The 56,873-nt window shown below is 55.7% G+C and carries 55 protein-coding genes and 2 tRNA genes; 17 read left to right on the top strand and 40 right to left on the bottom strand.

Features of this window, described 5'->3' with window-relative positions; all coding sequences use genetic code 11:
- Positions 1–14: 14 nt before the first annotated feature.
- Positions 15–1,412, bottom strand: coding sequence for an aminotransferase-like domain-containing protein (locus tag AC2D8P_RS00285; RefSeq protein WP_484699430.1), 1,398 nt, complete (start codon positions 1,410–1,412; stop codon positions 15–17).
- 87 nt (positions 1,413–1,499) lie between these two features.
- On the opposite strand from AC2D8P_RS00285, the gene AC2D8P_RS00280 reads away from it, so the two are divergent.
- Complete coding sequence (locus tag AC2D8P_RS00280; protein ID WP_484699429.1) at positions 1,500–1,730, top strand: DUF1127 domain-containing protein; 231 nt, start codon at positions 1,500–1,502, stop codon at positions 1,728–1,730.
- Positions 1,731–1,787: 57 nt separating this feature from the next.
- Here AC2D8P_RS00280 and AC2D8P_RS00275 read toward each other — a convergent pair whose 3' ends face one another.
- From AC2D8P_RS00275 to AC2D8P_RS00260, 4 genes are read right to left on the bottom strand one after another with little or no spacing between them, the layout of a single operon-like run.
- Entirely contained in the window at positions 1,788–2,201 is a 414-nt protein-coding gene (locus AC2D8P_RS00275) for a PaaI family thioesterase (protein ID WP_484699427.1), read from the bottom strand.
- A gap of 50 nt (positions 2,202–2,251) precedes the next feature.
- Positions 2,252–3,730, bottom strand: a complete 1,479-nt coding sequence (locus AC2D8P_RS00270; RefSeq protein WP_484699426.1) for a carboxypeptidase M32 — start codon at positions 3,728–3,730, stop codon at positions 2,252–2,254.
- 1 nt (position 3,731) lies between these two features.
- A complete protein-coding gene (ctaA, locus tag AC2D8P_RS00265; RefSeq protein ID WP_484699425.1) occupies positions 3,732–4,871 on the bottom strand; it encodes a heme A synthase in 1,140 nt (379 codons plus the stop codon).
- Positions 4,872–4,925: 54 nt separating this feature from the next.
- On the bottom strand, positions 4,926–5,690 hold the full coding sequence (locus tag AC2D8P_RS00260; RefSeq protein WP_484699423.1) for an RNA methyltransferase: 765 nt from the start codon (positions 5,688–5,690) through the stop codon (positions 4,926–4,928).
- A gap of 150 nt (positions 5,691–5,840) precedes the next feature.
- Here AC2D8P_RS00260 and AC2D8P_RS00255 point away from each other — a divergent pair, with 150 nt between their 5' ends.
- The gene (locus tag AC2D8P_RS00255) at positions 5,841–6,464 is read left to right on the top strand and encodes a thiamine phosphate synthase (protein WP_484699421.1); all 624 of its coding nucleotides are present in this window, start codon (positions 5,841–5,843) and stop codon (positions 6,462–6,464) included.
- An 11-nt stretch (positions 6,465–6,475) separates the two neighbouring features.
- Here AC2D8P_RS00255 and AC2D8P_RS00250 read toward each other — a convergent pair whose 3' ends face one another.
- Positions 6,476–8,017: a helicase HerA-like domain-containing protein gene (locus tag AC2D8P_RS00250; RefSeq protein WP_484699420.1), complete on the bottom strand. Its 1,542-nt coding sequence runs from the start codon at positions 8,015–8,017 to the stop codon at positions 6,476–6,478.
- Between the two features lie 410 nt (positions 8,018–8,427).
- On the opposite strand from AC2D8P_RS00250, the gene AC2D8P_RS00245 reads away from it, so the two are divergent.
- On the top strand, positions 8,428–9,024 hold the full coding sequence (locus tag AC2D8P_RS00245) for an invasion associated locus B family protein (protein ID WP_484699419.1): 597 nt from the start codon (positions 8,428–8,430) through the stop codon (positions 9,022–9,024).
- 69 nt (positions 9,025–9,093) lie between these two features.
- Here AC2D8P_RS00245 and AC2D8P_RS00240 read toward each other — a convergent pair whose 3' ends face one another.
- From AC2D8P_RS00240 to AC2D8P_RS00225, 4 genes are read right to left on the bottom strand one after another with little or no spacing between them, the layout of a single operon-like run.
- Complete coding sequence (locus AC2D8P_RS00240) at positions 9,094–10,302, bottom strand: beta-ketoacyl-[acyl-carrier-protein] synthase family protein (protein WP_484699418.1); 1,209 nt, start codon at positions 10,300–10,302, stop codon at positions 9,094–9,096.
- Positions 10,299–10,565 (bottom strand): acyl carrier protein, encoded by a 267-nt coding sequence (locus tag AC2D8P_RS00235; protein ID WP_484699416.1) that lies wholly within the window; start codon positions 10,563–10,565, stop codon positions 10,299–10,301. Before AC2D8P_RS00235 ends, AC2D8P_RS00240 begins: the two co-directional genes overlap by 4 nt.
- Before the next feature lie 38 nt (positions 10,566–10,603).
- Entirely contained in the window at positions 10,604–11,686 is a 1,083-nt protein-coding gene (gene lpxD, locus AC2D8P_RS00230; protein WP_484699415.1) for a UDP-3-O-(3-hydroxymyristoyl)glucosamine N-acyltransferase, read from the bottom strand.
- A 46-nt stretch (positions 11,687–11,732) separates the two neighbouring features.
- On the bottom strand, positions 11,733–13,352 hold the full coding sequence (locus AC2D8P_RS00225) for a L,D-transpeptidase family protein (RefSeq protein ID WP_484699413.1): 1,620 nt from the start codon (positions 13,350–13,352) through the stop codon (positions 11,733–11,735).
- A 302-nt stretch (positions 13,353–13,654) separates the two neighbouring features.
- Between AC2D8P_RS00225 and mepK the strand changes: the two genes are divergently transcribed.
- On the top strand, positions 13,655–14,221 hold the full coding sequence (mepK, locus tag AC2D8P_RS00220) for a peptidoglycan L,D-endopeptidase MepK (RefSeq protein WP_484699411.1): 567 nt from the start codon (positions 13,655–13,657) through the stop codon (positions 14,219–14,221).
- Positions 14,222–14,284: 63 nt separating this feature from the next.
- On the opposite strand, the gene AC2D8P_RS00215 is transcribed toward mepK, so the two are convergent.
- The 12 genes from AC2D8P_RS00215 to iscR form a co-directional block, all read right to left on the bottom strand.
- A complete protein-coding gene (locus tag AC2D8P_RS00215; RefSeq protein WP_484699409.1) occupies positions 14,285–15,517 on the bottom strand; it encodes a multidrug effflux MFS transporter in 1,233 nt (410 codons plus the stop codon).
- Positions 15,518–15,675: 158 nt separating this feature from the next.
- A tRNA-Arg gene (locus AC2D8P_RS00210) sits at positions 15,676–15,752 on the bottom strand.
- A 48-nt stretch (positions 15,753–15,800) separates the two neighbouring features.
- Positions 15,801–17,021, bottom strand: a complete 1,221-nt coding sequence (locus AC2D8P_RS00205) for a cysteine desulfurase (RefSeq protein WP_484699407.1) — start codon at positions 17,019–17,021, stop codon at positions 15,801–15,803.
- 2 nt (positions 17,022–17,023) lie between these two features.
- A complete protein-coding gene (locus AC2D8P_RS00200) occupies positions 17,024–17,629 on the bottom strand; it encodes a hypothetical protein (protein WP_484699405.1) in 606 nt (201 codons plus the stop codon).
- An 8-nt stretch (positions 17,630–17,637) separates the two neighbouring features.
- The gene (locus AC2D8P_RS00195) at positions 17,638–18,147 is read right to left on the bottom strand and encodes a YIP1 family protein (RefSeq protein ID WP_484699403.1); all 510 of its coding nucleotides are present in this window, start codon (positions 18,145–18,147) and stop codon (positions 17,638–17,640) included.
- 5 nt (positions 18,148–18,152) lie between these two features.
- Positions 18,153–19,436, bottom strand: coding sequence for a Fe-S cluster assembly protein SufD (gene sufD, locus AC2D8P_RS00190; RefSeq protein WP_484699402.1), 1,284 nt, complete (start codon positions 19,434–19,436; stop codon positions 18,153–18,155).
- Positions 19,436–20,191, bottom strand: coding sequence for a Fe-S cluster assembly ATPase SufC (gene sufC, locus AC2D8P_RS00185; protein WP_484699400.1), 756 nt, complete (start codon positions 20,189–20,191; stop codon positions 19,436–19,438). The genes sufD and sufC overlap by 1 nt, the downstream gene beginning before the upstream one ends.
- 130 nt (positions 20,192–20,321) lie before the next feature.
- Positions 20,322–20,870 carry a hypothetical protein gene (locus AC2D8P_RS00180; RefSeq protein WP_484699398.1) on the bottom strand — a complete coding sequence of 183 codons (549 nt, stop codon included), beginning with the start codon at positions 20,868–20,870 and terminating at the stop codon, positions 20,322–20,324.
- 288 nt (positions 20,871–21,158) lie between these two features.
- Entirely contained in the window at positions 21,159–21,473 is a 315-nt protein-coding gene (locus tag AC2D8P_RS00175) for a heavy metal-binding domain-containing protein (protein ID WP_484699396.1), read from the bottom strand.
- A gap of 10 nt (positions 21,474–21,483) precedes the next feature.
- A complete protein-coding gene (gene sufB / locus AC2D8P_RS00170; RefSeq protein ID WP_484699394.1) occupies positions 21,484–23,007 on the bottom strand; it encodes a Fe-S cluster assembly protein SufB in 1,524 nt (507 codons plus the stop codon).
- A 9-nt stretch (positions 23,008–23,016) separates the two neighbouring features.
- Positions 23,017–24,093: a cysteine desulfurase family protein gene (locus AC2D8P_RS00165; RefSeq protein WP_484700560.1), complete on the bottom strand. Its 1,077-nt coding sequence runs from the start codon at positions 24,091–24,093 to the stop codon at positions 23,017–23,019.
- An 87-nt stretch (positions 24,094–24,180) separates the two neighbouring features.
- Positions 24,181–24,642: a Fe-S cluster assembly transcriptional regulator IscR gene (gene iscR, locus AC2D8P_RS00160; protein WP_484699392.1), complete on the bottom strand. Its 462-nt coding sequence runs from the start codon at positions 24,640–24,642 to the stop codon at positions 24,181–24,183.
- A gap of 163 nt (positions 24,643–24,805) precedes the next feature.
- Here iscR and AC2D8P_RS00155 point away from each other — a divergent pair, with 163 nt between their 5' ends.
- Both AC2D8P_RS00155 and AC2D8P_RS00150 read left to right on the top strand, forming a co-directional pair.
- Entirely contained in the window at positions 24,806–25,459 is a 654-nt protein-coding gene (locus AC2D8P_RS00155) for an alpha/beta hydrolase (RefSeq protein ID WP_484699390.1), read from the top strand.
- 10 nt (positions 25,460–25,469) lie between these two features.
- The gene (locus AC2D8P_RS00150) at positions 25,470–25,706 is read left to right on the top strand and encodes a hypothetical protein (RefSeq protein ID WP_484699388.1); all 237 of its coding nucleotides are present in this window, start codon (positions 25,470–25,472) and stop codon (positions 25,704–25,706) included.
- A 68-nt stretch (positions 25,707–25,774) separates the two neighbouring features.
- Here AC2D8P_RS00150 and AC2D8P_RS00145 read toward each other — a convergent pair whose 3' ends face one another.
- Positions 25,775–26,296, bottom strand: a complete 522-nt coding sequence (locus tag AC2D8P_RS00145; RefSeq protein ID WP_484699386.1) for an acyl-CoA thioesterase — start codon at positions 26,294–26,296, stop codon at positions 25,775–25,777.
- A 170-nt stretch (positions 26,297–26,466) separates the two neighbouring features.
- Here AC2D8P_RS00145 and AC2D8P_RS00140 point away from each other — a divergent pair, with 170 nt between their 5' ends.
- Complete coding sequence (locus tag AC2D8P_RS00140) at positions 26,467–28,674, top strand: NADP-dependent isocitrate dehydrogenase (RefSeq protein ID WP_484699384.1); 2,208 nt, start codon at positions 26,467–26,469, stop codon at positions 28,672–28,674.
- Between the two features lie 55 nt (positions 28,675–28,729).
- Here AC2D8P_RS00140 and AC2D8P_RS00135 read toward each other — a convergent pair whose 3' ends face one another.
- The gene (locus AC2D8P_RS00135) at positions 28,730–29,527 is read right to left on the bottom strand and encodes a class II glutamine amidotransferase (RefSeq protein WP_484699381.1); all 798 of its coding nucleotides are present in this window, start codon (positions 29,525–29,527) and stop codon (positions 28,730–28,732) included.
- Positions 29,527–29,733 carry a DUF6356 family protein gene (locus AC2D8P_RS00130; RefSeq protein ID WP_484699379.1) on the bottom strand — a complete coding sequence of 69 codons (207 nt, stop codon included), beginning with the start codon at positions 29,731–29,733 and terminating at the stop codon, positions 29,527–29,529. The genes AC2D8P_RS00135 and AC2D8P_RS00130 overlap by 1 nt, the downstream gene beginning before the upstream one ends.
- Before the next feature lie 113 nt (positions 29,734–29,846).
- Here AC2D8P_RS00130 and AC2D8P_RS00125 point away from each other — a divergent pair, with 113 nt between their 5' ends.
- The 3 genes from AC2D8P_RS00125 to typA are packed head-to-tail and all read left to right on the top strand — an operon-like array spanning position 29,847 to position 32,527.
- A complete protein-coding gene (locus AC2D8P_RS00125; RefSeq protein WP_484699377.1) occupies positions 29,847–30,305 on the top strand; it encodes an Lrp/AsnC family transcriptional regulator in 459 nt (152 codons plus the stop codon).
- A 9-nt stretch (positions 30,306–30,314) separates the two neighbouring features.
- Positions 30,315–30,650, top strand: coding sequence for a DMT family transporter (locus tag AC2D8P_RS00120; protein ID WP_484699375.1), 336 nt, complete (start codon positions 30,315–30,317; stop codon positions 30,648–30,650).
- A gap of 59 nt (positions 30,651–30,709) precedes the next feature.
- Positions 30,710–32,527, top strand: coding sequence for a translational GTPase TypA (gene typA, locus AC2D8P_RS00115; protein WP_484699373.1), 1,818 nt, complete (start codon positions 30,710–30,712; stop codon positions 32,525–32,527).
- Here typA and AC2D8P_RS00110 read toward each other — a convergent pair.
- From AC2D8P_RS00110 to recA, 4 genes are all read right to left on the bottom strand, one after another.
- Entirely contained in the window at positions 32,524–33,006 is a 483-nt protein-coding gene (locus AC2D8P_RS00110; RefSeq protein ID WP_484699371.1) for an MOSC domain-containing protein, read from the bottom strand. The two genes, typA and AC2D8P_RS00110, sit on opposite strands and share 4 nt — an antisense overlap.
- Positions 33,006–33,293 (bottom strand): DUF1330 domain-containing protein, encoded by a 288-nt coding sequence (locus AC2D8P_RS00105; protein ID WP_484699369.1) that lies wholly within the window; start codon positions 33,291–33,293, stop codon positions 33,006–33,008. Before AC2D8P_RS00105 ends, AC2D8P_RS00110 begins: the two co-directional genes overlap by 1 nt.
- Positions 33,294–33,295: 2 nt before the next feature.
- Complete coding sequence (alaS, locus tag AC2D8P_RS00100; RefSeq protein ID WP_484699367.1) at positions 33,296–35,953, bottom strand: alanine--tRNA ligase; 2,658 nt, start codon at positions 35,951–35,953, stop codon at positions 33,296–33,298.
- Positions 35,954–36,087: 134 nt separating this feature from the next.
- Positions 36,088–37,161, bottom strand: a complete 1,074-nt coding sequence (gene recA, locus AC2D8P_RS00095; RefSeq protein ID WP_484699365.1) for a recombinase RecA — start codon at positions 37,159–37,161, stop codon at positions 36,088–36,090.
- 197 nt (positions 37,162–37,358) lie between these two features.
- Here recA and AC2D8P_RS00090 point away from each other — a divergent pair, with 197 nt between their 5' ends.
- Positions 37,359–37,964 (top strand): gamma-glutamyl kinase, encoded by a 606-nt coding sequence (locus tag AC2D8P_RS00090; protein WP_484699363.1) that lies wholly within the window; start codon positions 37,359–37,361, stop codon positions 37,962–37,964.
- On the opposite strand, the gene AC2D8P_RS00085 is transcribed toward AC2D8P_RS00090, so the two are convergent.
- Genes AC2D8P_RS00085 through guaB form a run of 3 tightly spaced genes read right to left on the bottom strand, consistent with a single transcriptional unit; the run spans position 37,961 to position 42,182 of the window.
- Positions 37,961–39,454: an ATP-binding protein gene (locus AC2D8P_RS00085; protein ID WP_484699361.1), complete on the bottom strand. Its 1,494-nt coding sequence runs from the start codon at positions 39,452–39,454 to the stop codon at positions 37,961–37,963. The genes AC2D8P_RS00090 and AC2D8P_RS00085 overlap by 4 nt on opposite strands.
- Positions 39,455–39,506: 52 nt before the next feature.
- Complete coding sequence (locus AC2D8P_RS00080) at positions 39,507–40,688, bottom strand: RsmB/NOP family class I SAM-dependent RNA methyltransferase (RefSeq protein WP_484699359.1); 1,182 nt, start codon at positions 40,686–40,688, stop codon at positions 39,507–39,509.
- Between the two features lie 39 nt (positions 40,689–40,727).
- Positions 40,728–42,182, bottom strand: coding sequence for an IMP dehydrogenase (guaB, locus tag AC2D8P_RS00075; protein WP_484699357.1), 1,455 nt, complete (start codon positions 42,180–42,182; stop codon positions 40,728–40,730).
- A gap of 176 nt (positions 42,183–42,358) precedes the next feature.
- Between guaB and AC2D8P_RS00070 the strand changes: the two genes are divergently transcribed.
- Positions 42,359–43,318 carry a glucokinase gene (locus tag AC2D8P_RS00070; protein ID WP_484699355.1) on the top strand — a complete coding sequence of 320 codons (960 nt, stop codon included), beginning with the start codon at positions 42,359–42,361 and terminating at the stop codon, positions 43,316–43,318.
- A 4-nt stretch (positions 43,319–43,322) separates the two neighbouring features.
- Here the strand turns inward: AC2D8P_RS00070 and rnd are convergent, their stop codons facing one another.
- Entirely contained in the window at positions 43,323–44,480 is a 1,158-nt protein-coding gene (gene rnd, locus AC2D8P_RS00065) for a ribonuclease D (RefSeq protein WP_484699353.1), read from the bottom strand.
- 196 nt (positions 44,481–44,676) lie between these two features.
- Between rnd and AC2D8P_RS00060 the strand changes: the two genes are divergently transcribed.
- Positions 44,677–46,662 (top strand): CocE/NonD family hydrolase, encoded by a 1,986-nt coding sequence (locus AC2D8P_RS00060; protein ID WP_484699350.1) that lies wholly within the window; start codon positions 44,677–44,679, stop codon positions 46,660–46,662.
- Positions 46,663–46,666: 4 nt separating this feature from the next.
- Here AC2D8P_RS00060 and purN read toward each other — a convergent pair whose 3' ends face one another.
- The gene (gene purN / locus AC2D8P_RS00055) at positions 46,667–47,260 is read right to left on the bottom strand and encodes a phosphoribosylglycinamide formyltransferase (RefSeq protein WP_484699348.1); all 594 of its coding nucleotides are present in this window, start codon (positions 47,258–47,260) and stop codon (positions 46,667–46,669) included.
- A complete protein-coding gene (gene purM, locus AC2D8P_RS00050) occupies positions 47,257–48,303 on the bottom strand; it encodes a phosphoribosylformylglycinamidine cyclo-ligase (protein WP_484699346.1) in 1,047 nt (348 codons plus the stop codon). Before purM ends, purN begins: the two co-directional genes overlap by 4 nt.
- Before the next feature lie 143 nt (positions 48,304–48,446).
- On the opposite strand from purM, the gene AC2D8P_RS00045 reads away from it, so the two are divergent.
- Both AC2D8P_RS00045 and AC2D8P_RS00040 read left to right on the top strand, forming a co-directional pair.
- Positions 48,447–48,523: transfer RNA gene (locus AC2D8P_RS00045), tRNA-Ile, on the top strand.
- Between the two features lie 163 nt (positions 48,524–48,686).
- Positions 48,687–48,956: a helix-turn-helix domain-containing protein gene (locus tag AC2D8P_RS00040; protein WP_484699344.1), complete on the top strand. Its 270-nt coding sequence runs from the start codon at positions 48,687–48,689 to the stop codon at positions 48,954–48,956.
- 269 nt (positions 48,957–49,225) lie between these two features.
- On the opposite strand, the gene AC2D8P_RS00035 is transcribed toward AC2D8P_RS00040, so the two are convergent.
- From AC2D8P_RS00035 to AC2D8P_RS00020, 4 genes are all read right to left on the bottom strand, one after another.
- Positions 49,226–49,546: an antibiotic biosynthesis monooxygenase family protein gene (locus AC2D8P_RS00035; protein WP_484699342.1), complete on the bottom strand. Its 321-nt coding sequence runs from the start codon at positions 49,544–49,546 to the stop codon at positions 49,226–49,228.
- A 92-nt stretch (positions 49,547–49,638) separates the two neighbouring features.
- Positions 49,639–51,930 carry a right-handed parallel beta-helix repeat-containing protein gene (locus AC2D8P_RS00030; protein ID WP_484699340.1) on the bottom strand — a complete coding sequence of 764 codons (2,292 nt, stop codon included), beginning with the start codon at positions 51,928–51,930 and terminating at the stop codon, positions 49,639–49,641.
- A 114-nt stretch (positions 51,931–52,044) separates the two neighbouring features.
- Positions 52,045–52,455 carry a DUF4864 domain-containing protein gene (locus AC2D8P_RS00025; RefSeq protein WP_484699338.1) on the bottom strand — a complete coding sequence of 137 codons (411 nt, stop codon included), beginning with the start codon at positions 52,453–52,455 and terminating at the stop codon, positions 52,045–52,047.
- A 52-nt stretch (positions 52,456–52,507) separates the two neighbouring features.
- Positions 52,508–54,088: a lysine--tRNA ligase gene (locus tag AC2D8P_RS00020; RefSeq protein WP_484699336.1), complete on the bottom strand. Its 1,581-nt coding sequence runs from the start codon at positions 54,086–54,088 to the stop codon at positions 52,508–52,510.
- 113 nt (positions 54,089–54,201) lie between these two features.
- On the opposite strand from AC2D8P_RS00020, the gene AC2D8P_RS00015 reads away from it, so the two are divergent.
- Positions 54,202–54,633 (top strand): tellurite resistance TerB family protein, encoded by a 432-nt coding sequence (locus tag AC2D8P_RS00015; protein WP_484699334.1) that lies wholly within the window; start codon positions 54,202–54,204, stop codon positions 54,631–54,633.
- 103 nt (positions 54,634–54,736) lie between these two features.
- On the opposite strand, the gene AC2D8P_RS00010 is transcribed toward AC2D8P_RS00015, so the two are convergent.
- Positions 54,737–55,732 carry a GNAT family N-acetyltransferase gene (locus tag AC2D8P_RS00010; RefSeq protein WP_484699332.1) on the bottom strand — a complete coding sequence of 332 codons (996 nt, stop codon included), beginning with the start codon at positions 55,730–55,732 and terminating at the stop codon, positions 54,737–54,739.
- A 124-nt stretch (positions 55,733–55,856) separates the two neighbouring features.
- Between AC2D8P_RS00010 and AC2D8P_RS00005 the strand changes: the two genes are divergently transcribed.
- The gene (locus tag AC2D8P_RS00005; RefSeq protein WP_484699330.1) at positions 55,857–56,720 is read left to right on the top strand and encodes a LysR family transcriptional regulator; all 864 of its coding nucleotides are present in this window, start codon (positions 55,857–55,859) and stop codon (positions 56,718–56,720) included.
- The last annotated feature ends 153 nt before the right edge of the window (positions 56,721–56,873 follow it).

Raw genomic sequence — 56,873 nt, 5'->3', positions numbered from 1 at the left:
ATTATTTTACCCCATTAAACATCGACCATATTCGGCGGTTTACCCAGAATTTCAGACATCTTGCGCAATGCGCCCTCAAACTCCGCATCCGGTAAATCGGGGTTTAACCCGATCCGCACCGCATTTGGGGCCTGCCCGTCCGACAGCGAAAACTCATCAGCGGACTTAACCTGGATGCCCTGTGCACCACAGGCCAATACGAATGTCGACCCCCGCCAGCCATTTGGTAGTTTCAGCCAGATAAACTGCGCATCATGACGCCAGCTGATATCCCACTTTCCCAGTATATTGACCGCCTGCCTGACACGTCTGGCGATGGCTTGCTCGGCCAAACCGCGCAACCTTTCGGCCTCTCCACTGTCAATCAGACGCTGACACAGATCCAACATCGGGATCGGCAAGCCATAAAACGACGACTGGGCAGCGTTCCTCCCCGCCGCGCTTTGCCCCTTGGCACAAGCCACAAACCCAAATCGTAACGATGCTGAAACCGTTTTCGTCAGCGACGAAACATACCAGGCCCGTTCCGGGCACAAACTGCGATAGGTGGGTTTTTCCGATCGCGTCAGATGATAACAATCATCTTCGACAATCTGCAGATTGTATCTTTGGGCCAGACCAGCAATTTCAGCCCGGCGTCGGTCAGTGGTGCAGATCGTCGTCGGGCTGTGCACCTCGGCAGAGGTCAGCAACACCTGCCCCCCGGTTTTTTTCAGAACATCCTCCAACCGGTCGGGGCGTATCCCATCCTGATCCATTTCCACGCCAATCACCCGGGCGCGCAACAACCGCCCCGCATGGCGAATACCGGGATAGCCCAACTCCTCTGTCAGTATAATCGGGGCGGGACCATATAGGATGGCCTGTAGCGCCAGAATAACGGAATGCTGCGCCCCTAGCCCCAAAACAATGTCGTCACCCGTAATTCTTCCGGCACGGTTTTGCCCAATCCAGCGCACGACAGCCTCTCGGGCGGAATGATCCAGCTTAGGTGTCGTGCAATCGATCAGGTTGTTTGTGCTTTCTTTAGCCACCTCAATCATCAGATTCCGCAACACCGGCTCTTGACCAACATTAGGCACGCGCACACCGCGAAACTGCAGGTCCTCGCTTTGACCGGGAGAGATCAAGGGCGGGGTGGTGTCGATCCTTTCTGATCGCTTGCCGTCAGAAACAAACGTGCCCCGACCTACCGTGGTTACCAGCAATCCCTCTTCGACCGCCATTTTATAGGCCCGCGCGACGGTGCCCGGCGTGATCTGCAACTGCCACGCCAATTCCCGGACCGGTGGCAGACGTGTGCCTGCTACCAACTCCCCGGATCGGATTGCAACACGGAGAGATTGTATCAATACAATGTACTTTGCTTCGCTGGTATTTTCAAAGCTTGGCGGCCAAATTGTATCAGTCACAATGTTTTCCTGTTCATATACACTCCGCTTTTGTATCAAGGTGATATCAGATCATTCACATTGTATCAATACAAATTGGAGATTCCCATGGTACAATCAGCAAACCGAGGCCTGCACTACCTCTTCCAAATGCAAAATCAACCTCTTCCGGTTATTGCAGAGTGGGCAATTGAATTTGCTGTGATTGTTGCGAAATGGGACAGACGCGCGCGAACCCGCAAGGCGCTTGCCCGGCTGGATCGCACGCGTCTGGCAGATATCGACGTATCCCCGCAACAGGCGGATGCCGAAATCGCCAAGAGATTTTGGCAGGAATAGTGCGCAACTCATCCACGGGTTGGCCGGTATGATCCCGGCCCTTCCACGTTTCGGATATCAATTTGATTTTGGCGGGATCGAATAGGTCAGGCTTGCCCGTGCCACGGGTGCCTCCTGCCCGTCGGAATAGATCAGCACATCGCCAACGGCCAGCACCTTGCCCAGCTTCAAAATCCGCGCCTCTGCCCGCAGGGGCTGACCGGCGGCCGGTTTGCGCATGAAATCGATGGAACAATTCGTGGTGACCGTCAGCGCCTCTGGTCCGATCCGGGATAGTATCGCCAAATAGAATGCCACATCGGCAAGCCCGAACAAAGACGGCCCGGACAGTGTCCCACCTGGGCGCAGGTCAGAGTCATCCGGCGTTGCAATCAGGGCCACCCCCGCATCCGTCACATCGGCAACGTGATACTTCCCTACCACTTGCGGGAACTGCTCCTTAAGAAACGTGTTTAGGTCATCTGTGTTCACCTTAGCACCTCAAATCCCCACAGTCGTAATACCGACAAAATACCGACGCGTTACAGCCTGTAGATTTCGCTGAATTTCGCCTCCAGATAGCTCAGCAGCGGCGCCTCACTTGGCGCAAATCCACAGGCCCGTTCAATCACGTCTTGCGGCTCATACAACCCACCATGGACCTGCACATTGTCGAGCAGCCATTCTGTCGCGGGTGATGTATCACCCTGCGCCAACGCGTCATCCAGATTGGGAACCGCGGCCCGCATCGCCTGGTTCAAACAGCCCGCATAAACATTACCCAGGCTATACGTCGGGAAATATCCGAACAATCCGACAGACCAGTGCACATCCTGCAAACAGCCGTTTGACGGCTTGTCCACCGCCACGCCGAAATCCGATAAAAATCTTTTATTCCAAGCAGATGGAAGGTCATCCACATCCAGCGCACCGGACACCAGATCGCGTTCCAGATCATAGCGCAGCATCACATGCAGGTTATATTGCAGCTCGTCCGCCTCTGTCCGGATATAGCCCGGTGCGACCCGGTTGACTGTGCCGTAAAACGCATCGGCATCTGCCACACCGAAATCCCCGAACTCCGCCTGCATCCGTTTGAACAGCCGCCCGGTAAAGGCACGCCCGCGCCCGATCTGATTCTCATAAATCCGGCTCTGGCTTTCATGCACGCCCATCGACACGCCTTGGCCCAGCGGCGTTAACGCATAGGCCGCGTCAATTCCCTGCTCATAACAAGCATGACCAACCTCATGAATTGTCGAATAAAAACAATTGAATGGATCATTCTCAGCTGTCCGAGTCGTGATCCGAACATCCGTCCCGGACCCCGATGAAAACGGGTGCACCGCCTTATCCAGCCGCCCGCGGTCAAAGTCATAGCCAAAGGTCCGGGCCAGTTCGCGCCCCATGCGTATCTGCGCCGCTTCATCAAAATGGCCATCCAGCGGCGCAGGCGATACCGACGATCCCTTTACCCGATCCAACAGCGACACCAAACCGGGGCGCATCGCATTGAAAATACGAGTAATATCCGCCGCTGTGGTTCCGGGTTCGTAATCATGCAACAGCGCATCATACCGATCCCCGCCATCGGCAATTGCATCCCCCTCTTCCTGACGCAGCGACAGAACTGTTTTCAAAACCGGGGCAAAGGCAGCGAAATCCTCATTCGCCCGTGCCTGGGCCCAAACACCCTGTGCAAGGCTGGTTTCCCGCGCCAATGCCGCCGCCAAGTCGGCGGGCACCTTGGCATTACGCGCATGATCTCGCCGGATGTGGCGCAGCGTCGCCTGCCCGATTTGATCGAGCCCAGTATCGTCAATCGCCGTCAACCAATCGCCAAGCCTCGGATCCGTCCGGCGGGCATGCAAAACACCCTCCAACACGGCCATTTCCTCTGCCCGTTGCCCTGCGGCCCCTTTCGGCATCATGGTTTCCTGATCCCAGCCCAGTCGCCCGGCAATCTGTGACAGCGCCTCAGTTTCTTTCTGAAACGCGATCAGCTCTTCATAGGCACCCATATCAGCCTCTTATGCTTTGAACTGTTGGATATTGCGCTGCGAACCGCGCCCGTATGATCAGCACAAAGGTTATAACCGCGCCAATCTGATGCAGGATCGCAATATGCCAGGGTGAGGCATGCAGCACCGTCACGATCCCCAACAACATCTGCAAAACCAACATGGCAAAGGCCGCGGTAAACGCACCTTTGGTCGCCACATTCCCGCTGCCGCGACTACGACGCCACACGATGAAACCAAAGATGATCAGTAAATACCCCGCCAATCGGTGGATGAACTGCACAGTCGCGGGGTTTTCAAAGAAATTCACCCAAACCGGACTGTCCGAAAACATCCCATCCGGGATCACCTGCCCGGCCATCAATGGCCAATCGATATAGCCGCGCCCTGCATCAATCCCGGCCACCAGCGCGCCCAGAAGGATTTGCAGGAACGCGAAATGCATCAGGCCGGTGCCCATCGAGAAAAGCTTTGCCTCCCTGCCCCGTCGGGCCTGCATCAACGCGGCCTCGCTGCGCGATAGCTGCATCACAAGCCACGTGATCAGCCCCAGGATAACGAATGCCAGTCCCAGATGGATTGCCAACCGATAAGAGGCCACATCAACCATCCGGCCTGTCAGGCCAGAACTGACCATCCACCAGCCGATCGCGCCCTGCACCCCGCCCAGAACGCCCAAACCAAACAACCGCCCGGTCCAGCCCGTAGGAATACGTTTTGTGAGCCAGAAGAAAACAAAACCGGCCGCCCAAACGAGGCCGATCACCCGGCCCAGCTGTCGGTGCCCCCACTCCCACCAGAAAATTGACTTGAACTCTGCCAACGTCATCTGGCTGTTTTGCAACTGAAACTCGGGGATTTGCTGGTATTTTTCGAACTCCACCTGCCAATCATCCACAGACATTGGGGGCAGCGCACCGGTCACTGGCTTCCATTCCGTGATCGACAGGCCGGAATCCGTCAGGCGCGTCAGCCCACCGACCACAATCATCAGGGCAACCAAGGCAAAGATTACCATCAACCACCCCCGGATAGCCGACCGCGCGCCCTTATGCGCCTTGTCAATCATCCCGCCCGCAGGCTTTGGCGCGTCGGTTTTCTCTGCCCCGACATCCTCGAAAATGCTGCGCTTTTGGCTCATGTTCTGCCCTCCGTCATCGGCGCCAAACTACGGTGCGCCTGCCGGGGGCGCAAGTCAGTCTGAACGCTCTTTCCAACGCACCATTTGCCGCAGCATTCCATGAAATGTCTGCACATCCGCCCGCGTCAGCGGCATCCGCGACCACATGTTGCGCAGATTGGTTTTCATGTTCTCGGCCTTGGCTTCTGGAAAGAAGAACCCGGCAGTCTCCAAACGTTCCTCAAAATGATCGCCCAGCTTTTCAATCTCGATCGATTCCGCAAATTCTGTACCGGCCAATTCGGTGACCATTGCCGGGGTCTGATCGCCCTGACGTCGCCATTCATAGGACGTCAGCAACACGCATTGCCCCAAGTTCAGTGATGCAAAACTTGGGTTCACCGGGACAGAGATAATCGCATTGGCACGAGAGATATCTTCGTTCTCCAGCCCCGCGCGTTCCGGGCCGAACAACACGCCGACCTTTTGGCCCTTCGCAATCATTTCGCGGGCCAGCGCCATGGCTGCTTCGGGCGTATAGACAGGCTTGGTCATGCCACGCTGGCGCGCCGTGGTGGCAAAGACATAGGTGCAATCAGAAATCGCCGCCGGCAGGTCGTCATAAAGCCCGGCCTCATCCAGCAACCGCCCTGCGCCCGCTGCCATGGTTACGGCCTTTTGGTTGGGCCAGCCATCGCGTGGGGCGACGATCCGCATCCGGTCCAACCCGAAATTCCACATCGCCCGGGCGGCAGCACCGATATTTTCCCCCATCTGCGGGCGCACAAGGATCATCGCCGGTTGCGGCCCCTGCCATTCCTGATCGGTCTGTTCAGCCATTTTGCCCTCTGATCTGATGTCGCGGCGTGATACGTCCCAGCCGCCGCCAACGCAAGAAGCCTTCAATCATCGCCTCTGGTGTCGCGGAAACATAGCCAAGCGTGAAAATCCCCGCTATAGGGGCGGAAATCTGATTCAAGGACGATCCCAATGGCAGAGATTGAACAGCCGCAGCTTTATCTGATCACCCCGCCAGAGATCGAACCCTCCCGGTTTCCCGATCAGCTGTCCCAGGTGTTGGATACCGCAGACATTGCCTGTGTGCGACTGGCGCTTTCCACTCATGACGAAGACCGCATCGCCCGCGCTGCTGATCTGGTACGCGAGATTTGCCATTCCCGCGATATTGCGCTGGTTATCGACAGTCACGTTCTGATGGTCGAACGGCTGGGGCTGGACGGTGTGCATCTGTCCGATGGCAGCCGTTCCGTGCGCAAGGTGCGCAAGGATCTGGGTGCCGACGCCATTGTTGGGGCGTTTTGCGGGACCTCCAGCCATGATGGCATGACCGCTGGTGAGGCAGGCGCCGATTACATCTGCTTCGGTCCCGTCGGCACCACGCCTCTTGGTGATGGCAGCAGGGCAGAGGCAGATCTCTTTCAATGGTGGTCCGAAATGATCGAGGTCCCTGTGGTGGCAGAGGGCGCTTTGGATGAAGACCTGATCAGAACCCTATCCCCCTTCACCGACTTCTTTGGCATCGGAGAAGAGATTTGGGGAACTGACAATCCCGCCCAGCGCCTGTCACAACTGATCGCCGCGATAAATGCCTGATCAGGGCGGGCTCAGCGCCCTTTGAACAGGCTGCCCAAAATACCGCGCACGATGCGTCGGCCAGTGGTGCCCTTCAGTTCCTTGATCACGGCACTGCCAATGGCTTCGCCTATCCCGCCAGAGCTTCTGGATCGTCGTGATGTCGACCGCCCGACACGCGTGCCAGAATAGCGCCGACCGGCTCGATACTCTCGCTCTGCAGCCGCGGCCTCTTCCTCGCGCTGCTCGGCCAATTCGGCCTCTTTCGCGGCATTCTCGGCCCGTTTGGTCAGTTGTTCAAAGGCACTGTCCCGATCCAACACCGTTTCGTATTTTCCTGCGATTGGTGAGGCCGCAATCAAGGCGCGGCGTGCCTCTGCCGATATTGGCCCAAGTTTCGATGATGGAGGCCGTATCAGCGTCCGCTCCACGATCCCCGGTACGCCTTTTTTGAGCAGAAAGGAGGTCACCGCCTCTCCCACGCCGACTTCCTTGATCGCATCCTCTGTACTGAACCGTGGATTGTCGCGATAGGTTTGCGCTGCCAACCTCAGGGCCTTTTGATCTCGCGCGGTAAAGGCGCGCAGCGCATGCTGCACCCGGTTGCCCAGCTGGCCCAGAATATCCTCTGGTACGTCTGCCGGGTTCTGGGTGATGAAATAAATCCCCACACCTTTGGACCGGATCAACCGCGCCACCTGTTCGACCTTGTCAATCAGTGCCTTAGGCGCGTCATCAAACAGCAAATGCGCCTCGTCAAAGAAAAAGACCAGTTTGGGTTTGTCCGGATCGCCCACCTCTGGCAGTTCCTCAAAGAGTTCCGACAGCAGCCACAATAGGAAGGTCGCATATAAACGTGGCGACCCCATCAACACATCCGCGGCCAACACATTAATCCGACCGCGCCCATCGATATCGGTGCGCATGATATCCGACAGCTCCAGCGCTGGCTCCCCAAACAGATTGGACCCGCCTTGATTTTCCAACACCAAAAGCGCCCGCTGGATGGCCCCGACAGACGCCCGCGAAACATTGCCATAGCGTATAGATAAATCTGCCCCGTTTTCCCCAACCCAGTTCAGCATCGCCTGCAAATCTTGCAGATCCAACAGCGGCAGGCCCTCCTCATCCGCCACACGAAAGGCGATGTTCAGCACCCCTTCCTGCGCGTCGGTCAGATCCAGCAAGCGAGACAACAATAGCGGCCCCATCTCAGCCACCGTGGTGCGGATCGGGTGACCCTGTTTGCCAAACAGGTCCCAGAACGTGACAGGGAATGATTGATAGGTGTAGTCCTCAAATCCGATCGTCTGCGCACGCTCTGTGAACGCGCCATGTAGCTTGAATGCCTCTGACCCGGCTTCCCCCAACCCGGACAGGTCGCCTTTGACATCTGACAGAAACACCGGAACACCATTTGCCGAAAAACTCTCTGCCAGAATTTGCAACGTCACGGTTTTGCCCGTTCCGGTCGCCCCGGCCACCAGCCCATGCCGGTTTGCGTATTTCAACAACAGGTTCTGTTTTTCATCGTAGCCTTCGCCGCCACCCCCTACAAAGATGCCATCTTGCATCGCACTCTTCCCTCTGCCTGCACCACGTTTGCAATGACAATACAGTCTTAATCTCTTTGCGCCAGCCTGTCAGGGTTCCGGCAGCGCGTTTGAGCAATCCGGAACGATCCTCCCTGTTGAACTGGCCGCATTTCACGATGCGGTCATTTTTCATCGTGAGGTTGAGAATAAAAATTCAGATTCACTGTTGACCAAAAACAAGCTTCGCCGTAACGTCCGTTTCATATATAAGTCGGCCAGTCCGACAGGGAGAGAAAATCAGGAAAAAGGGCCACCACTCAGGCCCTTTTTCCATGTTTAATCAAACGCTTCCGATTTTGTAAGCAAGACTCAGCCACATCTTTGTTTTGGAACTGACATCCAAGTTTCGAAATGCTAAGCCATCCGCGAATGAAGGAATCTTTGGGCTTATGAATATCATTTTGAAATCGGTTGCATTTTTGGGCGTGCTGGCCATGGCGGCACCCGCCATTGCACAAGACACCACTGGGGCTGAAAACACAGCCGAACAAACAACGGATACCTCTGACGTAAATCTGGTACCCTTGGAATTGGGGCAAATCTATCAGCGTGAAACCCATGGCGATTGGGTGATCGAATGCGTCAGCACCGCAACCCCCGCCAATGACCCGTGTGAAATGGTTCAGATCCTGACTGATGATGGCACCAACAATGTCGCGAGAATTTCGGTCAGTGCATTGACCGGCAAACAGGCAGACGCACCGCCGGCAGGCGTTCGCATCACCGCGCCATTGATGACCCTTTTGCCTGCAGGGATCGGCCTTTCGATTGATGACGGTCCAACCCGGACATTACCGTTCTTTGCCTGCAATGCAGCCGGTTGTTTTACCGAATTTGGCCTGTCTGAGACGGATGTCGATGCCCTGCGCAAAGGAGCCGCTGGCAGGGTCAGCCTGCGACCCGCCGCAGCCCCCGATCAGCTGGTAGAGGCCAAATTGTCCCTGATCGGCTTTACCGCTGCCTTGGCATCGCTAACAGGCGAATAAATCGTCCTGCCCTAAATAACGCAACGCCGCCTACGGGCGGCGTTTTTGTTGGTCCGGATGGTTGTTGAGTCAGATTTTCCGCAACGCCAAGACCGCATTCAGCCCCCCAAAGGCAAAGGCGTTGGACAGGGCGACATCAACAGTTGCTTCTCGTGCCACATTGGGCACCACATCCAGCGCGCATTCGGGATCCGCTTCTTCATAACCAATCGTCGGCGCCACCACGCCGTCGCGGATGGCCATGATGCAGGCCAACAGTTCGACCGCGCCAGTGCCGCCAATCAGGTGGCCGTGCATGGATTTCGTGGACGATACCATCAGATCATCCGCATGCGGCCCAAACACATCGGCAATCGCTGCACATTCGGTCTTGTCATTGGCCGCCGTCCCAGTGCCATGCGCATTGATATAGGCCACATCTTCGCGGTTCAGCCCGGCATCCTGCAGCGCACCGGAAATCGCGCGCGCGGCCCCCTTTTTGGACGGCATGACAATGTCAGACGCGTCAGAGGTCATGGCAAAGCCAATCACTTCGGCTAGGATATCCGCGCCACGATTTTTCGCATGCTCATAATCCTCAAACACAAACACAGCGGCGCCTTCACCCTGTACCATCCCGTCCCGGCCCAGCGAAAAGGGCCGGCAGGCAGATCGGCTCATGACGCGTAGACCCTCCCACGCCTTCACACCGCCAAAACACAGCATGGATTCCGATCCACCCGTCAGCATCACATCGGTCATGCCAGATCGGACCAACTGAAATGCCTGCCCCATCGCGTGGTTTGACGACGCACAAGCGGTGGCCACGGTAAAGCTCGGCCCCTGCAGGTTATAGGTCATCGACACATGGCTGGTGGCGGCGTTGTTCATCAGCTTGGGCACTACAAAGGGATGCACCCGGTTCTTGCCCTCTTCATAGACAGTACGATAATTCTCATCCTGGGTGTTCATGCCGCCCCCGGCAGTCCCCAGAACCACACCAGAGCGTTGCGCCAATCCGTTGCCAAATGTCAGGCCCGATTGCCCAATGGCCTCTGCCGCCGCCAGCATCGTGAACTGCGTGTAGCGGTCATAGAGTGCGATTTGCTGCCGGTTGAAGTGACTGGCTGGGTCAAAGCCCTTGACCTGCGCGCCGATATTGATCGACAGACGCTCTACATCCCGAAATTCAAGCGTGCCGATGCCACAACGCCCTTCGCGCAAAGCCTCGCAAGTCTCTGCAACATTCCGGCCAAGGGCGTTGATCGTCCCCTGCCCGGTGATGACGACCCGCCTCATGCGGCTTTGGCAGCGATCAGTTGTTTGACCGCCGTGACAATCGAGGCAACTGACGAGATATCAAAAGCGCCCTCGGACGGATCATTGGCGTTGAACGGCACCTGAATATCGAAACTCTCTTCAATGGCGAAAATACTTTCGACCAATCCCAGACTGTCGATCCCCAGATCCTCTAACGTAGAGGCTGCGGTCACGTCAGATGGGTCCAACACCGCCTGCTCGGCAATGATTTTGATGATGCGCTGCTCAATATCGTCGGTCATGGCCAATCCAAATCCTTTTCCATTAGGACTTAGGCATTCTATCTGGGTTTTGAAACAGATTTTTGAAGATCCGCAAATTGACGTAACAGTCGCGGCAACCGTCTCAAAGCCTTTTGCATTTCCACGTGCGAGTCCATCTTGACCGCCGGAGAGCCCAATAAAACACGACCCGCAGGCGCATTGGTGAATATTTTGGTCGCCCCACCGGCCACCACATCATCACCAATGAAAATGTTATCGCTGGCACCACATTGGCCGCCCATGACCACGCGATTGCCAATTCGAGTTGATCCCGCGATGCCCACTTGTCCACATAACAGGCAATCCTCGCCCACCACCACGTTATGACCGATATGAACCTGGTTATCGAGCTTTGTCCCGCGCCCGATACGGGTATTGCGGATCGTACCCTTGTCAATTGTCACATTGGCTCCGGTTTCCACGTCATCGGCGATTTCCACCGCGCCGAGCGAATGAATGCGGGTCCAGCTTTGTGCCGCGATATCACCTTGGTCGCCCAGAGTTTCACGGGCCCGCTCCACCCCGGATTTTTCTGGTGTGACAAAGGAAAACCCATCAGATCCAATCACCCCGCCCGGCTGGGCAATGAACCTGTCGCCGATCTGCACGTTCGATCCAATCCTCACGCCCGCATGGATCAGCGCGTCATCGCCAATCCGGGCATTGTCGCCAATCGACACATGTGCAGCAATCACCGCATTGGCCCCGATCCTGACATTCCGCCCGATCACCACATATGGCCCAATGGCCGCGCCATCGCCTATCTCTGCGCCGTCAGCAACCACCGTGGTTGAATGTATGCCAGGGTCTACCCCCGGCCCCGCATCCAACAGACGTGTCAGTCCCGACATCGCGTAACGTGACCGGCCCACGAAAATCGCGGCCTCCAGCCCCAATGCCTGCCAATCGGCCCCTGACCAAAGGATGGCAGCCCGCGCCTGCCCTTCGGCCAGCCCGTCAGCATATTTGGGGTCCATCGCCAACGCCAAATCCGATGCGCCAGCGCTGGCGGGTTCTGCAGCACCGCTTACGTTCAGCGCGACAGCACCAACCGCCTCGCCCCCGATAGCCTGCGCTATTTCTGCTATGGTAAAGCCCATGTCTTCCTCAATGGAACCTGGGCAATTCCACCCATTGCCTGAATACTTAGCTGCGAAGCGCCCGCAATTCCACCCCGGCGTCCCGTAAGGCGCGCCAAATCTTGGCATCACGACCATAGATATCGCGGCGGAAATTGAAATTGCCCTGCGGATTGCCAAAGGCCGTGCGATAAATCAGGTGCACAGGAACGTTCTGTCTCAGATCAACAACATTCTCTTTGCCGGTGTTCAGCCGCTGATGAAAAAAGGACTGCGGGTTGGACACCTGTTTTGCCAATAGTGCATAGGCAAATTCAAACGGATCATTCAGACGAATACAGCCATGGGAAAAGGCCCGAACCTCCCGCGCGAACAGATGATCGGCTGGCGTGTCATGCAGGTAAATATTGTGCCGGTTCGGGAACATAAACTTCACCAACCCCAAGGCGTTGCCCCGAGAGGGCGGCTCTTTCAGATCAAACGGGAAGTTTTCCTCGTCAAATTGTGTGAAATCAACAGCGTCGCGGCTCACAATCTGCCCTGCTTCTGAAATTACGTTCAGATGCCGGACAGAATTTGGGTCCTCTTGCAACATCGGCAGGTATTCTTTGACAGCGATAGAGCGCGGGACATTCCAGGTCGGGTTGATCACCATATGTTCCATCATGTCGGAAAATTCCGGCGAACGGCGATCTTCATCATTTGCCCCAACGACCGAACGGGTCTGGAACGTGACGCGCCCGTTATCAACAATTTTGGCCGTGAAATCTGTCAGGTTCACCAGAATGTGGCGCTCCCCCCGATCCCGTGCCAACCAGCGTTCACGCTCCATCGCCACAATGATGGATGCGATACGGTTCTCGACCGATTTGTTGATTTCGCCCAGCGTCCCCGGCCCAACGACCCCATCGGTGGCCAAGCCATGATCACCCTGAAACTGTTGAACAGCCGCCAATAGGCGCTCGTCAAACACGGCGGAGGAATTGCGCTTCAGATACCCCATCCGCACCATTCGATCACGCAGCGCGACAACACGCGGTCCCTGCGCCCCAATCTCCATTTTCGACGAACCGGGAACCTCTGCCCCCCAGCCGCCTTGCCCCAGCAATCGTTCCAACCGCTGCTTTTCCGTCAGCAGCATGGAATATTCGGCCGTATTGGGCACAAGCCCGCGAAACACCGGCTGTGCCCGACGGTTGGTGGCCACCAGTTCCATCAGGTCCATTGGGTTATGACGCGCAGCCCGACGCGCGATCCCTTCATCGATGCGGGAAGGGTTTTCGATAATTCCGGTACTTAGGTCACGGACGAAATCCAGGTAAAGGCGGCTCAGCTGAACCTCAACCTCCCCACGTTCGCGATGCGTCTTGGCCCCGTCCAACAATGCCAACACGTCATCGGCATTATACAGGCTCGATGGCAATCCATGATCGCCTGCGGATCTTAACGCGGAAATCAAATCCCCCCGGCGCCGGCGATCATCCCGACCCGTCCAGACAGAGTCGTAACCCGTTGATTTATAGAACTCCGCCAAGGTCGCATCCCGGGCGGATGCTTCTGCAACAGATTGCATAAACGCGGTCTGTTCAGCCTGAACCGGCGTTGCAAAATTCCCGGCGAGCAGAGCGGTACATACCGATACCCCCAACAGCCCCCGTTTCCACCCAAGCGCTGTACTAAAAACCATTATCAACTCCGTACACGAATATGAATTCTTTCTCAGTTATCAGAAATGTAACGGTCACTGTCCAATCACAATCAGATCATGACGAAAACAACTGAAAACTGTGCGCTGGATACAACGAAATCGGCGTGATCAAATTCAAGGGGAAAAATCAGCAAGTTTTTGCCTAAACTTGCGGCAATAACAGTATTTTGGCGATAATACTTGGTTCACCCGAAACATTGTGTAATAAAACCCGCACATCTGGGGATGTAACAACTCTCCGCTGGCAGGCGGTATACAGGCTACGGGACAGACGCAAACCTATGGATCGGACTTCTACGAACCTGACTAGGCGTGGGCTATTGACGGCGTTCGCGGCAACTGCCGTTGCGTCAGCACCCACCTTTTCAAAGGCTGCAGGCTTTTTGCGTGGCGCTGGCGACATCCGCCAAATCCGTATGTATTCCGGTCGTACAGGCGAGGCGATCAATACCATCTATTGGATTGATGGCGATTATATTCCCGAGGCGATGAGCGAGATCAATTATTTCATGCGCGATTGGCGCCGCAATGAAACCACGCGGATTGATGCGCGCGCCATCGACATCATGGCGGCCTCTCATCGGTTGTTGGATGTTGATGAACCCTACACGATGCTATCGGGGTATCGCAGTCCGCAAACCAACGCCATGCTCAGACGAAACTCTAGCCGCGTCGCCCGCAATTCCCTGCACATGGAAGGCAAGGCCGCCGACCTGCGTCTGCGGTCCCGCAATGTTGGCCAGATCTACCGCGCCGCAGTGTCCTGTCATGCAGGTGGTGTTGGCAAGTACTCCAGATCAAACTTCGTCCATATGGATTGCGGCGATATCCGCCAGTGGGGCGGTTAAACAACCCAACCAACACAGAACCAAACGAGGGCACTTCAGGTGCCCTTTTTCTTGACCAGCACCCTAGCGTTTTGACCCTTGGGCAATCTGGCCCTCTTCCAGACCGCGTTCCGTCCACCAAACCACGGTCAAAGAGGCCGCGCCCAACACCGCGAACCCCGCCACCAGCGGGATCACCGTACCGTTAAAGCTGGCACCAATTGCCCACCCCAGGGGTAACGAGACGAGTGTCGAAACAGAGCCAATGACAGCCGCACCCAACCCGGCCATATGCCCAATCGGTTCCATCGCCAATGCGTTGAAGTTGCCAAATAAAATGCCCGTACAGAAAAAGGCAACCAGCAGCCAAGCCATGAACATCCATAGGGGCGGAACCCCAGCAAAGGCAAGAACGACGGTGACAAAGACGCCTGACACCACGGACAGGCAGATCAAGGCCCACCACGTTAGAAAACGCATACCCAGTTGCATGACGTATCTGGAATTGAAAATGCTCGCCGCCCCGATCGACAGCGCCGCTGCACCGAAATAGACGGCAAACCATTGTCCTGTCTCATAGGTTGTCTGAAACACCTGCTGGGCCGAACTCAGATATCCCAGAAACGCCCCGAATATGATGCCAGCGGCGATGGTATAACCGGTCATAACCCGATAGCTCACCGCCTCTTTCAGGCCACTCCAGATATTCCTGATCGAAAATCGTCGCCGGTCCTGAACTGCCAAAGTTTCCGGCTGTCGGCACATGAACCAGACAAACGCGATCAGCGCCATAACAAGCAACATCGCAAAGATGGCCCGCCACGGCGCGATCAGCATAATGCCCTGCCCTACAGCCGGGGCAATCGCAGGCACCAGAATGAATATCGCCATGACGATAGACATGATGCGCGCCATCGCGCGCCCTTCATAACAATCTCGCACCAGTGCAATGCCAACAATTCGCGGCGCCGCTGCCCCCAACCCTTGCAACACACGCCCCCACAACATGACGGTAAAACTGCTGGCCATCAGTGACATCACACATCCCGCAATAAAGATGGCATATCCAAGATAGATCACCGGTTTGCGCCCAAAGCTATCCGCCAAAGGCCCCGCAATAATCTGCCCGACCGCAAACCCCAAAAACATCGCGCTGATCACCAATTGCGCATCGTTTTCACTGGCCAACTGCAGCTCGTGGCCGATCACGCCCAAGGCAGGCAGAACCGCATCAATCGACAACGCCAGAATAGACGTCATCATCGCCAACAACGTGACAAACTCAGGAATACCCAGGGGCTTGGTGGGGCGGATCATGAAAATCACTTCAACTGCGAATGAACGGGAAAAACCGATGTCCAACAGGTCTAGCCAATATGTGTGATGTTCTCAATCCACGATTTCCAACAGCCCCTGTGCGACCTCCTGGCAAAAGCCACGTCGATCGCAAATCTCGGGAATCAATGTTTAGGAAATGGCGCACCTGAGAGGATTCGAACCTCTGGCCTCTGCCTTCGGAGGGCAGCGCTCTATCCAGCTGAGCTACAGGTGCCTGTGGCCGGGGATATAGGGCATTGCGGGACGCCCCGCAATGTCAAATTCACCCCAAAAGCTCATTACACAGCTCCAGCGCATCGACCAAAACATCGACTTCTTGGGTGGTGTTATACATGGCGAAAGACGCCCGCGCCGTGGCCGTGACCCCCAGATGCTGCATCAGGGGTTGGGCACAGTGATGACCGGCCCGCACGGCGACGCCTCGCTTATCCAAAATGGTCGAAATATCATGGGCATGAGCGGCGCCGTTCAGGGTGAAGGAAAAAATCGCGCCCTTCCCCTTTGACGTACCCTGCACATTCAGCCAGTTCAGGCCCCCCAGTCGGGACACAGCATAATCGCGCAAATCACGTTCATGGGCGGCGATATTGTCCATCCCCAGTTCCATCATGTAATCCAGCGCAGCCCCCAGCCCGATCATTTGAACAATGCCGGGTGTTCCGGCCTCAAACTTCATCGGCGGATCGTTATAGGTGACTGCGTCGCGGGACACGTCACGGATCATATCGCCACCCCCCATAAAGGGGCGCATCTCTGCCATCCGGTCCTCATGCACATAAATCGCACCAGAGGCTGACGGACCATAAAGCTTATGCCCGGTGATCGCATAGAAATCACAACCGATATCCCGCACGTCAACCGGCATGTGCACGGCCCCTTGCGAGCCATCGACCAATACCGGCACTCCACGCGCCCGGGCCCCGTCACAGATGGATTTCACATCCACCACGGTGCCCATCACATTGGACATATGGGTCATGGCAATCAGTTTCGTCCGATCGGTGATCGCATCCAGAACCTTTCCGGGATCCAGATCCCCATTGGCATCGGTTTCAACCCATTTCAGAACCACGCCTTGCCGTTCGCGCAGGAAATTCCACGGCACGATATTGGCGTGGTGTTCCATGATCGACAGAATGATCTCATCACCCGGCTCCATCCGTGGCATGGCCCAACTGTAGGCAACCATATTGATGCCCTCGGTCGTGCCGCTGTTCATCACGATCCGGTTTTCATCACCTGCATTCAAAAAGGCCGAGATTTTCCCACGCACGGCCTCGTAGTTTTCCGTCGCGATGTTGGACAGTGTGTGCAAACCCCGATGGACATTGGAATATTCTTCGGCATAGGCTTTGGTCACCGCATCAATCACCACCTGCGGTTTTTGCGCGGAGGCCCCACTATCCAGATACACCAACGGCTTGCGATTCACCTGCCGCGACAGGATCGGAAAATCGGCGCGCACCTTATCGACATTGAACATTTTCAGGGCCCTATTCCGAAGAGAAGTGAAAAGATGATCATGACGAACAGCAAAAGGCTCATCCCGATCAGCAGCGCGATGAACAGCAAAAACAGGGCATTGCCAACAGGAACGTCGCCCAACGCCACCGACGTGTAGTTTGCCACCAACCAAACCATGTAGACCTGTGTCACCAGCAAAAACAGGCTGGACAGTTCCGGGCTCAGGAAAAACAGGACCATCCCGATCGCCATGGCCAGCGTCGCCATCACCCGGTACAGCAACAAGGCCTGCAACACCTCATAAAACCGCAGGCTGCGGTCCTTTATGTCAAAGCTGAACCGGCTTAACGCCAGGGCCACCGCCAACAGAACCAGCACTTTGCTCCGCAACATGCCAAAGGGGCTGGGCACGATCAACTCAAAGCCCAAAGAGGATATTTGTTCCCCCAGATGCGACAGCATGATCGCGTCCACAATCGTATTGGCGATCATCACAATGGCAAAGATCAACCAGATCGCACGCGCGCTTAATCCCAGCGCCAAAACCAGACGCATCGCCTCTTTCGGGCGTTTGGCGCTCAGGGCCAGAAAGGCTTTGGCATCTATGCGGTTCAATTCTTCGGTCATCGCTTCATTCACTCTGCCGTGGTCTGCAATACAGGCGCAGTATATCCCTCGGCAACCCGCAGGGATTTGATCCAGATCGTCACAAAGACGATCCCGATCAACATCGTCACCAGCGACAGCGCCGGCCCCGCGCCGATGAACCCATCAATCAGCCCCTTCAGCAAGGTCAGGGGCGAAATCACGAGCACCGACCAGAACAGCGCCACCCGGGCCGTCAACCACGACCCTGCCCCACCCATGGCCCGTGCCACCAGATGCGATATCGCCGCAATGCCGTAAAAGACCAACGGCGCCAAAAACACCCCACCGACAAAGGCGCCACCGGCCAGTGATGAAAACTCCTCACCGCTCAGATGGGCCTGCCGGGACAAAACCGGAAACCGGGCGATGAACATGACAAAACAGCCGATCATCAGATAGGCTAGCGCGCGGTCCTCCCGAGCGCCATCTTGCAACAACCCGGCCATCACCCTTTTCGGGTTCCGGTAGGTTGCCAATATGCCCTTGACCACCGACACGAAGTTTACCCCCGGCGGCGCAGAAGCCACGCGCGCAAGCGTTCAGTCAGATCTTCCCGCAGGGTTTCATCCTCGATCTCTTCCAGCGCTTCCGCCAGAAAGGCCAGAACCAGCAGGTCCTGCGCCTCGGCCGTTGGGACGCCGCGGGATCGCAGATAAAACAGCGCATCCTCATCTATGGCCCCAGTGGTGGAGCCATGCGAACAGGCCACGTCATCAGCGTAGATTTCCAGTTCTGGCTTGGCCAAAAACTGGCTGTCACCATCCAACAGTAGCGATTGACTGATCTGATAGCCATCGGTCTTCTGGGCACCGGGTTTCACCAGGATCTTGCCCTGAAACACGCCAACGGCCCCGTTGCGCAGCACCTTCTTGAACACCTGACGGCTTTCGCAGTTCACCGCGTCATGGGTGACAAATACCGTATCATCGTGATGAAACTCCCCATCTCCCAAGGCGGCACCGGCCACGTGTGCAATGGCATTGTCACCGGTAAACTCAATGACGCATTCATTGCGGGTCAACACGCCATTGGCGGTGAGGGTGAAACTTTTGAAGGTGCTTTCCTCCCCCAAACGGGCAAACATATGGGTCACAGCACGACGTTCGTGATCGCGCCCCTGCGCCCGGATGTGATGCAGCGCGCCACCATCGGCGATGTCGATTTCCATGCATTTGTTGAACCGCGCCGCCGCCGGGCCGTTTTCCAAAATCGTCACTTCCGCGCCATTTTCAACACGGATCACATGATGCAGGAACACGTCAGAGGTTTCGACATCATGGATATAGATCAGATTGATCGCTTTTGTCGGCTTGCCCGTCACCCGGATCGTTACGCCATCCCCGGCAAAAGCCGTGTTCAGCGCCGCCAGCGGACGTTCTACAGGAACCTGACCCTTGGCCTCCAACATGCCATACATGTCTTCGGCCCAATGATCATTGGAACAGCACACGTCTTCCAACCGATCGATCTGCACACCTTCCAGCGCCAGGTCATCGGATTGGTCAGCATCAAAAACACCATCGACAAAAACGATCTTCAACCGATCTGTCGCGCCGAATACCGGGTCTTCGTCATCGTTGAACAACGCGGCACGGTGCGCTTCGGGTTGCACCAACGTATCAGGTCGGGTGAATTTCCAGTATTCATCGCGGCGCGACGGCAGGCCCATCGCCCGCACACGTGCCAGCGCAGCGACGCGCGCCTCTGCGGTGCAACCGACTTCCGGCACGGTCATGGCCGCCAGCCGCAGCTCTGTCACCGATTGTTTGGCATCATCCAAGGGCATCATGCCTCCTCCGACAACAAGGCGGCATAGCCGTTATGTTCGACTTCCAGTGCCAGCTCCGGACCACCGGATTTGATGATCTTGCCATCTGCCATGATATGCACCACATCCGGCGTGATATGATCCAGCAGCCGCTGATAGTGGGTGATCACGAGGAAAGAACGCCCCTCACTCCGCAGCGCATTGACACCTTCGGCCACCAGTTTCATTGCATCCACGTCAAGGCCAGAGTCGGTTTCATCCAGAATGCACAGTTTTGGTTCCAATACTGCCATTTGCAGGATTTCGTTACGCTTCTTTTCCCCACCGGAAAAGCCAACATTGACCGGACGTTTCAGCATATCCGGGCTGATTTTCAGCGCCTTGGCCTTTTCACGGATCAGCTTCAGGAAATCAGCGGCTGACATCTCGTCCTCGCCGCGTGCCTTAAGCTGCGCGTTCAGTGCCGTGCGCAAAAAGGTCATGTTGCCCACACCGGGGATTTCCACCGGGTATTGAAAGGCCAGAAATACACCCGCCGCAGCGCGTTCATCCGGTTCCATTTCCAGAATGTCCTCGCCGTACAGCGTGGCAGACCCGGCCGTCACCTCATAGCCGTCGCGGCCCGACAACACATAGGAAGTGGTCGATTTCCCCGATCCGTTCGGCCCCATGATCGCGTGCACTTCGCCCGGCCCGACCTTCAGATCCACACCTTTGAGGATCTCTTTGTCCTCTTCTTCCAGTTTCACGTGCAGGTTTTTGATTTCTAACATGTGTTGTCCATTCTTCATCATCTTGATCCGGCCCGCGCAAAGCAGACCGGAGAAACCACAAAAGGACGCGCCCCAAAAGGTGCACGTCCACGAAACTTAAATTGAAAGGAGCCGCCCCTTGGGCGACTGATCAGGAGGCCGCGGCCACGCTCAACCCGCGAAATTCGAACGAATCTGGCGTGGTCGAGGTTACGACGTCTTGCACCCATTCCGGCGAAAACGCCTTGGACCATATTTCTGGCGCCTCGTGCACCAGATTGTGCATCCCGCCCAGCATCATGCAGGCCCCGACGGCGGCGGCCACCATGTGATAATTCTGGCGCGCCCGCAGCATGAAACAAATCACAAAGGCCAGCAGCATCCCCAACCCGGCATCTGCCATCAGGCTGCTTTGCGATGACAATTCCAGTTGCCCCGCGTTGGCGGCTTGAAACATGCCAATCCGCGCCGCGATTGTGGCGATGATCCCGACGGCGCAGGCCAAGCCGATGCTGGCCGGAATCCAGATCATTTTCCAGATCAGCGAGACACCCGCGCGCGTTGATTTCGCCGCGATAGAGTTGTTCTTCACCGGAATTTCCTGAACCCCGCAATGAATGCGACCCATCAGGTTGCCCTCGCCGGTATTGATCCGTTTCAGACGTTGCGCAAATACGTTTTGCTGATTTTTCATGGCCATCAGTTTTGCCTCCTGCGGGTATGGTTAACGCAGCAGAGAACACAAAACTGTGGTACAATCTGGGCAAATTCGCGGAAAAGGCTGGATTGGCAACAATCATTTGCGCCTCCGCAACACAACTTGCGCGAAGATTGACCCCAAAAACCCTGAAATACTTGCCAAAAGTGCAACCTGGTATGAGCTCGCCATGGCAACAATTGTATCAATGAACAACGCGAAACCGGCGCAAAATACACCCGTCAAAACCGCTGTCATCAATGAAATCTTGCCCAAACTCATTGCTGTTTCCTACCCGATCACCACCGCCGTGCCCGATGCCGACACCATCAACATCGATCCGTTTACAACCTCATAATCCAGATCGACACCGACGACCGCATTGGCGCCCTTCGCCACGGCGCGTTCTTCCAACTCGCGCAGCGCGGTTTCGCGTGCATCCTGCAATTTGCTCTCATACGCGCCCGACCGGCCCCCAACGATATCGGTGACCGCAGCAAAGACGTCACGAACGACATTCGCCCCCATAATCGCCTCGCCCACGACGATGCCCTTATACTCGGCGATCTGGTAGCCCTCGATATTTGGGGTGGTAGTGATGATCATGACTGCCCCCTTACCCGACAGAACCTTCCAGCGAAATCGCCACCAGTTGCTGCGCCTCCAGTGCAAATTCCATCGGCAGGGCCTGCAGCACGTCCTTGACGAACCCGTTCACGACCAACGCCACGGCCTCTTCTTCGCCCATGCCGCGTTGACGGCAGTAAAACAGCTGATCGTCATCGACCTTCGACGTGGTCGCCTCGTGCTCTACCCGCGATGAGTTATTCTTCACCTCGATATAGGGCACCGTATGCGCGCCGCATTTATCGCCGATCAGCAGGCTATCACATTGGGTGTAATTCCGGCTGTTCTTGGCTTTCGGGTGCATCGACACCAAACCCCGATAGGTGTTTTGCGCCTTGCCCGCGCTGATCCCCTTCGACACAATCCGGGACTTTGTATTCTTGCCCAGATGCACCATTTTTGTGCCGGTATCGGCCTGCTGCATGTTGTTGGTAATAGCGATAGAATAAAACTCGCCTTGGCTGGCTTCTCCCCGCAGAATGCAGGACGGATATTTCCAGGTCACAGCCGATCCGGTTTCCACCTGCGTCCACATCACCTTGGCCCGGTCGCCCCGGCAATCGGCACGTTTGGTCACGAAATTGTAAATCCCACCCCGGCCCTCTGCATCGCCCGGATACCAGTTCTGCACGGTGGAATATTTCACCTCGGCATCTTCTTCGATGATGATTTCCACCACAGCGGCGTGCAACTGCGCGGTGTCGCGCTTGGGTGCGGTGCAGCCTTCCAGATAGGACACGTATGATCCCTTGTCGGCGATGATCAGCGTGCGTTCAAACTGGCCCGTATTTTCGGCGTTGATACGGAAATAGGTCGATAGTTCCATCGGGCAGCGCACCCCCGGCGGCACGTACACAAAAGACCCGTCAGAGAAGACAGCCGAATTCAACGTCGCATAGAAATTGTCAGATACCGGAACCACCGTACCCAAATATTTTTTGACCAATTCAGGATGTTCGCGGATCGCATCTGAGATAGAGCAAAAGATCACGCCGGCCTTTTTCAGCTCCGCCTGAAAGGTCGTGCCGACAGAGACAGAGTCAAACACCGCATCCACGGCCACCTTGCGACCCTCGGCGGGGATATCCTCTGCGCCCTCAACCCCCGCCAGGATCATCTGTTCCTTCAGCGGAATGCCCAGTTTGGCATAGGTTTCCAACAGCTTGGGATCCACCTCGTCCAACGATTTCGGTTTTTCCTCCATGCTTTTGGGGCGCGCATAGTAATACTGATCCTGAAAGTTGATCTCGGGATATTCGACCATCGCCCAGTCAGGCTCGACCATCTTTTCCCAACGCGCATAAGCCGCCAGGCGCCATTCGGTCATCCATTCCGGCTCTTCGTTTTTGTCAGAAATCAGCCGCACGATATCGGTGTTTACACCCTTGGGTGCGTATTCCATCTCGATCTCGGTATTCCAGCCGTGCTTATAGGCCCCTGCCAGCGATTTTACCGCCTCTACAGTTTCCTCTTCGACGCCTTCCTTAACGGTGATATCTTCCATAGCGGCCATTTGTTACCCTCACGCCTTACGCGCCTTGTGTTTCTTGCAGGCCTTGATCCACGCATCCGCGAACCTCAGCACGTCTTCCTCTGTCGTCGTGGGCCCGAGAGAGACCCGAATGGCACAGCCCGCGACCTGATCGTCATAGCCCATCGCCTTTAACACGCGGCTCGCCTTCACCTTGCCGGATGAGCATGCAGAGCCTGCCGAAATGGCAAATCCTGCAAGGTCCATCTGCATCACCTGGGTTTCACCTTTCCAGCCCGGAATAGCAAAACAAGAGGTGTTCGGAAGTCGGTTCGCGCCTTTCCCGACAAAAATAGTATCTTTTTCGGATTCTTCCAGCGCTTTTTCTAGAATGTTTCTAAGTTTTTCAACTTCGCCCCAGACGCCAATGTCCACATCACGCATGGCAGCCTCCGCCGCGGCCCCGAAACCGGCAATCCCAATCACGTTTTCCGTGCCGGATCGGCGGCCCATTTCCTGCCCGCCGCCCAATTGTAAGGCATTGATATCCAGACCACTTCGCAGGATCAGGGCGCCAACCCCCTTGGGTCCGCCCATCTTGTGCGCCGACACAATCGCCATATCCGCCCCGGACCAGTGAAACGAAAACGGCACGCGACCCGCCGCCTGCACGATATCCAGCATCAACGTATTGGCCCGCATCGCGCCATAGGGATAGAACCCATCCACTTTCTGAGGCACCTCATTGATGATGCCCGTCTCGCTATTGGCCAATCCCATGGCCAGCATGTGCTGGCCTGTATCGCCAACTTCGGCCCCGGTCAGATCAAAATGTGCCCACAGGCAGTCATGCGCCTGACTGTCCACCATCACCGCATGGCCCGGCACTCCATGATCCAGAACGGACGCAGCCTCTGTCGCACCACTGGTGAAAATTACCTCTGACGGCTTGCACCCAACCAGCGCCGCAACCTGATCACGCGCTTTTTCAACCACTCCCTTGGCGGTGCGCCCCTCGGCATGAACGGATGACGGGTTGCCGACCACATCCATGGCACGGATCATTGCCTCACGCGCTTCGGGCCGCAAAGGTGCGGTGGCGTTCCAATCTAGATAGACCCGCTCAATTCCCATGCTTCATTTTGCTCCAAATACTCCCGCCGGAGGCACCGGCACGAAGTGTCACAAGGCGTGCGCCACAGGCGCTCCTTTGAATTACCCTTCGTCGACGACAGTGAACAACGTTGGCACAGCCGGGCACGGGGTCAGATCATTCTTGACCACATCCGACAAACGCGTCTGGTGCAAAAACACATAGACATGGGCCGACAGCCCCTCCCACAACCGATTGGATAGCGATTGCGCCTTTGACCCGGACAGCGCCCCAGATGCACCCGCCCCTGTGTGCATGGCCGATACGGTTTCGTCCACAGCGGCCAGGATCTCGACCACCCGAATATCGGATGCAGGGCGTGCCAACTTGTATCCCCCACCGGGGCCGCGCACCGAATCCACCAGTTCGGCACGTCGCAACTTGACGAATAACTGTTCCAGATAGGGCAGGGAAATGTCCTGTCGCTTTGAAATTTCCCCCAGCGAGGTCAGTTCACCATCCGGCTGCAACGCGATATCGGTAAGCGCAACCATGGCATAGCGGCCCTTTGTGCTGAGTTTCATACCCGATTCTCCCTGAAATTCCGCAATTTCATTGACGCAAGCCGCTGATCATCTTACTTCGCTAGTAGCAGTCCGGGACACGCCCGGAATTTAGAGCGCTTCTAATAAACCCGTGTGATTTCGTCAAGAATTCCACGAAGACCACAGGACGACAAGACATAACATGCCCGAGGTAATATTTCAGGGGCCCGAAGGCCGCCTAGAAGGTCGCTATCATCCGCAAAAGGAAAAAGACGCCCCCATTGCCATCGTATTGCACCCGCATCCGCAATTTGGTGGCACGATGAACAACAAGGTCGTCTATAACCTGCATTACACCTTCTACAACATGGGCTTCACCGTCCTGCGCTTCAATTTCCGTGGCGTCGGTCGCAGCCAGGGCGAATATGATCAGGGTGTTGGCGAACTTGCCGATGCGGCCTGTGCCCTCGATTATCTGCAGTCGATGAACCAGAACTCCAAACATTGCTGGGTCGCTGGATTTTCCTTTGGCGCGTGGATCGGGATGCAACTTTTGATGCGGCGCCCAGAAATCACCGGCTTCATCTCGGCCTCGCCCCCCGCGAACATGTATGATTTTTCCTTCCTGGCGCCCTGCCCGTCCTCAGGTCTGATCATCAACGGCACCGCCGATCGCGTGGCCCCGCCCAGCGACACCCAGTCATTGGTCGAAAAGCTGCACGAACAAAAAGGCATCACCATCACCCATGAAGAGATCGAAGGCTCCGGCCATTTCTTCGAGGATCCCCACATGTCCACCATGCTGGGTCATGTTGATAGTTATGTGCGCCGCCGCCTGACCGAAAACACGCGATAACGGACGGATCATGAAAACTGTAGAGGAACTCACCGACAAACTCGCCCGCGACACGCTGGCGACGGCCAAGCGTCTTGGCGACGATCTGTTGGTTGAACGGATCGCCGAAGTTCTCGGTGCCAGTTCCTCGACCGCACAGGAATATTACATGACCTATGTCCGGGTCTACCGGGCAGAGGCGCGCGCCAGACAGGTCCTGAACGATCTGGAGAAAAAGATCGCCGCCACCCGGATTGAAAAACAGTAGATCACGGCCGCACCGCGACACTTCACAGCCTCATCTGTCGATCAACGACTACCACAGCTCATTGTGCATCAAAGGGCTATGTTAACCTTTGGCGCACTGTCGCTGTGCAGTCGTAATACCGACATGCCAAATTCGGGGATTGGCCGATGGGTTAATACCCGGATCTGCGGGCTAGATTTCCACTTGATACCCGCCCAAAGATGCACGCAGATCACCCGGCACCGGATCGGCTTGCGGGTATTGATATTGAACAAAACCGCCTTAAACACGCTTTCAAAGACACGTGTTCCGTCAGATTTTTCCATCACGTGATGAAAGGTTGCAGACTTCTCTCCAACCTCCAGCACCCCTGTTTTCATTGTGATAATCTCGCCCGCCAGCACCTCTTTCAGAAATGTGCTCTCGGCATGAACCACAGCAAAAGACAGCCCGCGACCATTCCTAATATCTGTGGCCGACAGACCCAGATCATCTTGTAAGGCAAAGAGGCTATCACCGCACAAACGCAGGTAATGCCCGACATTCATATGCCCCAGATGGTCGCAATCCCATTGCGGCACCATCCCGCGAAAGCCAATAAAATAAGGCATTTTATCACTCCCTCATGCTTCAACCATTTCTACACGTGTTTGTGGGTAACGGCCTAACTATTTTTCGTATACCTTTGCATACCGTCTTTTCACAACTGTAAATATCGTCTACAAGGCCCAAGAAATCGATTCAAATGACCGCACAGAAATCTGATCGAGAGGGATCACAAATGGCCAACACCCCCACCCCCGATATCATTTACACCAAAGTTGACGAAGCCCCGGAACTGGCCAGCGCATCACTATTGCCAATCATCAAACGGTTTGCCGCCGCCGCCGGTATTTCGGTTGGCACCAAAGACATCTCGCTGGCGGGGCGCATTCTGGCAACTTTCCCAGAGCACCTGACCGAAGACCAACACATTTCCAATGACTTGGCGGAACTGGGCGAGCTGGTGAAAACACCTGATGCCAACGTCATTAAACTGCCCAACATCTCGGCCTCAGTCCCGCAACTTGTCGCCGCGGTCGAGGAATTGCAGTCCAAGGGTTACACCATTCCCGACTATCCTGAATCTCCTGCCACTGACGCGGAAAAGCAGGTTCGCGCCCGTTACGACGCCATCAAAGGATCAGCCGTGAACCCGGTCCTGCGCGAAGGAAACTCAGATCGTCGCGCCGCAAAAGCCGTGAAAGCCTACGCTCAAGCCAACCCGCACCGTATGGGTGATTGGGCAGCCGATAGCAAAACCCGCGTGGCCTCCATGTCTGGCGGCGATTTCCGCTCCAACGAAACTTCGGCAACCCTGACCGACGCTGCAACGGCCAAGATCGTTTTGACCGCTGCGGATGGGTCAGAAACCATTTTGAAAGACTCACTCGCCTATCCTGCGGGCACGGTTGTTGATGCGACCTTCATGTCGGCCAAGGCACTGGATGCTTTCCTCGCTGCGGAAATTGACAAGACAAAGGCCGAAGGTGTGTTGTTCTCGCTACACATGAAGGCCACGATGATGAAGGTATCCGACCCAATCATCTTTGGTCATGCGGTTAAGGCGTTCCTCGCCCCGGTGTTTGAACAACACGGCGAAGAAATGGCAGCGATGGGCGTCAATCCCAATCAGGGGTTGGGTGCTTTGTTGGACCGTGTCGAAGGCAACACCACCATCACATCCGCGATTGAGGCCTGCATCGCCTCCCGCCCACCGATGTATATGGTCGACAGCGATCGTGGCATCACCAACCTGCACGTGCCCTCCGATGTGATCATTGATGCTTCCATGCCCGCCCTGATCCGCGCTGGCGGCAAAGGCTGGGGACCTGATGGCAAAGAGGCTGACGCCGTTTGTGTGATCCCGGACAACAGCTATGCACCGGTTTATGATGAAACCATAAACTACTTTAAAGAAACAGGAAAACTGGATCCGGCCACCTGCGGTACGGTACAGAATATCGGCCTGATGGCGCAAAAGGCCGAAGAATACGGATCCCACCCAACCACCTTTGAAATCGCGACGGCGGGCACAGTTCGCATGATCCTTGAGGACGGCACCATCCTGCATGAGCACAGCGTGGAGCCCGGCGATATCTGGCGATCCGCATCAGCCCGCAAAGCCCCGATCGAGGACTGGGTCAACCTCGCCATCAGCCGCCAAAAGGCCGAAGGGTGCGAGGCGATCTTCTGGCTCGATGCCTCCCGCGCCCATGATGCGGAGCTGATCAAATACGTCACGCCCATTCTGGAGGCCAAAGGCGTAGCCGACAAATTCCAGATCAAGGCCCCGCGCGAAGCAACCCGCCAGTCGCTGGAAACTATTCGGTCGGGCAAGAACTCTATCGCCATCACCGGCAACGTGCTTCGCGACTACCTGACCGACCTGTTCCCTATTCTGGAACTTGCGACATCTGCCAAGATGCTGTCCATCGTCAAACTGATGAATGGCGGCGGTCTGTTTGAAACCGGCGCCGGTGGCTCTGCCCCGAAACACGTGCAACAATTGCAGTCGGAAAACCACCTGCGTTGGGATTCTCTGGGGGAGTTCTGTGCCTTGGGCGAAAGCTTTAAATTCCTTGCCCAGACCAAAGACAATGCCAAAGCCCAGGTTCTGGGCGAGGCGGTCGAGGCTGCGACACAGGGCATTCTGGACAACAACCGCTCCCCCAGTCGCAAGGTCGGCGAACCAGACAACCGCGACAGCCACTACTGGTTTGCGCGCTACTGGGCCGAAGCTCTGACCGCGCAGACAGACGACACCGAACTGGCCGCGGAGTTTGCCCCGATTGCATCCGCCCTGGCGGAAAACGAGGCAACGATCATCAGCGAACTGGCCGCCCCACAAGGAAATCCTGCTGACACAGGCGGCTACTACACCGCAGACCCTGCGAAGCTCGATACCGTAATGCGGCCAAGCGCAACGCTGAACGGAATCATCGGGTAACTATCCCCCCGATAAAAAGCATCAGGGCGGGTTTTCACACCCGCCCTTTGTCATTTCAAGCAACCTTTGACTCTGCCGGCGTGGCGTCAAAGCTGAATGCCTCTACACCCTTATCATCAAAGCGGCAGATCGTTCCGGCGGGAACCGCAATCCAGCCTTCATCGGATGTCTCCAACGGCTCAGACACAACCATGAAGCCAGCTTCATCAGCACATTTGCGATAGTAGAGCGAGGGGGCAATGTGGTCAGATGAATACCTTAGCGCGTAAAGGCTGCGCCCATCTGAATAGGCTGCAGAGGCTCTCATATGCGGCAACACCCCGTTTTGCACGGACAGATCTTGCATCTCCCAAATGGATTGCTGCATCGCGCCAATCGGGTCACGATCCAAACCAAGGCTCAATGCCCGCATAAAGATCGCCTCGCTATCCGTCGTGCCTTTGCGTTCTGCATACAGATCGTCCGATATCCCCACATCGGCGCGTTTTCTAAACGCATCAAAGCCACCGACCTGTCCGTTATGCATAAAGCTCCACTTCCCAGATACAAAGGGGTGACAATTATCCCGGCTGATGGAGGACCCGGTCGAGGCGCGCACATGCGCCAGAAACAGACGCGAGCTTACCTGCTCCGCAATTGACCTGAGATTGCGATCAGACCACGCCGGGAAAACATCACGGTACAGACCCGGCGTTTGCTTTTCCCCGTACCATGCAACACCAAACCCATCTGCATTGATCGCAGTTTTGCACTCTTCAGCACGTTGGCTCTGCACAATCAGCGAATGGTCGGGGCGGCTGATAACCTCGTCTAGGAACAGCGGGGCCCCTATCCACGCAGCCCACCGGCACATCAGCTTCCCCGGTTGTGGGTGCGGGCATACATGTCAGCGATCATCTGGCTGGCAGTCTTTTCGAACATGCAAGGGATCACCGCATGAATGGCGGCCGCAAAGGCCGCACCGAACAGTTTCAGTGAAAACTTAGAGGCAAATACTGCGTGCTCCAGATAGCTCTCTTCTACGCTGTGGGGGTGGTCCAGAAAAACTTTGGTGATCATGTCGCGTTCCTTCGTTGTTTTGCAGTTTTGTACCGCCGTCGGCCCGAAACCCGGTCCCAAATATGAAAGGATTTCCATTGATATTGTGACGTCTTCCCATTATTTTTACATTTATGAAGACAATTGATGAAATAGATCGCCGAATCCTGTCACAACTGCAAAAGGATTCTTCCATTCCTTTGGATGAATTGGGCGAACGAGTGGGCCTATCCAGAAACGCGTGCTGGCGGCGGATGAAGTCCATGGAAGACTCTGGTTATATCAAAGGCCGGGTGGCTTTGCTGGACCCAGCCAAACTTGGTCTGAATTTGACCGTGTTTATCCTTGTTAAAACCAGCTCACATGATGCGGACTGGTTGGATAAATTTTCCCGCGCCACCCAAGCCATGCCGGAAATTCTTGGCGCCTATCGCATGACCGGCGATTTGGACTATTTGATCCGGGCGCGAGTCAGGGATGTGGCCGATTATGACGGGCTTTACCGCCGCTTGATAAAACGTGTAGAGATGTCGGACGTTTCAGCCAGTTTCGTGATGGAAGAGCTGAAAGAAACAACTGAACTTCCACTTTAGGACATAACCATGCCTATTCATTATGTTTATCTGCTTTTGGCCGTTGCCGCGGAAACGATTGGCACCACCGCTTTGCAAGCCAGTCAGCAATTTTCCAAACTATTGCCATCAGTCATCGTGGTCTTGGCTTATGCCGTATCATTTTACCTGTTGGCGCTGACTTTGAAAGTCATGCCTGTGGGCGTCATGTATGCGATATGGTCTGGTTTGGGCATCGTCTTTATCGCCGTAATTGCCTGGATTATTTTCGGGCAGAAACTGGACGCGCCAGCGATTATTGGCATGTCAATGATCGTTGCTGGCATCATTGTCATCAACTTGTTTTCAAACACCGCAACACATTAGGGCTGGCCTTTTCTGCGTCTGCACGGTAGGGCGGCGGCGAATAGGAAAGGCCCGTCCCCATGGAACTGCGCAACATCGCCATCATCGCCCACGTTGACCACGGCAAAACCACGCTTGTGGATGAGCTGTTGAAACAATCCGGGGCCTTTCGTGAAAATCAGTCCGTTGCCGAGCGCGCGATGGACAGTAATGATCTGGAACGTGAACGCGGCATCACCATTTTGGCCAAGGCAACGTCGGTCGAATGGAATGGCACACGCATTAATATCGTCGACACCCCCGGACACGCCGATTTCGGCGGCGAGGTCGAACGCATCCTATCTATGGTTGATGGCGTTGTCCTGCTGGTCGATGCCGCCGAAGGGCCAATGCCACAAACCAAGTTTGTAACGTCAAAAGCGCTGGCCCTTGGCTTGCGACCGATCGTGGTTCTGAACAAGGTCGACAAACCGGATGCCGAACCGGACCGCGCGCTGGATGAATGCTTTGATCTGTTCGCCAATCTGGGCGCTGATGACGATCAGCTGGATTTCCCGTCCATGTATGCCTCTGGCCGGTCAGGCTGGGCCGATATGGAACTGGACGGCCCGCGCGAAGATTTGACCGCGCTGTTTGATCTGATCGTTGATCACGTCCCTGCCCCGGCACAAGCGGCCCACAAATCAGAACCGTTCCGCATGTTGGCAACCACCCTGGGGGCAGATCCGTTCATTGGCCGTATTCTGACCGGCCGCGTTGAAAGTGGCACGCTGAAAACCGGTGAAAGCATTAAGGCGTTGAGCCGCGACGGCAAACTCATCGAAAACTTCCGTGTGACGAAGGTTCTGGCCTTCCGCGGTCTGTCCCAACAGCCCATCGATATCGCAGAGGCCGGCGACATCGTCACTCTGGCCGGGATGAGCAAGGCAACCGTCGCCGATTCCCTCGTCGCCACCTCTGTGACCGACGCCCTGCCCGCCCAACCGATTGATCCGCCCACCATCACCGTGACCTTTGGCATCAACGACAGCCCGCTGGCCGGGCGCGACGGCAAAAAGGTACAAAGCCGCGTTATCCGCGAGCGTCTGATGAAAGAGGCCGAATCCAACGTCGCCATCCGCATCAGCGACACACCCGGCGGCGAAGCGTTCGAGGTCGCAGGCCGCGGCGAATTGCAAATGGGTGTTCTGATTGAAAACATGCGCCGCGAAGGGTTCGAATTGTCGATCAGCCGCCCGCAGGTTCTGTTTCGCGAAGAAAACGGCCAACGTCTGGAACCGATCGAGGAAGCCACGATTGACGTTGATGACGAATATTCCGGCGCCGTAATTGAAAAACTGACCGGTGCGCGCAAAGGCGAGCTGGTCGAAATGAAGCCCGCAGGCGCAGGCAAAACCCGGATCATCGCACATGTGCCCTCTCGTGGTTTAATAGGCTATCACGGCGAATTTTTGACAGACACACGTGGCACCGGCGTTCTGAACCGCGTGTTCCATGATTGGGCCCCGCATAAAGGTTCGATCCCGGGTCGTCGTGCCGGCGTTTTGATCTCTATGGAAAACGGTACATCCGTCGCCTATGCGCTGTGGAACCTGGAAGATCGTGGTCGCATGCTGATCGGGGCACAAGCTCCCGTTTACCAAGGCATGATCATCGGCGAACACAGCCGTGAAAACGATCTGGAAGTGAACCCGCTGAAGGGCAAGAAACTGACCAACGTGCGTGCTTCGGGCACGGATGAGGCCGTGCGTCTGACCACGCCGATCACGATGAGCCTGGAACAGGCGATTGCCTATATCGACGATGATGAACTGGTAGAAGTCACGCCAAATTCCATCCGCCTGCGCAAACGCTATCTGGACCCACACGAACGCAAACGGATGGCCCGCGCCAGTTAATCGGGGTCGTAGACCCCGGAAACGGGGTCGCCAATCCTGATTGTTCCGGGCTGGATCACCTCGGCATACCATCCACCATGCCCGCGCATAGCGTTATAGCCGCCATGGCCCAGATATTCCTCCATTCGGGAACACGGCGGGCAAGGCCCGGTGATGTGCAAAATGGTCTCACCCAATTGGATCCGCTCTTTGCGAAAAGCCGCCAGGTTGACCCCAGACACCACAATGTTTCGACGTAATGTTGCGGGGTCGATACCATCCAGACCCGCCAACTGGGCCACAACGGGCAAATGCTCCGCCTGAATCAAAGTGACCGCGCGTTTGCCCGGACGGCCATGATCCCCCACCAACCCGTCGACCGTGATCACCGCGTCGTCAACGGCGATGACCGGCTCTCGTCGTGCGGGCCTCAGGACAATACCGTCAATCTGGCCGCCACAGGCATGGCGGCGCATCATCTCGCGAAAGGCAATGGGCATCAGCCCAGTTCGACCACAACGATCTGACGCTCAGAGGACAGTTTGGCAATCTTTACCGCCTCTTGGTAGCGCGGGTCGTTATAGGCCGCGACGGCAGCTTCTACACTTGGGAATTTCGCAACCACATTGCGCGGAAAGTCGCGCCCCTCCAGTTGCACATATCTGCCAGCACGAGCGATGAATTCGCCGCCGTGTTCCGGCAAAACGACAGAGGCGATAGCCGCGTATTCCGCGTATTTTTCTGCGTTCTGCACGTCGACATTTGCGATCCAAAGAGCTTCTGCCATGATTATCCTCCCAATACAGCCTCGGCAGCCCTGATGGCAGCCTCGGAATTTTCGGCGCTTGTGCCGCCCCCACGGGCCATATCAGCACGGCCACCGCCGCCTTTACCGCCCAGTTTTTCGACTGCGGCGCGGACCAGATCCACCGCCGAGACCTTGTCTGTCAAATCATCGGTGACACCCGCCGCGACCGCTGCCTTGCCATCCGCATCAGCGATCAACAGAACGACCCCAGATCCCATCCGATCCTTGTGTTCATCAATCAAGGCGGGCAAATCCTTACCCCCAACCCCGCTTAAGACCTGAGCCAGAAACGGAATGCCACCAACATTACGGGCCGATACAACAGCTTGCCCGCTACCGCCGGACATCGCCAACTCACGCCGCAATTGCGCGACCTCATTCTGCAACGCCTTACGCTCATCCATCAGGGATTTCACGCGTTCTGGCACCTCTGCAGGTTGCGATTTCAGCTGTGACGCGATAGCACCAAGACGCCGATCCTGTTCGGCCAGATAGCGAAACGCCTCTTCCCCGGTCAAGGCCTCAACCCGGCGCACACCGGCAGAGCTTGCACTGTCCCCCAGGGCCACGAACACGCCAATATCCCCGGTCCGGCGCACATGCGTTCCACCACATAGTTCAAGCGAATAGGTGCTTCCGTCGGTGCCTTTACGGGACCCTTCCAAACCACCCATGGAGACAACGCGTACCTCATCCCCATATTTTTCGCCAAAGAGCGCCTGCGCGCCCAAAGCGCGTGCATCGTCCGGCGTCATAATCCGGGTTTCAACGGCAGAGTTCTGACGGATGAAGGCGTTGACCTCTTCCTCGACCTCGCGCAATTGATCCGCGCTCATGGCATTGTTGTGCGAGAAATCAAACCGCAGCCGATCAGGCGCGTTCAGCGATCCACGCTGCGCAACATGTTCGCCCAGTTGGCGGCGCAGGGCCTCGTGCAACAAATGCGTTGCCGAGTGGTTGGCGCGGATTTGCGTGCGACGGATATGGTCGACTGATAACTCGGCCCCTTGCCCGACTGAAATCTCACCTTCTGTCACCTCAGCCACATGGATGAATACGCCGGCCGATTTCCGGGTGTCGGTGATCCGGGCCGCGCCAGTGTCTGTTTTCAAAACACCCTGATCGCCGACCTGACCACCGGATTCAGCGTAAAAAGGCGTTTGGTTGACGATGACCTGAACGGCGTCCCCGGATGTGGCCGCGTCATTCAATGTGCCGTCCGAAACGATTGCCAAAACCTGACCTTCGGCGATTTCGGTTTCATAGCCCAGAAACTCCGTCGCACCATGTTGTTCCACCAGATCGAACCAAACCGCCCCATCTGACGTCTCGCCAGAGCCCGACCAGGCGGCGCGCGCCTTGGCTTTCTGTGCTTCCATCGCGGTGTCAAAACCTGCTGTTTCGACCACGCGGCCTCTTTCCCGCAACGCATCCTGCGTCAGATCCAACGGGAACCCGTAGGTATCGTACAGTTTGAAGGCTGCCTCACCCGGCAACTCAGCGCCATCTGGCAGTTTGATCAGCTCATCATCCAGCAGACGCAAACCGCGATCCAAGGTCTGACGGAACCGGGTTTCCTCATTTTTCAGGGTTTCTTCGATCAACACCTGTGCGCGTCCAAGTTCCGGATAGGCTTGCCCCATCTGGCGCACCAGTTCTGGCACCAAACGGTGCATCAGCGGATCTTGTACGTCCAGCAAATGCGCGTGGCGCATGGCCCGGCGCATGATCCGGCGCAACACATAACCGCGCCCCTCATTCGACGGCATGACGCCATCTGCAATCAGGAAAGATGTGGACCGCAGATGATCGGCGATCACCCGATGATGAACGTTCTGATCCCCATAAGGATCGACGTTGGATGCATGGGCCGAAGCCTCGATCAGCGCCTTGAACAGATCGGTGTCATAGTTGTCATGACTGCCCTGCAATAGTGCGCCAATCCGTTCCAGCCCCATCCCGGTATCGATCGACTGTTTTTCCAGATCGATCATGGAACCGTCTTCGAACTGTTCGTTCTGCATGAAAACGATGTTCCAGATCTCAATAAAACGGTCGCCATCTTCCTCGGCCGATCCGGGTGGACCACCCCAGATGTGATCGCCGTGGTCATAGAATATTTCGGTGCACGGCCCACATGGCCCTGTCGGACCCATTTGCCAAAAGTTGTCAGAGGTCGCGATCCGGATGATCCGATCCTCTGGCAGGCCCATTTTTTTCCAGATCTCAAACGCCTCGTCATCCGTATGATAAACGGTCGCCAACAGGCGGCTTTTGTCCAGGCCAAACTCTTTGGTGATCAAATTCCAGGCAAATGGAATTGCCTCTGGCTTGAAGTAGTCGCCAAAACTGAAATTCCCCAACATTTCAAAGAATGTGTGGTGTCTGGCGGTGTAGCCAACATTGTCCAGGTCATTGTGTTTACCGCCCGCGCGCACACATTTCTGGCTGGTGGTTGCACGCACGTAGTCACGCTGTTCAACCCCGGTAAAAACATTCTTGAACTGCACCATGCCAGAGTTGGTAAACATCAACGTCGGATCGTTGCGCGGCACCAGGGGGGAGCTGTCCACCACCTCATGACCGTTGGATTTGAAGTAATCAAGAAATGTAGAGCGAATGTCGTTCAGGCTGTGCATGGCGCGGTGGTGTCCTGTGGGTCTTTTGACGTCAGGATGGTTTATCCCCGCAATTGAGGCCTGTCCATAACAAGAAACGCCGCGGTATCACACCGCGGCGTTTTCTTCGTCTCACATGCAATAGACTGTCTGGATTATGCTTCCAGCACATCATCCTCAACAGTTTCAGGAGGCATATCGAATTCCAACCCATGTGCCGCGCGGATTTTGTCCTCAATCTCCAGCGCGATCCGTTTGTTTTCCTTCAAAAACGTCTTGGCATTTTCGCGCCCCTGACCGATCCGCTCATCCCCGTAGGAGAACCAGGAACCGGATTTATCAACAACCCCTGCCTTGACCCCAAGATCCAGCAATTCACCCATCTTGGAAATGCCTTCGCCATACATGATGTCAAACTCCACCTGCTTGAACGGTGGCGCAACTTTGTTTTTCACAACTTTCACACGGGTGGCATTGCCAACGATCTCCTCGCGATCCTTGATCGCACCAATTCGGCGAATATCCAGACGAACCGAGGCGTAGAATTTCAGCGCGTTGCCGCCAGTGGTGGTTTCCGGGCTGCCAAACATGACGCCGATCTTCATCCGGATCTGGTTGATGAAGATCACCATACAGTTGGAGCGAGAGATCGAACCGGTCAATTTGCGCATCGCCTGGCTCATCAAACGTGCCTGAACGCCAACACTGCTGTCGCCCATGTCCCCTTCCAGTTCGGACTTCGGCGTCAGGGCGGCAACGGAATCAACCACAACCATGCTGACAGCACCGGACCGCACCAGCGTATCGGTGATTTCCAGCGCCTGTTCGCCGGTATCCGGCTGGCTGATCAGCAACTCATCCAGATCGACACCCAGCTTTTTGGCATATTGCGGATCCATCGCATGTTCAGCATCGACAAAGGCGCAGATTCCGCCCTTTTTCTGCTCTTCGGCCACACAGTGCAGGGTCAGTGTGGTTTTGCCAGAGCTTTCAGGACCATAGATTTCAATGATCCGCCCCTTGGGCAAACCACCGATTCCCAAGGCAATGTCCAGACCCAACGACCCCGTCGATGTCGCCTCGATATCCTTAATGGGATTGTCGCCTCCCAGCTTCATGATCGAACCTTTGCCAAACTGGCGTTCGATCTGTGCCAAGGCCGAATCCAGAGCCTTTTCCTTGTCTGCGTTCTTTTTATTGCTCATGTTTAAAATATCTACCGCTGCCATTGGTTTTGATCCTTATTTCACACCCGGGACCGGGCGGCAATCGTTGCCTGTGTTCGCCTCTTGTTCTCATCACTTATGAGATCAAAACGAGAACATTACAACAAATATTTTCATTCCACCGACTATCGCCAAAGAGTGTTAACAGATAGTTTACCAAGAATTGGCAAGGTAAAGCGACAAAGCTGAATAAACGTAACATGTTGATTTTTCACAAAGAACGTATTGTTGTTCTCGCGACGCCCAAGACAGGGTCAACGGCGCTGGAGACGGCTTTGTCAGAACGCGCGGATATTATTTTTGGTAATCCCCCCGGGCTAAAACACATGCGCGCCGAACGGTTTCGGAAGAAGTTTCAGGACAATCTGTTTGGCGCAGGGGAAAAAGGTGTCGAACTTGTCGCCGTTATGCGCGAACCGGTCGACTGGTTGGGCAGCTGGTATCGATACCGGTCCCGCCCTGCCCTCAAAGGCCACGCTAACAGCACCGAAGGTCTATCCTTTGATGAATTTGTAAACCTTTATCTGCAACCCGATCCGCCTGATTGCGCCAAGGTCGGATCACAGGCACGGTTTCTAAGCGATGGATCAGGGGGCTGTCTGGTTGATCACATATTCGACTATTCTCGTATCCACCAGCTGTACCAATACTTGTCAAAACGTTTGAACGTTACTCTGGCACCTGGTCGGATCAATCAGTCACCGCATGTTCCGCTGGAACTCAAAGCCAGTTCGCGAAATGCGCTCTACCATGCCTTTGCAAACGACATTGCGCTTTACGAGCAGGTCAAACAACAGCGTGCCTAGCTGGATGTCCCCAATCGATCCCGAATCGTGTCTGCCAGTTGAGCCAATGAATAGGGTTTGGCCAGAAATGTTGAATTTGGAATTGCCGCATCCCCGTTGACAAATGCGTCATCCGAATAGCCTGAGACGAAGATCACTTCTGTACCCGGTCGATCCGTCAACGCTATTCTCACCCAGTCGGGCCCGTTCAGCCCCGGCATTATGACATCGGTCAAATACAGGTCAAAGCGCATGGCGGTATCTTGAAGAATATCCAGCGCCTGTTCCGCACAATTCGCCTCGACAACGGAAAATCCCTGCAATCGCAACGACCGTGCGGCAAGCTTTCGAACCGCGTCTTCGTCCTCGACCAACAATATTGTCGCATCACCTGCATCTTTCTGTTTCTTTGCGGGCTCGGTTGGTGAGGCCTGGATTACCGTCGCAGCGCCCCGGCTTTCCGGCAAATAGATGGAAATGACCGTCCCAATTCCCACCTCGCTATCGGCAAAAATATAGCCGCCAGATTGTTTGATGATCCCATACGCCATCGACAGGCCGAGCCCCGTCCCCTCACCCGTTTCTTTCGTGGTAAAAAAGGGTTCGAAAATCTTGGATAAGATGTCAGATCGGATGCCACATCCCTCATCCTGCACCTCCACCAAGACGTAGACACCAGCTGGCATCGTGACATTATCGCGGCAAAGCGGCTGATCCAACAGGTGACGCTTCGCACGCAGAAAAACATCGCCTCCCTTCACCATCGACTGTTTTGCATTGACCAACAGGTTCATCAAAACACGTTCAAACTGCAATTTATCGGATCGAATTGCCGGCAAGTCGGGCTCGATAGCCACCTGCAGGCAATGATCTTCGCCCATCAAGCGCCGCAGTAATTCATGGCACCCCTCAATGAGTTGGTCGATCTGAAGCGTGGTGGTCCGGAAGGGTTCTTTGCGTGAAAATGCCAGCAACTGATGAACCAGACTGGAGGCCCGATCGACATTTTTTCTTATTTCATCCAGGTCGGTTGCAACCTCATCCTGACCTTCAAATCGACTTAAGAGCAACTCACAGGTTCCTGATATTGCAGTCAAAAGATTATTGAAATCATGCGCAACGCCGCCCGCCAACTGGCCGATAGCTTGCATCTTCTGGGCCTGAATGGTTTGCGCCTTCAGTGAACTGATCTCTGTCGCGTCCGTCAGCACCGCTAACAACCCGTCTTCGTTCAAAGACAGAGACACCTGAACGAACGTGCCGCTGGCCGGGGTTCTTAATCGTGTGGTTTCGGTCCGATGAAGCCCCCGGCCTTCAAAAGCTTCCTGCAGCCAATCGGACACCTGTCGGCCTGGCCCTTCCAACAGTTTAGCCAATGGCAAATCCTGAACAGTTTCCAACCCCAACAGACGCAAAGCATTCGCATTTGCATACCGAACGCGCCCGCATCGCCCGATATCAAGGATCGCAATTGGCAAGCTTTCGAATATTCCGGGGTCACGGATGGTCATCGCGGGCTCCTCAGCGTCGCCTAACCTTCAGGACATCTGTATTAATATTTGATTAACCGCGGGGGCTGTTCCGTCGCTTCAAAAGCGCCAGGAAAAATCCGTCACCCCCGTCCAAGGGGGTTAATGCGCGTTGAAAATTGCACTTCCACTCTGGAAAGCGCGCCATAAATCGCGTGATCTGATCCTCATTCTCGCAATTCATCAGCGAACAAGTCGCATAGGCCAAAACGCCTTTTTCGCTAACCAATTCAGATGCCTGATCCAAAATATCACTTTGAATCGAAAGGATTTCATCCAGCTTCTGTTGATTGAATGACCATTTCCCTTCCGGGGATCGTCGCCATGCTCCGCTGCCAGAACAGGGAACATCACACAAAACCGTATCAAAGGGGGGCTGACGTTTCAGATCATCCGATGCGAGAACCTCAATGTTCACACCCGCCCGACTTGCGCGCGCCGGCAAATCTGACATGCGCTGGGCGTATCGATCATGCGCAAAATACTGCGCCCCTACACGCGCTGCCATGGCAAGGCTTTTCCCGCCACCACCGGCGCAAAAGTCCAAAACGCGATCGTCGCTGGAAACTGGAACATTATCAGCCAGCCATTGCGACCCTGCGTCCTGGACCTCGACCAATCCGTCCTTGTAGAGCGTTGAATTCGCGACCCGTCGTTCATGCGTCATAACCTGCAAGGCCGACGGCGAAAGTTCCGACGCTGCAGTCTCTATGTCCAGGCCCCGCAACTGTTGGGCTGCGTCCTCACGTGATATCCGCTTCTGATTGACGCGCAGAAAGACAGGCGCCCGGGATTTCAGGCACGTCATCACGTCGACGAACCGCTCCCCCAGGCTTCGTTGCAATTCTGTAACCAACCAATCCGGGCAATCCAGCGCCGTCGCCTCATCCATCGCTGACGGATCAAAGGATTGCTCCGCTTCGGTCAGTGGCGGCGGGGCGTAGCCCACGCCATTGAAGATGCGATCAGCCTCAACGCCCGCAGACCGCAACTGCCCGATCATCAGCGCCCGCCCGGACATACCACCACCAAGCGCTGCAAAGCTGAGCTTGTTGCGCAACGCGGTGAAAACCAGATCACGTATTGCCGCACGATCCCCGGACCCGGCAAACCGGTTTTTCCGCGCCCAATTGGTCAGCGTTTTTTCGGCCGGTTCCCCGGCCAGATAGCGATCCAGAATTTCAATCGCAGCCGCGTATCTTGCACCCGGTGTCATAACAGCACTCCACGGGCAATCACGCCGCCAGTTATGGCTCTACATGATCCGATAATTCGGGCTTTCCCGGGTAATCTGTACATCATGGACATGGCTTTCCTTCAGGCCAGCACCAGTGATGCGTACAAAATTGCAATTCTGACGCATCTCTTCCACAGTGGCGTTACCGGTATAGCCCATCGCGGCGCGCAGACCGCCCACCAATTGATGAACCACAGATCCGGCAGACCCCTTGTAGGGGACTTGGCCTTCGATCCCTTCGGGCACCAATTTGTCGCTGGCGGCATCCTTTTGGAAATACCGGTCGGCAGAGCCGCGCGCCATCGCGCCCAGACTTCCCATCCCCCGATAAGATTTGAAACTGCGGCCTTGGTACAAGATGACCTCGCCCGGGCTCTCATCGGTGCCAGCAATCATCGACCCGACCATGGCACAAGAGGCTCCCGCCGCAATCGCCTTGGCAAAATCGCCCGAAAACTTGATCCCGCCATCAGCAATCACTGGCGTTCCGCTGTCCCGCGCGCCCGCGGCACATTCCAAAATCGCGGTCAGCTGTGGAACACCCACGCCCGCAACCATGCGCGTGGTGCAGATGGATCCTGGCCCAATCCCCACCTTAATTGCATCGGCACCCGCCCCGATCAGGGCACGGGTGGCTTCTGCCGTGGCCACATTGCCCGCAACGATCTGCACGGTGTTGGACAGGCGCTTGGCGCGTTCCACAGCTAGCGCCACGCCTTCGGAATGGCCGTGCGCCGTGTCGATCACCACCATATCAACGCCCGCATCGATCAGGGCCTCAGTGCGTTCAAATCCTGCATCCCCGACGGTAGAGGCCGCAGCAACCCGCAGCCGTCCCAACTCATCCTTGCAGGCGGTTGGGTTCAGTACGGATTGTTCAGAATCCTTCAGGGTCAACAGACCGGTCAATTTTCCATCTGCGTCCGTCACCAACAGTTTTTCAATCCGACGCACTTTCATCAGGCTGATCGCCTCTCCCCGATCGGCGGGTTCGCGCAGTATGGCCAGATTGTCTGTCGTCATCATCACCTTGACCGGCGTATCGTCAGCACTGGCAAAGCGCATATCGCGGTTGGTTACGATCCCAACAACGTGACCTGCACCATCGACCACCGGGAATCCGGTGACCCGATAACGTTCCTGCAACGCCTTGGCATCTGCCAGAGTCTGATCGGGGGTCAGGGTGATCGGGTTATAGACAATTCCGGATTCAAACCGCTTGACCCGGCGCACTTCGCGGGCCTGTTCCTCGACATTCAGATTGCGGTGGATGACCCCCATACCGCCCGCCTGCGCCATGCTGATCGCCATTCGCGCTTCGGTCACGGTATCCATTGCTGAGCTTAGCAGCGGAATATTCAACCGTATGGATTTGGTGACATTGGTCGAGGTGTCCGCCGTAGAGGGCAACACGTTACTGGCCGCCGGGACCAACAGTACATCGTCGAAGGTAAGTGCCTCGCGAATCTCCATGGGGGTTCTCCTTGGATGCTTCGTTTGACGCGTCCCTATTGCATGTATCTGTTACTGGTGAAAGGCCTATTTACCCCATCCGCGCGAATAATCAGCCCGTCGCGCTTGCCAACCGCCAATCTTCCACATTATAGCAGCATTGTTAACGCTATCAGGCAGAGTCTATGGTCACGTCCATGCAATCCCATTGTTATCTTGTTGCCGATGTTGGCGGCACCAACACCCGAATTGCACTGACCGATGGGGCCAGCATTCGCGAAGATACAGTTTGCCGGTATCGAAATCTGGATCACGATACATTGGCAGATATCCTCCGCGACTATGTGGGCCGCTTTTCGCCCACAGTGACGGCCGCAACCGTCGCAATGGCGGGCGCAATTGAAAACGGCAAGGGCTATCTGACAAACCGTGACTGGCACTTTGACACAGATATATTGTCGGATGTGGTGAACACAAATAATTCATACCTTATCAATGATTTATCGGCACAAGGTTATGCACTTCATCTCCTCCCTGACAACCTGTTCCAAACTATTTTAACTGGCCATGGCGCAGCCCAAGACACGCCACATCTGGTGGTTGGTATTGGAACGGGGTTCAACCTCGCGCAGGTGCATAATCTGGATGGCAACTGTCATGTATTGCCCGCCGAAACCGGACACACCACATTACCTGCTGAAACCGATGAGATCGCAGCGATGATCGCCCATCTCCGCAACACCACGCATCCATTTGTTGCGATGGAGGATGTCTTGTCGGGTCGCGGGCTGGAAAATTGCTATCGCTATGCCGCCCATCACAAAGACTGCCCTGATCTGAACGCCGCAGAAATTGTTGCCGCCGCCCGTAATGGCGATCCTGTGGCGCATCATACGCTTATGCTGTTTACAAAAACATGCGGTGCCGTGATAGGCGACCTCGCGCTCCACTTTCTACCTTTCGGGGGCGTGACGCTCGTGGGTGGCGTGGCACGGTCAACCATGCCTTATCTACAAAGCACAGAATTTGCGTCTGCATTTCGCTCCAAAGGTCGGCTCAGCTATTACATGGATCGGTTCAGTGTTGATATCGTCAATGACGATCATTCCGCCCTGACAGGCTGCATTGCCTATACGCAACAGAAGATCGGTTCTTAACTCGTTATAACTGAACGACTTTCACCTGATTGCCCTTGGCAGATAATGCGATCTCGCCGTTACACAGGCGCAAGGCATCATCGCCAAACACGGACTTTCGCCACCCTTTCAGTGCGGGCACGTCCCGCTCTCCGGATGCGATTGCGTCCAGCTCTGCCGTCGGTGCGACCAGCTTTTGCGCCACACCAACGCCGTCGGCTTTTGCCTTCAACAAAACCCGCAACAAGTCTGCCAGCGCCGGGTTGACCTTGGATTTGTCAACGCCATTGCCATTGTTCGGCGCCTTGACCGGATCAGAGGCAATGCCAGCGTTAACCGCTGCCAATATTCCATCGGCAATCTCTCCTTTGCGCCCGTCGCGCAGCAAAAGGCGTGATTTTCCGAGATCAGCCATGGTCTTGGGCTTGGTTGATGCCAATTCCAACATGGCATCATCCTTCATCACCCGGCTGCGCGGTACATTGCGGGTTTGGGCATATTCCTCGCGGAATCGGGCCAGTTCTTTGACCACGGCCAAAAACTTCCCGGAATTTGTCCGCGTTTTAACTCGCAGCCACGCATCCTCCGGCAGGATGGTATAGGTATCGGGCGAGGTCAGAAATTCCAACTCTTCCTCAACCCAAGCGCCCCGACCGGATTTTTGCAACTCGGCCGCCAGATATTCATAGATCACCCGCAAATGGGTCACATCCGCCAGTGCATATTTTTGCTGCGCTTCGGTCAACGGGCGCCGGGACCAATCGGTAAAACGCGAGGTTTTATCCAACGGTTGCCGCGCGATTTTGCGCACAAGTGTTTCATACCCCGCCTGCTCGCCAAAGCCGCACACCATGGCCGCAACCTGTGTATCGAACAAAGGTTTTGGAAATACCTTGCCCTCGACAAAGAAAATCTCCAGATCTTGCCGCGCAGCGTGAAACACCTTCACCACACTTTCATCGCGAAACAGATCATAGAGCGGTTCCAACGACAGGCCGTCCACCAACGGATCGACCAGCACGGCGCTGTCCTCCCCTTCTGCAGGAACGGCCAGCTGCACCAGGCAAAGCTTTGAATAATAGGTTCGTTCGCGCAGGAACTCCGTATCCACCGTAACATAGGGATGCGCTTTGGCAGCAGAACAGAATGCCGCCAGTTCATCAGTCGTTGTCAGAGTTTTCATCAGGGCCCGTATCGCGTGTTCTTATTGTGATCTGCCGATGTTAGGGGAAACATGCGCCAAAGAAAAGGGACTTGGATCAACGACGGACGAAATCTGATCGACCGGGCAGTCAATGCTTGACGCGACGCGGTGCGCATTCAAATACTTCACCTAACAGACGGATGTTTTGGCAAATTTCAACAGGCGGGTGCAATGGATGCGAAATGACATCGCAGTGACAGAAAACGAATGGATCACGCTTCCAGATGGTCGCAAATTGGCGGCGCGGTTGTGGAGACCGGTCACCAAGACACCCGTCCCCGCAATTCTGGAATATCTGCCTTATAGAAAAAGAGACGGCACCGCCCCGCGCGATGAAACCACTCATCCCGTTTTCGCCCGGGCAGGCTATGCCTGTATTCGTGTTGATATTACCGGAACCGGCGATTCCGACGGGGTTTTTGACGACGAATATTCCGAACAGGAGCTCGCGGACGGCGAGGCCGTTCTGAATTGGATCGCAGGGCAAAGCTGGTGCGATGGCAACATCGGCATCATCGGAATTTCCTGGGGTGGATTTAACGGCCTGCAACTGGCCTATCGCCAACCTGACGCCCTGAAAGCGGTTGTCAGCGTTGCCTCCACCACAGATCGATACGCCGACGACATTCACTATATGGGCGGCTGCCTGCTCAGCGACAATGTCAACTGGGGGGCCCAGATGTTTGCCTATCTGACACGCCCGGCAGACCCTGACCTGCGCCCGGACTGGCGCGAGGATTGGATTGATCGGCTGGAAAACAATCCATTTTGTGCCGCTGACTGGCTGCACCACCCGGTTCGGGATGCATTCTGGAAACACGGATCTGTATGCGAGGATTTTTCGCGTCTAAAGGCCCCGGTTCTGACCCTGACAGGTTGGGCCGATGCCTATCTCAACGCCCCGCCACGGCTGGCCGCACAAATGCAAGCTCCCTGCAAGGCGATGATCGGACCGTGGGAACATCGCTATCCGCACATCGCCTTGCTGCACCCGGCGGATTTTCATGCCGAAGTTATCAACTGGTTTGATCGCTGGTTAAAGGACAAACCAAACGGCGTTGAAAATCTTCCCGACTATCGCACCTTCATGCAGGACCATTTCAATCCGACCAAGGAAAACAAACCGCGCAAGGGCCGCTGGATCGCCGAACAGAACTGGCCCTCGCCCAATGTACATGATCATCGGATGTATCTGCGCCCCGGCAGTTTTGAAACACAGCCCATTGAGGGATCCATAACAGTATCGAACCCCGCGCATGTCGGTCAGGCCGGAGGGTATTTCTGCCCGGGCATGAGGGTTGATAATGAATTGGCAGAGGATCAGGCCCCTGATGATCTGCTCTCGACCTGCTTTGATACCGAACCGCGCGACACTCCTCTGGAAATTCTGGGCCGAGCGCGCCTGAAATTCGCATTCAGCGTCGATCAGCCCACAGCTCAGTTGGTCGCGCGTCTGTGCGATGTGTCCCCGCAGGGTGTATCGCAGCGCATCACCTACCGCGCCCTAAACCTGACCCACTACCAAAGCCACGAAACCCCCGAATATCTGGAACCCGGCCAGATCTACGAGGCTGAAATAGAGTTAAACGAATGCGCGCACCGCGTGTTGCCCGGGCATATCTTGCGACTGGCGCTTTCTACGTCCTATTGGCCGATTGTCTGGCCGCACCCCAAATCCGCCAACATCACCCTACACCTGGATCGCTGCGCCCTGCATCTGCCAGTGCGACAGGTAGAGCATGAGATTGACCCGCAAAACCCTGGCCCAGCCCAAGACTACCCAACATTGCAGGCAGAGACCCTGCGTCCGATGGATAGCAGCTCGACACGTGGGGTGCTGGAGGACGGAACGCTGGTTCTGGATACGTACGACGATTATGGCCAAACACGCGATCCCTATCACGGCCTGATCGCTGGCAGCTCCGTTCGTATGTCCTATTCGATCCATCCCGATGACCCGACCTCTGCGCGCTATGATTGCAACTGGCAATTCACATTTGAACGCGGCCACTGGCAGGTTGAAATCCAGACATCCAACAGCATGACCTGTGACGCGGATAACTTTCACCTGTCGCGCAGTTTGAAAGCAACCGAAGGCGCTGATCAGACAGAGGTTTTGACCAAGGATTGGGCAGAGGTCATTCCGCGCGGCTTTCTGTAGAAGGTCAGGTCAACAGAACCGGTGTTTTGTCCCCATCCGCAAACCGGCGCAACACCGCTGGATATAGTTGATGTTCCAGTTTCAGCACCTTCGCGGCCAACGATTGTGCCGTTTCATCCGCATCAATCGCCACCCGGGCCTGCCCCAGAACCGGCCCGCCATCCAGTTCGGCCGTCACTTCGTGAACGCTGCATCCACCCTCTGCATCGCCTGACGCAATCGCACGGGCATGGGTGTTCAGCCCTTTGTATTTCGGCAGCAGTGACGGGTGGATATTCAGCACTTTACCAGCCCACCGCTCGATAAAGCCCGGGGTCAGAATGCGCATGAAACCGGCCAGACAGATGATGTCCGGTGCCGCCTCTTCTAATATGCGGGACAGTTCAGCCTCAAACGCCTCTCGGTCGCCGTCATAGGGCCGATGATCAAGCGCCGCTGTCATCACGCCCATCGATGCGGCCTTGGTCAGGCCGCGCGCCTCCGGATCGTTGGACAAAACCAAAACCGGCCGCGCTGGGTGATCGCCGCGCATATCCCTGACCAGCGCGACCATGTTCGAACCGCCACCGGAAATCAGGATCGCAACCCGTTTGGTCACAGAAGGCTGCCCTTGTAGCTGACCCCCTCGCCCGCCACGATCCGGCCAAGCTCGGATACGGTTTCGCCCGCATCACGCAACAACATGCTCAGCGCCTCGGCGCGATCCGCTGACACCACCAACACCATGCCAATTCCGGCATTGAAGGTTTTCAGCAGTTCTGCCTCGTCCAGCCCCGCGCCCGCAGCCAACCATTGAAAGACCGGCGGTAAAGTCCAGGACGACAGATCAACCTCTGCGCCCAAGCCCTCCGGCAATACCCGCGGCAGGTTTTCCGTCAATCCGCCACCGGTGATATGGGCCAGTGCATGAACGCCCCCAGCCCGGATCGCTTCCAGCACCTGTTTGACATAGAGCCGTGTGGGGGCCAGCAATGCCGCACCCAAGGCACCCTCGTCAAACGGGCAGGAATCGTCCCAGCCAAGCCCCGACAATTCGACCACTTTGCGCACCAGCGAATATCCGTTGGAATGCACCCCGTCAGAGGCCAGACCCAACAATACATCGCCCTCGGCAACTCCGGCTGGCAGATCAGCACCCCGTTCCATCGCACCGACAGCAAATCCGGCCAGATCAAAATCACCACCGTGATACATGCCCGGCATCTCAGCGGTCTCGCCACCAATCAGGGCACAACCCGACCGCGCACAGCCCTCGGCAATGCCTTCGATAATCGTGGTGGCGGCATCCAGCTCCAGTTTGCCGGTCGCGAAATAATCCAAGAAAAACAGCGGCTCTGCCCCTTGGCAGACCAGATCGTTGACGCACATGGCCACCAGATCGATCCCGATCGTGTCAAACCGACCCGTATCAATGGCAATGCGCAGCTTGGTGCCAACACCATCGGTTGCACCCACCAGAATTGGATCGTTATACCCTGCTGCTTTCAGATCAAACAGTGCCCCAAACCCGCCAAGACCAGACATAACGCCGGGTCGAGAGGTTTTCTTGGCCGCAGGTTTGATCCGATCAACAAGCGCATTGCCCGCATCAATATCCACACCTGCATCTGCATAAGTCAGGCCATTCTTGCCTTGGGTCATCGGGGGCAGCTCCACGCAAAGATTCCATTGATGCGCGGGATACCCTGATGCTGTCCGCCTGTCCATGCCCCAGCACAGAATCCACACACCTGCGCATTCCATCTTGACCCCCGCGACGGGTCTGATACCCATGCGATCAGGTCGGGCCTGTAGCTCAGTTGGTTAGAGCAGAGCGCTCATAACGCTTTGGTCGTAGGTTCGAGTCCTACCGGGCCTACCAAGCACCTTGTAACTGATTGTTTTTATTGTATATTTTACTTAGGTTAGACAGCTTGGACTTGAACCCCCTTTAATTTTCAATAACTTACGATACTAACCTAGCCAGGTAAACTTAAGTCATTCACCAGGCAGGCCCACCGTTCGCTTCACAAACAGGAAATTCAATGACTGCAAATCGAGTGAACAATATTGAAGCACACGGAGCGCAAACTGCCTTAATCCAAAACATTCAAGATTACATGAAATTGAAGAAACTGAATGCTGCTAATTTTGGGAAGCTATGCGGTCTCAATTACACAGGCATATATGACATCCTGAACCAGAAGGCGAAGTCGACAACAATTGCCACTCTATCAAAGATAGCTTCGACGATTGGCGTTACTTTTTCAAAAATTTTTCCCAAGTTCAGCGCTAAAACTAAGACTAAAAGTTAGTCAAATCAAAAAAACTACAAATTGCAATTGGTTTGCTTGTTAAATTAGCTCCACCACAATCAACAGCCTTAGGCATAGCAAAAGATATTTCTACTATGTAACCTTTTTAGGGCGCGTGGGTTAGAAGAAACAATTTGCAACCCATTGATATGCATTGACGGCTAAAGTATAGGTTAGACAGTGTAAGTTATTGTTTTTATTGGCTCGTATTATGCCTACCGGGCCTACCAGAAATAAAGATGCCTATGCGTTTTGCCAGCGCGCATGGATCAACCGTAACTTTCAATCACGTCATACATGACCGGTTCAAAGCTTTTGCACAGCTCGTTGATTTTGCGGTTTCTCTCACGCATTTCCGGTGTGCGCAGCATGGCCTGAAAATCACTGCGATCCGTCCATTGGGAATAATTCGCAATCCGGGTCTGAGCGTCATTCACATGCAATCCTGCCCCGACAAATCCAGGTTGCTTGGAGATAAAGTTGTCATAGGCGTCCACCAACATGTCGATCAGATCCTGACAAGTACCCGGCGTGACCTCAAAAGTCGTGATCACAGTTTGATGGGTATTGTTTTTGCTGATTTTCGGCATCGGGCTCTCCTGCTTTTTGATCAGACTAGCACAGCATCCCGAAACCCCAAGCAAAAAGAGGCGCCGTTTGACGCCCCTTCTACCGTTTCTGGTCAGGTCGGATTATCGACCCTCGCAGTGACCCAAACCTTGCCCCTGCAGGGCTGCGCCCAGACCACTTCAATCTGGTTTTGACCTGCCCCTTTGCGCGTATTGGTATAGGGCATGTCGGACACCTGAGTGTTACCACCCGTGACAATCTTGCCATCAGCGATCACGCTTTGCACGCGACGCGCCCAGCCCTGAAACGGCAGATATGCGCTCAGATCCGCTGCCCATGTCTGCATGTCAGAGCACTCTTCGTGGCTGATCATGATCGGGTTGGTGGTGTGATCATTCACTGCCGTATAGGTGTTGCCGTCCCAGATAATTTTGCGCATCCGTCCGAAATCCAGACCATATAGCGACGTATCCACCCGATCTGCCCGATCAATGTTTCCGTTGATAGCCTTGAAGGCATTCCCAGTCACCGTCAGCCCGTCAACAAAATGCCCGGCGCCAAATGGTTTTACCACGACCCAACTGAACGACGCCGTCACATCGGTTGCAGAAAACACATTGCCCGTGACCGTCAGCCCGCCAAAGGAAAACTCACTGGCAAAATCCGGGTGACTGTCATGTTCATTTGTCCATTCGATGAAATTGTTATCGACATAGTTTCCGACCACCGTGGTTTTCAGATTTGTCTGGGTCAAAACCAGTCCGGCCTGCCGAATACCGTCGGCCTCATTGTCTCCACCAAAAAAATGATTGCCGCTCAGAACATGGCCACCCCCATGCATCACCGCAAAATGTGCAAACCGGTTGGCCCGGTTGTCTCGCAATTTGACGTCATTGGCATTCACATTTATCGCAACGGATGTGCGATCTTGCGCGCGAGCTGACTGTTCATTGGAAATAAACTGGCATTGATCGACCAGCATCCCCTGACAGCCGGTCCCGGGCGAGGTTATGGCCCGATCTTTGGGGACGGTAAAATAACAATCCCTGAAATGCAGGATCAGCCCCGATGGCGGCAACATGACACCGCTGCAAAACCCACCGCAGTTGAACTCCATATTGTCAAAGTTCAATCGCGACAGGTGGTCAAAACCGGACATGTCAATCAGGTATTTGTGGCGTGTGAAGGTAAAGGTTTGTGTCCCAACCGCTGCATAAAGTGGCAGGCTCAACGTCACAGTCTGTGCCCCGATATTGACTCCTTTAACATAAACCTCGCGCCCGACACCATTGCCTGTCACCCGCGCGCCCAACGGAACATTGGCAACATTCACCACACCGGTCAGCAGTGTGTCATTCGCCGTTGAATATGTCGCCTGCGAGGTGACGATCGTATCATCCCAGTTACTGCTCGCGCTGGCCTGCAACTCGCCATTTCGGATCACCCGGCGCAGGTTGAACGTCGTTTTGTTATCGACCGCCGCCCTCAAGTCAACCGGCGCATCCAGATTGATTTGCCGCCCACCCAGATCCAGTGACTCGTGGTCGTTGAAGTTAAACAGGACCTGCACCGCCTTCTTGAACCCTGTGACCTCATCCCCAAACGCCGCCGCATATGTGGGATAGTCGAAATTTTGACGCAGGCTCAGTCTCTTGTCGTCCGGCATGGCAACAGTTCCCTGAAACAGCGCCGGGTTTTGCAACGTCACGTGATCGCCCAGATAATAGGTCCCCGTCGGGATCAGAACCCGCCGCCCCTCTGCCGCGGCATCGGCCAGCGCGAAGGCTGGCGCATCATTGGTGACACCATCCCCAATCGCCCCAAAATCGCGAACATCAACGGTATTCACCAGATCGCGCAGAAAGGCGCTGCTGATATCCTCGACAATGATGTCATCGATCCGCACAATCCCGCCGTTGGGACCGATCATATCCAATCCGAAATGCCCATAGATTGGTGCGGTGCCCCACGGCAGATCAACACCGCTGCGCGAACTGGTGCCAACAATCGCCGACACTTCGACAATTTCGCCATAGCTGGTCAGGGTCGTGACAGGGCCGGTTTCGATCAGCCCCGCGACATGCGCGTCCCCAACACCCCCGGCCCAACCGGCAATGCGCACATCCGGCAGGTTGCCGCTGATCGCCTTGATCCGCGCACGAATACGCAAGTAGCAGCCCGGAATGATCGGAACCTGCCCCGTCCAGCGCAGCTGTTGCGTGCTATTGGCTTTCAACAATTCCAGACAGTTGCCAAAATCCTGATCGGCATAGGCAATTGCCGCATTCGGATCGCTGGCATAAGTCGCAGACCCAACAGTGCCCTCGCCAGAGGACCAGACGTCCAGCCCATCCTCAAATTTGGGCGGCATCAGAGCCAACCCCTCGGTAATTACTTTGTTCATCCATGACCCCTTTGAATTCCGTGCGGACGCGCCAAAGCTTGACGCGATCCAGGTATCAAATGGGGTAGCGCGCAAAAATTAACCGGTTCAAAGACCTGCGCACGATGGTTGGGGTCAGACGCCTAGATCGGGGGCTTCGCTCAGATACACAGCATTGATTTTCCACTCAGATCCCTGCTGCACCATCTGATAGTTCAGGATATAAGGCTGGCCCGCCTGGTCATGGATCAGCACCCGCTGCCATAAATCACCCTGTAAGTCGCCCAGTTCCAAAAACGCGACAGTGCCGGGCCGGTGAACCATCGGATATCCAGCCTGCACCATCTGGCCAAACCGTTCCGGCGTGCCAAAGATGGATTGGATCGATTGCGATGCGTAGCCAAAGGCCGTTGGGTAATCATCCATCTGCAACGCCGCGATCTGGTCAGAGATTACAGACTGGATCGCCTCCTCCGGCTGCGCACTTCCCTTGAACGGATAGAACACCAGAAAACCGACGGCCAGAGCCGCAAAAATTGAACGCATGTCAAATCCTCCCACCCCGGATCATATCACAGGATGGAAGGGGACGATCAGATTATTCGCTGACCAGTTTCCCGGCCAACCCGTCCTCGATCAACTGAATGCTTTCCGCGATCCCATAGAGCGCGATGAACCCGCCAAAGCGCGGGCCTTGGCTGGCACCCAACAGCACCTCGTACAATGCCTTGAACCAATCCCGCAGCGGATCGAACCGCTCGCGCCCGGCAGCAAAGACCGCTGATTGCAGTTCCTCGGCATCGACCGGACCATCCCACGCCTTCAGCGTCGCCAGCAAATCCTCCATCGCCTCGCGTTCCAGATCGGTGGGCAGGCGATAGGTTTTCGTGGGCTTCACGAAGTCATTGAAATACCGCACCGCATAGCCGACCGCTGCATCCAGATCGGCATGAGTTTCCGGCGTTGCCTCTGGTGCATAGCGGCGCAGAAAGCCCCACAAGGTTTCGCTATCCTCAGCCGACGACACAGACGCCAGATTCAGCAGCATCCCAAACGGCACAACCATTTTGGACTCTGGCACATCGCCATTGTGGATGTGGTGGACGGGATTATTGACCTTTTGCGCGGCATCTTGCCCCGGATAGGCGCGCAGCTGCTGGTGATATTCATCCATCGCCCGCGGGATCACGTCAAAAAACATCCGCTTCGCCGTTTTCGGCTTTAGATACATGAAATAAGACAGCGATTCCGTCGATGCATAAGTCAGCCATTCGTCAATCGACAATCCGTTGCCCTTCGACTTGGAAATCTTCTCGCCTTTGTCGTCTAGGAATAGCTCATAAGTGAAATGCTCTGGCTTCTTCTGGCCCAGAATTTCGCAAATACGGTCATAGATTGGCGTGTTGGTGGAATGGTCCTTGCCATACATCTCAAAATCCACACCCAACGCCGCCCAACGGGCGCCGAAATCCGGTTTCCACTGCAGTTTCACATTGCCGCCGGTGACCGGCAGCGTCCATTCGCGCCCGTCCTCATCATCAAAGGTGATGGTGCCATCCTTGGCGTTCACCTCCTTCATCGGCACGTACAGCACCCGACCCGTTTCCGGGTGGATCGGCAAAAAGATGGAATAGCTTTGCTGACGCTCCTCCCGCAGGGATTTCAGCATCACCTTCATCACGTCATCATAACGTTCCGCCGCGCGCAACAGCACCTCGTCAAACTGGCCGGTGCGGTAAAAGTCCGTGGCAGAGATAAATTCATATTCAAACCCGAACGTATCCAAAAACCGGCGCAGCATGGCGTTGTTGTGATGGCCAAAGCTTTCAAACTTGCCAAACGGATCAGGGACAGAGGTCAACGGCCTTTGCAGATGCTCCGCCAACGCCTCTGGATTCGGCACATTGTCCGGCACCTTGCGCATCCCATCCAGATCGTCGGAAAAACAGATCAGGCGTGTCGGGATGTCAGAGATTTGGTGAAACGCATTGCGGATCATCGTTGTCCTCGCCACCTCACCAAAGGTGCCGATATGCGGCAGACCCGACGGTCCATAGCCGGTTTCAAACAGAACATAGCCCTTTTCCGGCGGGGCCTTTTCATAACGTTTCAAAACCTTGCGCGCCTCTTCAAAGGGCCAGGCTTTCGACGTCATTGCGGCTTCGCGTAGATCAGACATGTCATTCTCTTTCAGATTGATGCAGCCAGAGCATCCCGGCTGCGCAACTCCCTATTGCCCCTGCCGTCCCGCGTCAATATTCTGCACCTGCAAGAATACCGGAGAGAGATAAGATGAGCAGCGATTCCAGCAATATTCACGCGTTTACCGCCCAGGACGCGCTTGTCGCAGTCATGATTGCGGAATCTGCAGCCGATGAAACAATCCGCACTTCAGAATTGGTGACGATAGAGCGTATCGTGAACCACCTGCCCATCTTTGCCGAATACGAATTTGACCGCGTCAAACGCATCAGTGGCACGGTGCTGGATCTGTTCGCTGAAGAGGACGGTCTGGATGCACTCTTTGGCCTGGTGACAGAGGCGCTCCCCGAAAAACTCTATGAAACCGCCTATGCGCTGGCTTGCGACGTCGCCGCCGCCGATGGCCGCCTGCAGGAAACAGAGCTGCAAATGCTGGCCGAAATCCGCTACGTCCTGGAAATCGACCGCCTCCACGGCGCCGCAATCGAACGCGGCGCACGGGCCCGGCATATGGTGTTGTGAGCGACTTTTCCGAGTGATCAGTATTTTCTGTTCGCTTCAATGGCAACTTTGAGCCCACTTTACCGAATGCTGCATAACACCCCAAAGGCTGTTTCGCGGATTTCTATCGCTTAATGGACCAGACCATTGCGGTCTCGTAGCCAGCAGTTTCCAGCATCTTGATCTTAGACGCCCATCCCGCCGGACAGACGACAAAGGCAGCCCCCTTACCACGGTTGGCGAACGCCGTCTCGGCCGCGCGCAATAGCGCATTAGAATCTTCACTACCTAGGTCAAGCGCCGCCGGGTTGGCCAGTTCAGGATGGTAGTAATCATCGATCACACCCGTTCCGGTGATGTCGTGGGCCGGGGGAAAGTGCAGCCGCGAGGCGGGCTGTGCGATGATGTAGCCTGCAAGATCATCTGGTGGACCCAGAACCAGCATGTTGCGATCCCGAAGTGTTAGACTCCGCGTCATCCAGGCAGAAAACCTTGGATCGGCTTCGGTATGAATTTCCCAGAACGGGTCAATACCGAATAGAACCTGCCGGTTCTCGGCGCTGCATGCGACGATACCTGGAATATCGTCTTCCGTGGCTTGTCGAACATCAGCTGGTGTTTCCTGGTTGCTAAGGCTACTGCGTGACAGATAAAGCGTGAGAGGTTCATAACCGCTTGCCTCAAACGCAGTTCGCCAGACTTCGCCTGCGACGTAGGACGCCAGTTTGATCTTGGCACCAGCTTCGTGAAGGGCGTCTTCGGCTGCGGCCAACAGGCCTTCAACAGTGCCGTTTGGTGCATCCGCTGCAACGAAGGAGTCAGGCAGGATCAGTCCTGGCTCGCCGAACGCGCCCTCATAGATGGGCGGCACTGGCAGCAGCATTGCATGAATGACACCCGTGAGCTGACCCCCATCCTCCGCGACATGCCAAAACTGTTGAAAAGGTTGCCCATCGGCAGTCAGCGCAAATGTCAGCGCCTTTTCGATTTGCGCGGGTGCGTCATCCGCCATCTTCCAGAAGATAACATCCTCTGCGTAGCGTTCTTGCGCATCGAACATGAGAAGCTCGACCAGACGCGGCGTGTCGTCGGGTGTCGCTGGTCGAATTGTCTGGGTCATCGCTCGGTCTCTTGTAGCTATTGCTGAGTGCTGCTTCCCCGGTAGTATCGACCGCCTGCACCAAATTGACAAAGCGGGACAATTCCATCAGCGTTTAGAAAAACTATCGTCTTTGAGGCATCCAATGAAGAACGTGAACCTGAACGCGCTTCGAGTGTTCTCCGTCGTCGCGTCGCACGGGAACCTGCAACGCGCAGCCGAAGAACTGAACCTCTCGCGCGGCGCAGTCTCTCAACGGATCAAACAGCTCGAAATCGAGTTGGGAGCGGTTCTCTTAGTGCGGGGCGCACGCGGCGTTTCGCTCACGGCGGAAGGTGAGCGCTGCCATGCAGCCATGCAAGAAGCCCTCGCGACCCTCGACACCGCGTTGGTGAGCATCGGGGAGAATGGTGATCGCGTCACGCTACACCTAGGGGCTTCCACTGCAACGAAGTGGCTAATGCCCCGGATGGACAGTTTCGCGACCAAGTTTCGGACCGTTTCCCTGACTACACAGGTCCACGAACAGATTCTGGCGCGCAGTCTGGGCCGTAACGAGATTGCAATCTGGCCCGGTAATGCATATGACACAAATGCAGCCCACGGATCACGCCGTCTAACCGACATCCGCCTAGTTGCCGTATGCAGTCCTGATTTTCTGCGACCAGATTGGCCAATGGGGCTGGGGACATTGCTGACGCTACCGCTGCTTCAGGATGCGCGCCGGCAGTGGGAAAAGCTGATCCAGGAAACTGGGTATGGAGACACGCACAAGCTGCTCAACTTCGACCGGTCTGCCTTGGCTCTCGATGCTGCTATTGGTGGTCACGGCGTTGCCATCGCGCCAACCTACATGGTGGAGAATGATCTCCGGTCAAAGAAACTGGTGGAGATTTGGATCGATCCCGACACTTCTGATGACGGACTCTATATCTCGTGGGCAAAGGACCACCTAGGCCAGACGCGCATCAAGCGGATCGTTGATTGGATCGCTTCAGAGTTCAATTGAAGCAGACCTGCGACCTGCGAAGACGAACGGCAGAACAGTCCCTGTGAGTTCAACGGGTGGTCGCAACACTTTAGTCTTTTTGGAAAGATGGAGTGTTGAGATATGAAGTACCGCACGCGTACGTTTTATACTGACAAGCAGAAGTCAGAGATG

This window comes from Roseovarius sp. YIN77 (assembly GCF_057219155.1).
The sequence above is the reverse complement of the archived record's forward strand: the minus strand, read 5'-3'. Positions and strand labels throughout refer to the sequence as shown.

Bases quoted from the DNA above. Each gene is read 5' to 3' on its own strand.
- AC2D8P_RS00280 (WP_484699429.1), top strand. From the start codon at position 1,500: ATGGTACAATCAGCAAACCGAGGCCTGCACTACCTCTTCCAAATGCAA.
- AC2D8P_RS00270 (WP_484699426.1), bottom strand. From the start codon at position 3,730: ATGGGTGCCTATGAAGAGCTGATCGCGTTTCAGAAAGAAACTGAGGCG.
- ctaA (WP_484699425.1), bottom strand. From the start codon at position 4,871: ATGAGCCAAAAGCGCAGCATTTTCGAGGATGTCGGGGCAGAGAAAACC.
- AC2D8P_RS00260 (WP_484699423.1), bottom strand. From the start codon at position 5,690: ATGGCTGAACAGACCGATCAGGAATGGCAGGGGCCGCAACCGGCGATG.
- AC2D8P_RS00255 (WP_484699421.1), top strand. From the start codon at position 5,841: ATGGCAGAGATTGAACAGCCGCAGCTTTATCTGATCACCCCGCCAGAG.
- AC2D8P_RS00250 (WP_484699420.1), bottom strand. From the start codon at position 8,017: ATGCAAGATGGCATCTTTGTAGGGGGTGGCGGCGAAGGCTACGATGAA.
- AC2D8P_RS00245 (WP_484699419.1), top strand. From the start codon at position 8,428: ATGAATATCATTTTGAAATCGGTTGCATTTTTGGGCGTGCTGGCCATG.
- AC2D8P_RS00240 (WP_484699418.1), bottom strand. From the start codon at position 10,302: ATGAGGCGGGTCGTCATCACCGGGCAGGGGACGATCAACGCCCTTGGC.
- AC2D8P_RS00235 (WP_484699416.1), bottom strand. From the start codon at position 10,565: ATGACCGACGATATTGAGCAGCGCATCATCAAAATCATTGCCGAGCAG.
- lpxD (WP_484699415.1), bottom strand. From the start codon at position 11,686: ATGGGCTTTACCATAGCAGAAATAGCGCAGGCTATCGGGGGCGAGGCG.
- AC2D8P_RS00225 (WP_484699413.1), bottom strand. From the start codon at position 13,352: ATGGTTTTTAGTACAGCGCTTGGGTGGAAACGGGGGCTGTTGGGGGTA.
- mepK (WP_484699411.1), top strand. From the start codon at position 13,655: ATGGATCGGACTTCTACGAACCTGACTAGGCGTGGGCTATTGACGGCG.
- AC2D8P_RS00215 (WP_484699409.1), bottom strand. From the start codon at position 15,517: ATGATCCGCCCCACCAAGCCCCTGGGTATTCCTGAGTTTGTCACGTTG.
- AC2D8P_RS00205 (WP_484699407.1), bottom strand. From the start codon at position 17,021: ATGTTCAATGTCGATAAGGTGCGCGCCGATTTTCCGATCCTGTCGCGG.
- AC2D8P_RS00200 (WP_484699405.1), bottom strand. From the start codon at position 17,629: ATGACCGAAGAATTGAACCGCATAGATGCCAAAGCCTTTCTGGCCCTG.
- sufD (WP_484699402.1), bottom strand. From the start codon at position 19,436: ATGCCCTTGGATGATGCCAAACAATCGGTGACAGAGCTGCGGCTGGCG.
- sufC (WP_484699400.1), bottom strand. From the start codon at position 20,191: ATGTTAGAAATCAAAAACCTGCACGTGAAACTGGAAGAAGAGGACAAA.
- AC2D8P_RS00180 (WP_484699398.1), bottom strand. From the start codon at position 20,870: ATGGCCATGAAAAATCAGCAAAACGTATTTGCGCAACGTCTGAAACGG.
- AC2D8P_RS00175 (WP_484699396.1), bottom strand. From the start codon at position 21,473: ATGATCATCACTACCACCCCAAATATCGAGGGCTACCAGATCGCCGAG.
- sufB (WP_484699394.1), bottom strand. From the start codon at position 23,007: ATGGCCGCTATGGAAGATATCACCGTTAAGGAAGGCGTCGAAGAGGAA.
- iscR (WP_484699392.1), bottom strand. From the start codon at position 24,642: ATGAAACTCAGCACAAAGGGCCGCTATGCCATGGTTGCGCTTACCGAT.
- AC2D8P_RS00155 (WP_484699390.1), top strand. From the start codon at position 24,806: ATGCCCGAGGTAATATTTCAGGGGCCCGAAGGCCGCCTAGAAGGTCGC.
- AC2D8P_RS00150 (WP_484699388.1), top strand. From the start codon at position 25,470: ATGAAAACTGTAGAGGAACTCACCGACAAACTCGCCCGCGACACGCTG.
- AC2D8P_RS00145 (WP_484699386.1), bottom strand. From the start codon at position 26,296: ATGCCTTATTTTATTGGCTTTCGCGGGATGGTGCCGCAATGGGATTGC.
- AC2D8P_RS00140 (WP_484699384.1), top strand. From the start codon at position 26,467: ATGGCCAACACCCCCACCCCCGATATCATTTACACCAAAGTTGACGAA.
- AC2D8P_RS00135 (WP_484699381.1), bottom strand. From the start codon at position 29,527: ATGTGCCGGTGGGCTGCGTGGATAGGGGCCCCGCTGTTCCTAGACGAG.
- AC2D8P_RS00130 (WP_484699379.1), bottom strand. From the start codon at position 29,733: ATGATCACCAAAGTTTTTCTGGACCACCCCCACAGCGTAGAAGAGAGC.
- AC2D8P_RS00125 (WP_484699377.1), top strand. From the start codon at position 29,847: ATGAAGACAATTGATGAAATAGATCGCCGAATCCTGTCACAACTGCAA.
- AC2D8P_RS00120 (WP_484699375.1), top strand. From the start codon at position 30,315: ATGCCTATTCATTATGTTTATCTGCTTTTGGCCGTTGCCGCGGAAACG.
- typA (WP_484699373.1), top strand. From the start codon at position 30,710: ATGGAACTGCGCAACATCGCCATCATCGCCCACGTTGACCACGGCAAA.
- AC2D8P_RS00110 (WP_484699371.1), bottom strand. From the start codon at position 33,006: ATGCCCATTGCCTTTCGCGAGATGATGCGCCGCCATGCCTGTGGCGGC.
- AC2D8P_RS00105 (WP_484699369.1), bottom strand. From the start codon at position 33,293: ATGGCAGAAGCTCTTTGGATCGCAAATGTCGACGTGCAGAACGCAGAA.
- alaS (WP_484699367.1), bottom strand. From the start codon at position 35,953: ATGCACAGCCTGAACGACATTCGCTCTACATTTCTTGATTACTTCAAA.
- recA (WP_484699365.1), bottom strand. From the start codon at position 37,161: ATGGCAGCGGTAGATATTTTAAACATGAGCAATAAAAAGAACGCAGAC.
- AC2D8P_RS00090 (WP_484699363.1), top strand. From the start codon at position 37,359: ATGTTGATTTTTCACAAAGAACGTATTGTTGTTCTCGCGACGCCCAAG.
- AC2D8P_RS00085 (WP_484699361.1), bottom strand. From the start codon at position 39,454: ATGACCATCCGTGACCCCGGAATATTCGAAAGCTTGCCAATTGCGATC.
- AC2D8P_RS00080 (WP_484699359.1), bottom strand. From the start codon at position 40,688: ATGACACCGGGTGCAAGATACGCGGCTGCGATTGAAATTCTGGATCGC.
- guaB (WP_484699357.1), bottom strand. From the start codon at position 42,182: ATGGAGATTCGCGAGGCACTTACCTTCGACGATGTACTGTTGGTCCCG.
- AC2D8P_RS00070 (WP_484699355.1), top strand. From the start codon at position 42,359: ATGCAATCCCATTGTTATCTTGTTGCCGATGTTGGCGGCACCAACACC.
- rnd (WP_484699353.1), bottom strand. From the start codon at position 44,480: ATGAAAACTCTGACAACGACTGATGAACTGGCGGCATTCTGTTCTGCT.
- AC2D8P_RS00060 (WP_484699350.1), top strand. From the start codon at position 44,677: ATGCGAAATGACATCGCAGTGACAGAAAACGAATGGATCACGCTTCCA.
- purM (WP_484699346.1), bottom strand. From the start codon at position 48,303: ATGACCCAAGGCAAGAATGGCCTGACTTATGCAGATGCAGGTGTGGAT.
- AC2D8P_RS00040 (WP_484699344.1), top strand. From the start codon at position 48,687: ATGACTGCAAATCGAGTGAACAATATTGAAGCACACGGAGCGCAAACT.
- AC2D8P_RS00035 (WP_484699342.1), bottom strand. From the start codon at position 49,546: ATGCCGAAAATCAGCAAAAACAATACCCATCAAACTGTGATCACGACT.
- AC2D8P_RS00030 (WP_484699340.1), bottom strand. From the start codon at position 51,930: ATGAACAAAGTAATTACCGAGGGGTTGGCTCTGATGCCGCCCAAATTT.
- AC2D8P_RS00025 (WP_484699338.1), bottom strand. From the start codon at position 52,455: ATGCGTTCAATTTTTGCGGCTCTGGCCGTCGGTTTTCTGGTGTTCTAT.
- AC2D8P_RS00020 (WP_484699336.1), bottom strand. From the start codon at position 54,088: ATGTCTGATCTACGCGAAGCCGCAATGACGTCGAAAGCCTGGCCCTTT.
- AC2D8P_RS00015 (WP_484699334.1), top strand. From the start codon at position 54,202: ATGAGCAGCGATTCCAGCAATATTCACGCGTTTACCGCCCAGGACGCG.
- AC2D8P_RS00010 (WP_484699332.1), bottom strand. From the start codon at position 55,732: ATGACCCAGACAATTCGACCAGCGACACCCGACGACACGCCGCGTCTG.
- AC2D8P_RS00005 (WP_484699330.1), top strand. From the start codon at position 55,857: ATGAAGAACGTGAACCTGAACGCGCTTCGAGTGTTCTCCGTCGTCGCG.